Annotated in this window: 54 protein-coding genes and 1 tRNA gene (2 of these 55 only partly in view); 33 read left to right on the top strand and 22 right to left on the bottom strand. The window is 65.1% G+C overall.

Translation table 11 applies throughout. The features are described 5' to 3' along the window. The 3 genes from mraY to K1X74_08570 all read right to left on the bottom strand — a co-directional run. A protein-coding gene (mraY, locus tag K1X74_08580; protein ID MBX7166393.1) for a phospho-N-acetylmuramoyl-pentapeptide-transferase crosses the window boundary here: on the bottom strand, window positions 1-127 show its 5' portion. Its footprint begins 965 nt before the window's first position; the window shows 127 of its 1,092 coding nt (coding positions 1-127); it begins with the start codon at window positions 125-127; its stop codon lies off the left edge, out of view. Between the two features lie 330 nt (window positions 128-457). Further along, a complete protein-coding gene (locus K1X74_08575; GenBank protein MBX7166392.1) occupies window positions 458-1,921 on the bottom strand; it encodes a UDP-N-acetylmuramoyl-tripeptide--D-alanyl-D-alanine ligase in 1,464 nt (487 codons plus the stop codon). 8 nt (window positions 1,922-1,929) lie between these two features. Beyond that, window positions 1,930-3,429 (bottom strand): UDP-N-acetylmuramoyl-L-alanyl-D-glutamate--2,6-diaminopimelate ligase, encoded by a 1,500-nt coding sequence (locus tag K1X74_08570; protein MBX7166391.1) that lies wholly within the window; start codon window positions 3,427-3,429, stop codon window positions 1,930-1,932. Window positions 3,430-3,799: 370 nt separating this feature from the next. Between K1X74_08570 and K1X74_08565 the strand changes: the two genes are divergently transcribed. From K1X74_08565 to K1X74_08555, 3 genes are all read left to right on the top strand, one after another. Then, window positions 3,800-4,576 carry a phytanoyl-CoA dioxygenase family protein gene (locus K1X74_08565; GenBank protein MBX7166390.1) on the top strand — a complete coding sequence of 259 codons (777 nt, stop codon included), beginning with the start codon at window positions 3,800-3,802 and terminating at the stop codon, window positions 4,574-4,576. A 118-nt stretch (window positions 4,577-4,694) separates the two neighbouring features. Then, entirely contained in the window at window positions 4,695-5,411 is a 717-nt protein-coding gene (locus K1X74_08560; GenBank protein ID MBX7166389.1) for a PTS sugar transporter subunit IIA, read from the top strand. A 43-nt stretch (window positions 5,412-5,454) separates the two neighbouring features. Then, complete coding sequence (locus K1X74_08555; GenBank protein ID MBX7166388.1) at window positions 5,455-6,273, top strand: hypothetical protein; 819 nt, start codon at window positions 5,455-5,457, stop codon at window positions 6,271-6,273. Here K1X74_08555 and K1X74_08550 read toward each other — a convergent pair. Next, complete coding sequence (locus K1X74_08550) at window positions 6,270-7,049, bottom strand: ImmA/IrrE family metallo-endopeptidase (GenBank protein MBX7166387.1); 780 nt, start codon at window positions 7,047-7,049, stop codon at window positions 6,270-6,272. The two genes, K1X74_08555 and K1X74_08550, sit on opposite strands and share 4 nt — an antisense overlap. A gap of 205 nt (window positions 7,050-7,254) precedes the next feature. Between K1X74_08550 and rimO the strand changes: the two genes are divergently transcribed. The 7 genes from rimO (at window position 7,255) to K1X74_08515 (ending at window position 14,166) form a co-directional block, all read left to right on the top strand. Then, window positions 7,255-8,637: a 30S ribosomal protein S12 methylthiotransferase RimO gene (gene rimO / locus K1X74_08545; protein MBX7166386.1), complete on the top strand. Its 1,383-nt coding sequence runs from the start codon at window positions 7,255-7,257 to the stop codon at window positions 8,635-8,637. A gap of 68 nt (window positions 8,638-8,705) precedes the next feature. After that, window positions 8,706-9,293: a CDP-diacylglycerol--glycerol-3-phosphate 3-phosphatidyltransferase gene (pgsA, locus tag K1X74_08540; protein ID MBX7166385.1), complete on the top strand. Its 588-nt coding sequence runs from the start codon at window positions 8,706-8,708 to the stop codon at window positions 9,291-9,293. 60 nt (window positions 9,294-9,353) lie between these two features. After that, window positions 9,354-10,442, top strand: a complete 1,089-nt coding sequence (locus K1X74_08535; protein MBX7166384.1) for a CPBP family intramembrane metalloprotease — start codon at window positions 9,354-9,356, stop codon at window positions 10,440-10,442. Between the two features lie 97 nt (window positions 10,443-10,539). Continuing rightward, complete coding sequence (locus K1X74_08530; protein MBX7166383.1) at window positions 10,540-11,628, top strand: Gfo/Idh/MocA family oxidoreductase; 1,089 nt, start codon at window positions 10,540-10,542, stop codon at window positions 11,626-11,628. 135 nt (window positions 11,629-11,763) lie between these two features. Continuing rightward, a complete protein-coding gene (locus tag K1X74_08525) occupies window positions 11,764-12,693 on the top strand; it encodes a lysophospholipid acyltransferase family protein (protein MBX7166382.1) in 930 nt (309 codons plus the stop codon). 149 nt (window positions 12,694-12,842) lie between these two features. Continuing rightward, entirely contained in the window at window positions 12,843-13,157 is a 315-nt protein-coding gene (locus K1X74_08520) for a Rieske (2Fe-2S) protein (protein MBX7166381.1), read from the top strand. A 58-nt stretch (window positions 13,158-13,215) separates the two neighbouring features. After that, complete coding sequence (locus K1X74_08515) at window positions 13,216-14,166, top strand: GNAT family N-acetyltransferase (GenBank protein ID MBX7166380.1); 951 nt, start codon at window positions 13,216-13,218, stop codon at window positions 14,164-14,166. 15 nt (window positions 14,167-14,181) lie between these two features. Here the strand turns inward: K1X74_08515 and phnW are convergent, their stop codons facing one another. From phnW to K1X74_08500, 3 genes are all read right to left on the bottom strand, one after another. After that, on the bottom strand, window positions 14,182-15,324 hold the full coding sequence (gene phnW / locus K1X74_08510; GenBank protein MBX7166379.1) for a 2-aminoethylphosphonate--pyruvate transaminase: 1,143 nt from the start codon (window positions 15,322-15,324) through the stop codon (window positions 14,182-14,184). A 75-nt stretch (window positions 15,325-15,399) separates the two neighbouring features. Continuing rightward, the gene (locus K1X74_08505; protein MBX7166378.1) at window positions 15,400-16,230 is read right to left on the bottom strand and encodes a phosphonoacetaldehyde hydrolase; all 831 of its coding nucleotides are present in this window, start codon (window positions 16,228-16,230) and stop codon (window positions 15,400-15,402) included. A 19-nt stretch (window positions 16,231-16,249) separates the two neighbouring features. Further along, window positions 16,250-17,122 (bottom strand): alpha/beta hydrolase, encoded by an 873-nt coding sequence (locus tag K1X74_08500; protein MBX7166377.1) that lies wholly within the window; start codon window positions 17,120-17,122, stop codon window positions 16,250-16,252. Window positions 17,123-17,261: 139 nt separating this feature from the next. Here K1X74_08500 and K1X74_08495 point away from each other — a divergent pair, with 139 nt between their 5' ends. After that, window positions 17,262-17,669 (top strand): hypothetical protein, encoded by a 408-nt coding sequence (locus K1X74_08495; GenBank protein ID MBX7166376.1) that lies wholly within the window; start codon window positions 17,262-17,264, stop codon window positions 17,667-17,669. Window positions 17,670-17,821: 152 nt separating this feature from the next. Here the strand turns inward: K1X74_08495 and K1X74_08490 are convergent, their stop codons facing one another. Further along, window positions 17,822-19,723, bottom strand: a complete 1,902-nt coding sequence (locus tag K1X74_08490) for a hypothetical protein (GenBank protein MBX7166375.1) — start codon at window positions 19,721-19,723, stop codon at window positions 17,822-17,824. 168 nt (window positions 19,724-19,891) lie between these two features. Between K1X74_08490 and K1X74_08485 the strand changes: the two genes are divergently transcribed. Both K1X74_08485 and K1X74_08480 read left to right on the top strand, forming a co-directional pair. Then, a complete protein-coding gene (locus K1X74_08485) occupies window positions 19,892-20,956 on the top strand; it encodes a glycosyltransferase family 4 protein (GenBank protein MBX7166374.1) in 1,065 nt (354 codons plus the stop codon). Further along, window positions 20,953-21,798 (top strand): DUF1570 domain-containing protein, encoded by an 846-nt coding sequence (locus K1X74_08480; GenBank protein ID MBX7166373.1) that lies wholly within the window; start codon window positions 20,953-20,955, stop codon window positions 21,796-21,798. The genes K1X74_08485 and K1X74_08480 overlap by 4 nt, the downstream gene beginning before the upstream one ends. 1 nt (window position 21,799) lies before the next feature. Here the strand turns inward: K1X74_08480 and ispG are convergent, their stop codons facing one another. Next, a complete protein-coding gene (ispG, locus tag K1X74_08475; protein MBX7166372.1) occupies window positions 21,800-22,948 on the bottom strand; it encodes a (E)-4-hydroxy-3-methylbut-2-enyl-diphosphate synthase in 1,149 nt (382 codons plus the stop codon). Between the two features lie 235 nt (window positions 22,949-23,183). On the opposite strand from ispG, the gene K1X74_08470 reads away from it, so the two are divergent. After that, window positions 23,184-23,516, top strand: a complete 333-nt coding sequence (locus tag K1X74_08470) for a PadR family transcriptional regulator (protein MBX7166371.1) — start codon at window positions 23,184-23,186, stop codon at window positions 23,514-23,516. A 52-nt stretch (window positions 23,517-23,568) separates the two neighbouring features. Continuing rightward, entirely contained in the window at window positions 23,569-24,819 is a 1,251-nt protein-coding gene (locus K1X74_08465; protein MBX7166370.1) for a hypothetical protein, read from the top strand. 20 nt (window positions 24,820-24,839) lie between these two features. Here K1X74_08465 and K1X74_08460 read toward each other — a convergent pair whose 3' ends face one another. Beyond that, window positions 24,840-25,721 (bottom strand): alpha/beta hydrolase, encoded by an 882-nt coding sequence (locus tag K1X74_08460; protein ID MBX7166369.1) that lies wholly within the window; start codon window positions 25,719-25,721, stop codon window positions 24,840-24,842. Between the two features lie 62 nt (window positions 25,722-25,783). Beyond that, window positions 25,784-26,911, bottom strand: coding sequence for a glycoside hydrolase family 88 protein (locus K1X74_08455; GenBank protein MBX7166368.1), 1,128 nt, complete (start codon window positions 26,909-26,911; stop codon window positions 25,784-25,786). Window positions 26,912-27,015: 104 nt separating this feature from the next. Here K1X74_08455 and K1X74_08450 point away from each other — a divergent pair, with 104 nt between their 5' ends. Both K1X74_08450 and K1X74_08445 read left to right on the top strand, forming a co-directional pair. Next, window positions 27,016-27,489 carry a tRNA (cytidine(34)-2'-O)-methyltransferase gene (locus K1X74_08450; GenBank protein MBX7166367.1) on the top strand — a complete coding sequence of 158 codons (474 nt, stop codon included), beginning with the start codon at window positions 27,016-27,018 and terminating at the stop codon, window positions 27,487-27,489. A gap of 48 nt (window positions 27,490-27,537) precedes the next feature. Beyond that, the gene (locus K1X74_08445) at window positions 27,538-28,080 is read left to right on the top strand and encodes a DUF4112 domain-containing protein (protein MBX7166366.1); all 543 of its coding nucleotides are present in this window, start codon (window positions 27,538-27,540) and stop codon (window positions 28,078-28,080) included. A gap of 25 nt (window positions 28,081-28,105) precedes the next feature. Here the strand turns inward: K1X74_08445 and K1X74_08440 are convergent, their stop codons facing one another. Beyond that, entirely contained in the window at window positions 28,106-28,882 is a 777-nt protein-coding gene (locus K1X74_08440; protein ID MBX7166365.1) for a DUF2071 domain-containing protein, read from the bottom strand. Window positions 28,883-28,961: 79 nt separating this feature from the next. On the opposite strand from K1X74_08440, the gene K1X74_08435 reads away from it, so the two are divergent. Continuing rightward, entirely contained in the window at window positions 28,962-30,014 is a 1,053-nt protein-coding gene (locus K1X74_08435; protein MBX7166364.1) for an Ldh family oxidoreductase, read from the top strand. A gap of 115 nt (window positions 30,015-30,129) precedes the next feature. Next, a complete protein-coding gene (locus K1X74_08430) occupies window positions 30,130-32,421 on the top strand; it encodes a CehA/McbA family metallohydrolase (GenBank protein ID MBX7166363.1) in 2,292 nt (763 codons plus the stop codon). Between the two features lie 44 nt (window positions 32,422-32,465). On the opposite strand, the gene K1X74_08425 is transcribed toward K1X74_08430, so the two are convergent. Further along, entirely contained in the window at window positions 32,466-33,458 is a 993-nt protein-coding gene (locus K1X74_08425) for an endonuclease/exonuclease/phosphatase family protein (GenBank protein MBX7166362.1), read from the bottom strand. Between the two features lie 234 nt (window positions 33,459-33,692). On the opposite strand from K1X74_08425, the gene msrB reads away from it, so the two are divergent. Beyond that, window positions 33,693-34,130 (top strand): peptide-methionine (R)-S-oxide reductase MsrB, encoded by a 438-nt coding sequence (gene msrB / locus K1X74_08420; protein MBX7166361.1) that lies wholly within the window; start codon window positions 33,693-33,695, stop codon window positions 34,128-34,130. A gap of 40 nt (window positions 34,131-34,170) precedes the next feature. Here the strand turns inward: msrB and K1X74_08415 are convergent, their stop codons facing one another. Beyond that, on the bottom strand, window positions 34,171-35,547 hold the full coding sequence (locus tag K1X74_08415) for a terpene cyclase/mutase family protein (GenBank protein MBX7166360.1): 1,377 nt from the start codon (window positions 35,545-35,547) through the stop codon (window positions 34,171-34,173). Between the two features lie 520 nt (window positions 35,548-36,067). Here K1X74_08415 and K1X74_08410 point away from each other — a divergent pair. The 3 genes from K1X74_08410 (at window position 36,068) to K1X74_08400 (ending at window position 37,492) form a co-directional block, all read left to right on the top strand. Then, window positions 36,068-36,556 (top strand): DinB family protein, encoded by a 489-nt coding sequence (locus tag K1X74_08410; GenBank protein ID MBX7166359.1) that lies wholly within the window; start codon window positions 36,068-36,070, stop codon window positions 36,554-36,556. Between the two features lie 94 nt (window positions 36,557-36,650). Next, window positions 36,651-36,724 (top strand) — tRNA-Met (locus tag K1X74_08405). A gap of 177 nt (window positions 36,725-36,901) precedes the next feature. Then, on the top strand, window positions 36,902-37,492 hold the full coding sequence (locus tag K1X74_08400) for a peptidylprolyl isomerase (protein ID MBX7166358.1): 591 nt from the start codon (window positions 36,902-36,904) through the stop codon (window positions 37,490-37,492). Window positions 37,493-37,605: 113 nt separating this feature from the next. On the opposite strand, the gene K1X74_08395 is transcribed toward K1X74_08400, so the two are convergent. The 3 genes from K1X74_08395 to rnc all read right to left on the bottom strand — a co-directional run bounded on the left by K1X74_08395 (window position 37,606) and on the right by rnc (window position 39,921). Further along, window positions 37,606-38,331: a hypothetical protein gene (locus tag K1X74_08395; GenBank protein MBX7166357.1), complete on the bottom strand. Its 726-nt coding sequence runs from the start codon at window positions 38,329-38,331 to the stop codon at window positions 37,606-37,608. A 114-nt stretch (window positions 38,332-38,445) separates the two neighbouring features. Further along, window positions 38,446-39,162: a methyltransferase domain-containing protein gene (locus K1X74_08390; protein MBX7166356.1), complete on the bottom strand. Its 717-nt coding sequence runs from the start codon at window positions 39,160-39,162 to the stop codon at window positions 38,446-38,448. A gap of 30 nt (window positions 39,163-39,192) precedes the next feature. Beyond that, window positions 39,193-39,921 carry a ribonuclease III gene (gene rnc, locus K1X74_08385; GenBank protein MBX7166355.1) on the bottom strand — a complete coding sequence of 243 codons (729 nt, stop codon included), beginning with the start codon at window positions 39,919-39,921 and terminating at the stop codon, window positions 39,193-39,195. Window positions 39,922-40,222: 301 nt separating this feature from the next. Here rnc and K1X74_08380 point away from each other — a divergent pair, with 301 nt between their 5' ends. The 3 genes from K1X74_08380 to mgtE all read left to right on the top strand — a co-directional run bounded on the left by K1X74_08380 (window position 40,223) and on the right by mgtE (window position 44,848). Further along, window positions 40,223-41,710, top strand: coding sequence for a Do family serine endopeptidase (locus tag K1X74_08380; protein ID MBX7166354.1), 1,488 nt, complete (start codon window positions 40,223-40,225; stop codon window positions 41,708-41,710). Window positions 41,711-42,002: 292 nt separating this feature from the next. Then, on the top strand, window positions 42,003-43,349 hold the full coding sequence (locus tag K1X74_08375; protein ID MBX7166353.1) for a hypothetical protein: 1,347 nt from the start codon (window positions 42,003-42,005) through the stop codon (window positions 43,347-43,349). 152 nt (window positions 43,350-43,501) lie between these two features. Further along, window positions 43,502-44,848: a magnesium transporter gene (gene mgtE, locus K1X74_08370; protein ID MBX7166352.1), complete on the top strand. Its 1,347-nt coding sequence runs from the start codon at window positions 43,502-43,504 to the stop codon at window positions 44,846-44,848. 7 nt (window positions 44,849-44,855) lie between these two features. Here the strand turns inward: mgtE and K1X74_08365 are convergent, their stop codons facing one another. Then, window positions 44,856-45,191 carry a hypothetical protein gene (locus K1X74_08365; GenBank protein MBX7166351.1) on the bottom strand — a complete coding sequence of 112 codons (336 nt, stop codon included), beginning with the start codon at window positions 45,189-45,191 and terminating at the stop codon, window positions 44,856-44,858. 368 nt (window positions 45,192-45,559) lie between these two features. On the opposite strand from K1X74_08365, the gene K1X74_08360 reads away from it, so the two are divergent. From K1X74_08360 to K1X74_08340, 5 genes are all read left to right on the top strand, one after another. After that, window positions 45,560-46,273, top strand: coding sequence for a pyridoxine 5'-phosphate synthase (locus K1X74_08360; protein ID MBX7166350.1), 714 nt, complete (start codon window positions 45,560-45,562; stop codon window positions 46,271-46,273). A 127-nt stretch (window positions 46,274-46,400) separates the two neighbouring features. Next, window positions 46,401-47,288 carry a 4-hydroxy-tetrahydrodipicolinate synthase gene (dapA, locus tag K1X74_08355; GenBank protein ID MBX7166349.1) on the top strand — a complete coding sequence of 296 codons (888 nt, stop codon included), beginning with the start codon at window positions 46,401-46,403 and terminating at the stop codon, window positions 47,286-47,288. A gap of 9 nt (window positions 47,289-47,297) precedes the next feature. Next, window positions 47,298-48,449, top strand: a complete 1,152-nt coding sequence (locus tag K1X74_08350; protein MBX7166348.1) for a glycosyltransferase family 4 protein — start codon at window positions 47,298-47,300, stop codon at window positions 48,447-48,449. A gap of 66 nt (window positions 48,450-48,515) precedes the next feature. Continuing rightward, a complete protein-coding gene (locus K1X74_08345) occupies window positions 48,516-49,892 on the top strand; it encodes an aminotransferase class III-fold pyridoxal phosphate-dependent enzyme (GenBank protein ID MBX7166347.1) in 1,377 nt (458 codons plus the stop codon). After that, a complete protein-coding gene (locus K1X74_08340; protein MBX7166346.1) occupies window positions 49,889-50,608 on the top strand; it encodes a creatininase family protein in 720 nt (239 codons plus the stop codon). Before K1X74_08345 ends, K1X74_08340 begins: the two co-directional genes overlap by 4 nt. A 70-nt stretch (window positions 50,609-50,678) precedes the next feature. Here the strand turns inward: K1X74_08340 and K1X74_08335 are convergent, their stop codons facing one another. Together K1X74_08335 and K1X74_08330 are read right to left on the bottom strand one after the other, a co-directional pair. Further along, window positions 50,679-52,343, bottom strand: coding sequence for a hypothetical protein (locus K1X74_08335; GenBank protein ID MBX7166345.1), 1,665 nt, complete (start codon window positions 52,341-52,343; stop codon window positions 50,679-50,681). A gap of 74 nt (window positions 52,344-52,417) precedes the next feature. Then, entirely contained in the window at window positions 52,418-54,115 is a 1,698-nt protein-coding gene (locus tag K1X74_08330) for an Nramp family divalent metal transporter (GenBank protein ID MBX7166344.1), read from the bottom strand. 249 nt (window positions 54,116-54,364) lie between these two features. Between K1X74_08330 and K1X74_08325 the strand changes: the two genes are divergently transcribed. Further along, a complete protein-coding gene (locus tag K1X74_08325; GenBank protein ID MBX7166343.1) occupies window positions 54,365-55,144 on the top strand; it encodes an SDR family oxidoreductase in 780 nt (259 codons plus the stop codon). Further along, window positions 55,138-56,253: a DSD1 family PLP-dependent enzyme gene (locus K1X74_08320; protein MBX7166342.1), complete on the top strand. Its 1,116-nt coding sequence runs from the start codon at window positions 55,138-55,140 to the stop codon at window positions 56,251-56,253. The genes K1X74_08325 and K1X74_08320 overlap by 7 nt, the downstream gene beginning before the upstream one ends. A 31-nt stretch (window positions 56,254-56,284) precedes the next feature. Here the strand turns inward: K1X74_08320 and K1X74_08315 are convergent, their stop codons facing one another. Next, window positions 56,285-56,749, bottom strand: coding sequence for a hypothetical protein (locus K1X74_08315; protein ID MBX7166341.1), 465 nt, complete (start codon window positions 56,747-56,749; stop codon window positions 56,285-56,287). A 64-nt stretch (window positions 56,750-56,813) separates the two neighbouring features. Further along, window positions 56,814-57,156 carry the end of a hypothetical protein gene (locus K1X74_08310; GenBank protein MBX7166340.1) on the bottom strand. 1,283 nt of this gene lie beyond the right edge of the window, so the window shows 343 of its 1,626 coding nt (coding positions 1,284-1,626); its start codon lies off the right edge, out of view; it ends in the stop codon at window positions 56,814-56,816.

Raw genomic sequence — 57,156 nt, 5'->3', positions numbered from 1 at the left:
GCGAAGCAACGTCGATGCGCTCCGGGCAAAGCCGCCGCAACCAGGCGATGGTCCGCGGCCCGGTCACGAGCACGCACACCAGCGCGATCCAACCGGCAATCGTTGCCAGCAACAGCGTTCCTTGCATCGCAGCTTCCGTTTGGTGAGCCGACAAAATGCCGCGGGCGAGCGGCACCTCGAATGGCGACGCTCGCCCGGCGGCGTGTTCCCTGGGCCCCAGCGGCGGACCCATGTCCGCGCGGGGCCCAGTCTAAGCTCCATCGCGAAGCACTCGCTGGCGGCGGTTGACCCAGAAACCGCAGGGTGCCAACGAGTAAATGCTCCTACCCAGGAGGGAGGGTAGCGTTCGAACTCCCGCAAAGCCGAACGCAAACGATGGAGCTTCAAATGGTCGGTTGCTGAGTCCTTTCGTGTTCGCTGTACGTTCGCGGCTCGATGGCCGAGGTCCCGTTGTCGTTCAGGCCGCCGAGGCCAGCCTCAGCGTCGGCAGAACGGTCGCGCTGCGCCGTGCCCGACCCAGTCGCACATCCATCACCAACAGCGCTTCGCGCAGCCGTTCGACGAGGATCTCGAGACGCATCGCTCGCGAGCCCTTGACGGTCACCCAATCGCCGGGCTGCAAGTCGGCTGTCAGTTCGTAATAGGCTTCGTCGATCGTGGCACATGCGGCACACGATCGATGTGGCAATCCGGCATCGACGGCGCCCGCCGCAACGTCAGCGGCAAACTCGCCGACGGCGATGAGTCGATCGACCCCGCCGCGCGTCACGGCTTCGTGACCCAAGCGACGATGCCAACTCGGCGATTCGGCACCCAGCTCGAGCATGTCGCCGCACACGAAGATGCGGCGTCCGTCGGCAGGCACCTCGCCCAACAGATCGAGCGCCGCCCGCATCGTGCTCGGACTGGCGTTATAGGTGTCGTCGATGACGCGCAGCCCACCGCACCTCAGCACGCGCCCGCGCATCGACGGCGGTTCAAATTCGGCGAGCGATTCGGCCACGCTACCCAGCGGCACGCCCAGGTGACGCGCCACGGCCACGGCCGCCAGCACGCTGCCCAAGTGATGCCGACCCCAGACGGGCACACGAAACACGGTTCCATCGACCGTGAGCCGCAACGCGCCGGCGGTAAAGGCGATATCCGTGGCTCTCAGATCATTGCGCCCGGCACGACCCTGCCACACCGCGGAAATCCGCTCGGGTACCGAGTTGCGACGCAACCGCTCGCAGTCGCCATTCAGCACGGCCAGCCCGCCGGCGGGCAGCGATTCGACCAGTTCCCATTTGGCTCGCGCGATCTCGTCCAGGCCACCAAAGCTCGCGAGGTGCGCTTCGCCGAGCGCCGTGATCACCCCGATTTGTGGGCGGCACAACTCGGCCAGCCGGGCGATCTCGCCGACCGCACTGGCACCCAGCTCGAATACGGCTGCTTGCGGATCGTCGCTCAGCCCCAACATGGCCAGCGGCAAGCCCACGTGATTGTTCCAATTGGCCGGGCTGCGGCACACCTGGTATTTCGGCGCAAGGGCTTGGGCAATCAGTTCCCGCGTGGTCGTCTTGCCGTGACTGCCCGTGACGGCAATCACCGGGCCGGAGAATCGATGGCGGCACCAGGCCGCGAGTCGTCCGAGAGCCGCCAGGGCATCGGGCACTTGCAGCGTCCAATGGCCCGTCGGCGGAGCGACACCTTCACGATCGGCCACGACACCTGCGGCGCCGCGTGCAAACGCCTCTTGAGCAAAACGCGAGCCTTCGTGCTGCGCACCCCGCAAGGCCCAAAACACGTCGCCCGGCTGCACGGCGGCGCTATGCGTGACGACGCGCAGCGGTGCGTGCCATGCCGCCGCCTCGAGCCCGCCCGCGGCCGGACGCAGCTCGCCGCCAACCGCCTCAACCAGTTGTTTCAAACCAATGCTCATCGTTGCGCCTAGGCAGCCTTGTGACGGCCCAATTGTTCTCCCTGCTCGTAGAGCCACTGCCGAACGAACGCGCGGTCATCGAACCGCAGCCGCTCATCCCCGACGACCTGGTAGTCTTCGTGGCCCTTGCCGGCGATCAACACGCAGTCACCAGGCCTGGCCTCGGAGAGCGCCGCAGCGATCGCTTCGCCCCGGTCGAGGATCACCCGGGCCCGCTGCGGCACGCGAAATCCCGCCAGCACTTCGCGGGCAATTTTTTGAGGGTCTTCGTGACGCGGATTGTCACTCGTGACGATGGCCACATGCGCGCCCTGCTCGACGGTCCGCCCCATCAGGGGGCGCTTGCCACGGTCGCGATCGCCGCCGGCCCCGAACACGCAAATCAAGCGACCTTCGACCAGCGGCTGCAGCGCATCGAGACTGTTCCCCAGCGCGTCAGGCGTGTGGGCATAGTCGACAAACACGGCAAACGGCTGACCGCACTCGATCCGTTCCAAGCGGCCGGGCACCTTGTCGACTTCCTCGATGCCGCGCGCGATCGTCGCCAGGTCGATGCCATAGACCGTCGCCAGACCGGCCGCGGCCAGGCAGTTGTAGACGTTGTGCGCACCGATCAACTTGCTGCGGACCGGCACGGTCTCATTGCCGATCGTCAACAAGAAAGTCTGTTCGCTGACGAGTCGCTCGATCGTCATCCCACAGATTTCCGCCGGCCGATGCAGCCCAAACGTCAGCGCCGGGCCAGCGTATTCGCACAGGTAACCTGCGCACACCGCATCGTCCGCGTTGACAACCGCGACGCCGTCGACCGATAGATGATCGAACAACCGCCCCTTGGCGGCACGGTACTCCTCGAGCGAGCCGTGAAAATCGAGATGGTCGTGGCATACATTCGTCACGGCCACGGCGTCGAATTGGATCCCGCTTACGCGATGCTGGGCCAGGGCGTGACTCGACACCTCGACGACGCCATGCGTGCAGCCGTTCGCGGCCATCCGCGCTAGCCATTCGGCCATCGCCGGTGGCGAAGGCGTGGTCAGCTCGGCAGGCCCGATTTCGACGCCGTCGCAGCAGCCCAGCGTGCCGATCAGGCCGCTGGGATATCCGGCCGTATTCAGAATACTGGCCACGAGCAGACTGGTGGTTGTCTTGCCGTTGGTCCCGGTGATCCCGATCACCTTCAACTGCCGACTGGGCTCGCCGGCCAACGTCTGGCAAAGCCGACCGAAAGCCACGCGCGAATCGGGCACGAGACACATCGGCCGTGCAATGCCCGGAATCGGCCGCTCGGCCAGCACCGCTTGGGCGCCGCGGCCGATGGCTTCGAGAGCGTAGTCGTGCCCGTCGCATTGCGTCCCGCGCAGGGCAACGAACAGATCACCGGGGCGACACGATCGCGAATCGGCGGTACAGCTTTGCACCCGCACGTCGTCGGCGCCAAAGAACACCGCCTCGGGCAGGACCTGCCGGAGACTGATCCCGCGCAGCGGTTGCGCACCCCGATCCATGTCGCAAGGCCTCCATGCCTCACGGATAGTCAAGCGGGCAAAGCGTACGAACACAGACCAGGTGCCGCCACCATGAACGGCGCAAGCACCTCAGGCGAACTCCGACGCGAGGGGAGGAGCGGACCGTGCTTGGTGTTCGAGCAGACCCACAAGGGTCTGGGGCTGCTCACACCACCCGCTCCCAGGTCGAAGCTGGGGGCGGATTGTGAGAAGTCGGTGATCTGGCGTCAAGCCGCGTTTTTCGCTTCGTCCGCCTGACGTGATTCTCGCGGTTTTCGCAGCTATCATGCGTCCCACGCCCGGGGCCGGCGGCGGTCGCATCGCCAGGCCGGGCAGCCGACCGCTTTCGCCTCATCGAACGGGTTCGACCATGCTCTCCGCCGCACTCGTGGATCAGTACCGGCAAGATGGCTACACCGTGGCCCGGCAGCTTTTCTCGCCGCCCGAGGTCGCGCGACTTCGAGACGAGGCGCTCGCTTTGTGGGAGCGCTGCGGACAGGGCGCAGCGGCCCAGAATACGAATTTCCTCGGCGTGAAGAAAATGAGCACGGTGCGCGATCCGCAACTGCACTCGGCCTTGTTCACGCGGACGCTCACCGATCCGCGGCTCACCGAAGCGATGGCCGACCTCGTCGGACCCAACGTGCAACTGCACCACTCGAAGATCAACATCAAGACCCGGGAAGATCGGGCCGTGTTTCCCTTGCACCAGGACCAACCGTACTTTCCCCACGCGCGACACAGCGTCTGCACAGTGCTCGTGCACCTGACGACGACCAGTTCGAGCCGCGGCTGCTTTCGCGTCATTCCCGGGATTCGCGAGCCGCTGCCGCACGTCGCCGACGACGGTCACATTCTCGACCCGGTGCAATACCCGCTCGAGCGGGCCCAAGAACTTCCGGCCGAGGCGGGCGATGTGGTGTTCATGAACTACCTGGTCCCTCACGGCAGCAATCTGCACGATGCGGATGAGCCTCGCATGCTGTGGATCATTCAGGTCCGCGCGGCCGAGGACCGGCCCATCGACCAACCGGCCGGGACCGAGCAGCCGACGCCCGCCGGCAACCGGCCGTCGCAGGGAACCATGCTCCGCGGTATCAATCCCGACTTTGCCTGGGCCGCAGCCGGGAATAGTTCGCGGCTGTAATCCGCCGATTTGCGGCAGCCGGCCCGTGCCGGGCGATTCCTGGCGTTGGCCCCATTGCCTACAATTCGCTCTGCACACCCCTTGAAACACGGCACCCCGTCCGGCCGGCGATTGATCGATGGCAGAATCTGATTTCACGATTGAAACCCTGGCCGCATACCTGCGGCTCGATCCGGGGGACGTCGTGCGCATGGCCGAACGGGACCGGCTGCCGGGACGCAAGGTCGGCGGATCGTGGCGATTCGCCCCGGCCGAGATTCACCAGTGGATGGAGCGGCAGATTCATCATTCGACCGACGCCGAATTGATGAACATGGAGACCGTGCTGCAATCGCCTTGGCCCGAGGCGCCGGACGACGCGCAGCCGCTGTTGACGACGCTGCTGGCGCCGGAGGCGATTGCCTTGCCGTTGGCCGCGCGGACACGGGGCGCGGTCATTCGCGGCATGGTCGAGCTGGCCGCGAACACCGGGCATCTCTGGGATCCGGAAAAGATGACGGCCACGGTGCAGCAGCGCGAGGAACTTTATCCAACGGCCCTCGACCAGGGCGTGGCGCTGTTGCATCCCCGGCGACCCATGCCGAGCATTCTGGCCCAGCCGCTGCTCGCCCTCGGCATCACACCCAACGGCATTCCGTTCGGCAATCCGGCCGGACACATGACCGATATTTTCTTCCTCATCTGCTCGACCGACGAGCGCGAGCACCTGCGGACGCTCGCGCGCTTGTGCCGGCTGCTCTGCGAGCCGGATTTCCTCGGAGCGCTGCGCGGGTGCGCCGATCCGCAGGCCGTCCGCCGGCTGCTCGACGAGCGCGAACGCCAGTTGCCCGTTTGACGCGAACCGTCTACCGTGGCCGGCCGCGAAGGGAGTCGTCAGCGTGTCAATGCCCCGTCTGCTGTGGATCGGTTCGGCGCGGCGGGCCGAGTTTCGGCAACCCTGCGCCGGCGTCGCTCGGCGCGCGGCTGCGGTCTTTGTGCCGGGCATCCGCGCCGCCGCGGCGGAGATTGCCGTCGGCGGACCGCCCGACCTGATCGTCTTGGCCCAGGCTCGTCCCAGTCAACACGAACCGGCAGCAATCGAACGACTGCGCCGCCAGGCGCCGGCGGCCCGGTGGATCGTGCTGGGGGGAAGCTGGTGCGAAGGCGAGCTGCGCTCGGGCCGCCCGCTCGCCGGTGCGGCTCGCGTCTACTGGCATCAGTGGCCAATTCAGTGGCCGCGCGATTGCGAGTCGTTCGAGCAAGGTGACGTCCCTGTTTGGGGATTGCCAGCCACGGCGCAAGAGGAAGACCGGCTGCTGGCCGATCTCAATCCAGGAGAGCCGGACAGTCGCCTGCGCATCGCGGTTGCGAGCGCGGATTTCGAAATGCACTCGCTGCTGCGCCGCGCGCTGGCGGGGTATGGCTCAACGGCGGCCGAACTGGATGCCCCCCGGCTCGACGGCGTAGTTTGGGACGCCCGGTCACCCGAAGATTTGCAAGAACTGGCTGAATTGCGACGGCGGGTCCCATCGGTCCCCATCGTGGCGCTGGCTGGGTTTCCCCGCTGGCAAGACGTGCGGTCGTTGCGCGCTCTGGGCGCAGCGGCGATCGTTTCGAAGCCGTTCTTGATCGACGAGTTGCTCTGGCTCCTGGCTCGTCTTGCGCGAGGGGCCACGGCCGGCGCGCAGCCCGCGCACTCACGCGCGACCGCGCGTTAGACGACGGTCCATTGCTCGGTGGGCAACAGCGAGTCGACCAGCGGATCGTCGTCGACATCCATCCGATTCGGCTCGAACCGCACGATCTCGCGTTTCCACTGCGGCTCATGAATCGCCCAGGCGCGGACCCGTCCGCTGCGTTCAGAACATTCGGACTGTTGGCCCGATTCGTGGGCTTGTCGCCAGCAGCATCGTTCATCATCCGACCAAAGGGGCAGGGCTCCCCAAACATTGCTCGACCGCCACGACTGCGCGCCTTGATCGAGCACGGTAATCACCACCGGCGTCGAAAAATCGAGCATCCGCCGCGCGATCAGCTCGTGACTCGCCGTGTTGAATTGCTGCTTGAGCCGTACGAGGTCCCAATCGCAGGCCAGGGCCGCCACGGCTAACCAGTCGGTCGGCAGCAAGAGCCGCCCCGCGAGATGATTGGCCGCGCCCTCGCGCAGCGGCGGTGCCAGCTGGCACGGATCGACATTGAGGCGGGAAAACAGCCCCGCCGACAGGTGTTCGCCAATCTCATGGGCCACGGCAAACTGCCGCCGTTCGCTCCGCGGCTCGGCCCGCAGCAAGATGGCCGACCGAGTCGATTGGTCGCGCCGCGCCAGGCGCACCAGCCGCGCCCGTGCGTTCTGCCGCCGGTCGCAGGCCACGACCATGCCGAGCCGCTGGGCAACGTGCAGGGCGTCGACCGGTGGCCGATCGATCCCCGCCGCGTCGAGCGCCTCGTAGGCCGCCTCGTCCAAGGCTGCCGCATATTCTTCGCCGGAGTACATTGCGCCCCATCCCTGTTCAACTCAGTAGCAGATAGTGAACATATTTACACTAACAAGCTGTCACGCCCTGTCAACAACATTCCGTAGGCATCGCGTCGCTGCGCGGAAGGACGCCGCGCGGCCGCACTCCCTCGTCGATCTGCGCCTTCTCGGATACGATGCAGTCTTTGACGCAACTTTCCGTGTGACTTGAAATTAGCACCCCGTGAAGTCCGCCCCCGCGAAGTCTGCCCCAGGCCACATCAAGGGCACGTACGCCTTTGTCAGCCTCGGCTGTCCAAAAAACCTCGTCGACAGCGAGCGGATGCTCGGACTGTTGCAACTCGACGGCTACCGACTGGTTCCCGAGCCGGACGGGGCCGACTTCGTCGTCGTGAACACTTGCGGTTTCATCGAACGAGCCCGCGAGGAATCGTTTTCCGCCATCCAGGAGATGCTCGCCCTGAAGGCGGAAGGACGCACCCGGGGCGTGATCGTGTCGGGTTGCCTGGCCGAACGCGAGAAAGAGGCCCTGCTCGACCGCTGCCCGCAAATCGACCACCTCGTCGGGGTGTTTGGGCGCGAGCAGGTGACCAAGGTGGCCGACCGGTTGTTGGGCCGGATGACCGAACAGCGGACCGTCTTCAGCCCGGCGCCGAGCACTCCGCTCGATGATCGCAACCGGCTGCGCATCACACCGCGACACCTCGCCTATTTGAAAATCTCCGAGGGATGTGACCGGCTGTGCACCTTTTGCGCGATTCCCAAGATGCGCGGCAAGCATGCCACCAAGCCGATCGAAGCGGTCGTGGCCGAGGCCAGCGAACTGGCAGCCGACGGTGTCCGCGAGCTGAACATCGTCGCGCAGGATACGACCTATTACGGCCTGGATCTGTACGGTCGGCCACGGCTGGTCGACCTGCTCGTCGAGCTCGAAAAAATCGAGGGACTCGACTGGATTCGACTGCTGTACCTGTATCCGATGTATTTCAGCGACGAGTTGATCGCGCACATCGCCGGCAGCCGGAAAATCGTGCCCTATCTCGACATGCCTTTGCAGCATGCCCACGACTCGATGTTGCGGCGGATGGCCCGGCGTGTGACGCGGGCCGAGACCGAAACGTTGCTCGCCAAGCTGCGTGCGGCAATTCCCGGGCTGGTGATGCGCACGACGTTTATCACCGGATTCCCAGGGGAAACCGAGGCCGAGTTTGCCGAACTCATGGAGTTCGTCGAAACCCAGCGATTCGAGCGGGTCGGCGTGTTTACCTACTCGCTCGAGCCCGACACTCCCGCGGCACGGCTTCCCGATCACGTGCCGGAAGAAGTCAAGCAAGAGCGTCGCGACCGTTTGATGGCGATCCAGCAGGAGATCGCCTTCGCGTTCAACGCCGCGCAGCAGGGGCGCAAGCTCGACGTCCTGCTCGATGCACCGGTGCCCGGGGAAAAACGGGCCTACGTCGGGCGGACCTATGCCGACGCTCCCGACATCGACGGCGTCGTTTATGTCACCGGCCGGGGGTTGCGCCCGGGACAATTCGTCGCCTGTGAAATTGTCGGGCACAAAGATTATGATTTAATTGCCGCCGCGGTGGGGCCCGCTCGATAGATCCCCGTCCTCGGCGGCCCCTGGCCTTCGTGGCCGTGGGCACCGATTGCCCGAGGGGACGATTGACCATGTCCGCCGGCACCAAGACCAAACTTCCGGCTACGGTTTTCAACCTGCCCAATCAATTGACGATTGCGCGGCTGGTGTTGTCCGTGGTCTTGTTTGTGCTCCTGAGCTATGGCTTCTACCTGGCCGGGTTCGTGCTGTTCATTCTCGCGGCGTCGACCGACTGGCTCGACGGCTACTTTGCCCGGAAATACGGGCTGGTGACCATGTTGGGGCGGATTCTCGACCCGTTCGTCGACAAGGTGATCATCTGCGGGACGTTCATCTACCTGTCGTCGGCACCGGCCTCGGGCGTGGCGGCATGGATGTCGGTCGTAGTCGTCGGACGCGAGTTGCTGATCACCGCCCTGCGCAGCTTTCTGGAGCAGCGCGGCGCCGATTTTTCGGCACAGTTTTCGGGCAAGCTCAAGATGGTCCTGCAGTGCGTCGCCGCGTCGGTGAGCCTGTTGGCCCTGCACTTGCACTCGCAGGGGACGGTGCCCACCTGGCTCGCCTGGCTGCTCATGGTCAGCGTCTGGGCCGCGGTCGTAGCGACCGTGGCCTCGGGCGTGGCCTATGTGCGCACGGCCATCGGCCTGCTGCGTGCGTGAGATCGCCGCAGGCAAACTCGGCTCGCCGCTGGCCCCGCTGCTGGCCTTGAGAATCGCTGGATGCTAGTCGAACCCTCCTACTTGCTAGCCGTTCTATTCGTGGTCCTGATTGCGGCTAGTCTGGCGACGGTCGCGATCTCGTTCGCGCGAGTGCTCCGCGGTCAGGAACTGATTGCCTACGAACCCCGGCGCGGCGTCCCCTGGGGTGGGGCCGAGTTGCTGCTGCTCGTCTTGGTCTTTTTCACCATCCAGCTTGCCGCCGGCGGCGCGGTTTGGCTGGCGGCGTCGTTGCGTGCGCTCGCCCAGGGCTCCGAGGTGCATCTGGACGACGAGGTGGTGATTCCCGATGTCGACTCGCTGGCCGGCGCCGCCTTGGCCGTAGCGCTGAGCTTGGTGACGTTCTTGATCGGCGTGGTCTTGGTGCGCGCGGTTTCGCGAGCCACGACGACCGACATCGGTTTGACCTTGGCCCGGTTTCCGAGCGACCTGGGCCGCGGCGTGCTCGGTTTTCTCGCGATTGCGGCGCCGGTCTACTTGATTCAACTCCAGCTCACGCAATTCTTCCCCTCGGAGCACCCGCTGGCCAAGCTGTGGCTCGAACAGCAGGACCCGGCGAACATGATGCTGACGATCGCCGTGTTGTTCGTGGCGGCGGTGATCGTCGCGCCCTTGGCCGAAGAATTCCTGTTCCGGTGCCTGCTGCAAGGGTGGCTCGAAAACGTGGCCCTGCGCTACCAACTCGCGGCGACAACGGAACCCGCGCCCGCTGCGGCGCTACCGACCGTTGCGGCGCCATCCGAACCGCCGGCCGGCCGAGCGTCATTGGAGCACGCCCCGGCGTCGGAAAACCCCTCTGAGTCGCCGCAGAGCGACTCTTTGGCGCGGCCCGGCGCGAGCGACCAGATGCCATTGCCCGCGCCGCGTCTCATCGGCGTCTATGCCGCTGCGCCGATCCTGGTGAGCAGTGCGCTCTTCGCAGCGGCGCACTTCAGCCATGGGCCCGATCCGGTACCGCTATTCCTCCTGGCGATGGTGCTCGGATACCTCTACCAGCGCACCCATCGGCTGTGGCCCAGCGTGATCGCGCACGCTTGCCTGAACGCCACGAGCCTGCTGATGTTGCTGCTCCAGTCGAATACCTCGTCCTAGTCGGCGTACCGGCTGGCCCGCGCGCCGCTCCGTTCGTATACTCCACGTCCTTCGTGGACGCCCGTTTCTCCCCCTGAGCAGCTTGCACGCGCATTCCATGGCACACGGCTTCGGCATCATCGGTTGCGGCATGATTTCTCGATTCCACGCGCGCGCCATTCGCGATTGCCGCGGGGCCAAGGTGATCGGCTGCTGCGACGCCGTGCCGGCCGCCGCGGAGAAGCTGGCGGCCGAGATTGGGTGCCAGGCCTTCGCGGACCTCGACGCGCTGCTGGCCGATCCGCGGATCAGCGTGGTCGTGATCGGCACTCCCAGCGGCGCTCACATGGAACCGGCCGTGGCCGCGGCCCGCGCCGGCAAGCATGTGATCGTCGAAAAGCCGCTGGAGATCACCCTCAAGCGATGCGACGCCATCATCAACGCCGCAAGCCGGGCCGGAGTACAGGTCGCCACGATCTTTCCCTCGCGGTTTCACCATTCGAGCATCGAGCTCAAGCGTGCAGTCGACGAAGGCCGCTTTGGCAAGCTCACGCTCGGCGATGCCTACGTCAAATGGTTCCGCCCGCAGTCGTACTATGATAGTGGGGCCTGGCGCGGCACCTGGGAACTCGACGGCGGCGGGGCCCTGATGAACCAGGCCATTCATAGCGTCGATCTGCTCGCGTGGCTGATGGGCCCGGTCGTCGAAATCCGCGCGCAATGTGCGCTGTTGGCCCACGAGCGGATCGCCGTCGAAGACACCGCCGTGGCCACGTTGCGGTTCGACAACGGGGCGCTGGGCACGATCGAGGCGAGCACCGCCGCGTATCCCGGCTATCTCAAGCGGATCGAGCTGCACGGCTCCACAGGTTCGGCAGCGCTCGAGGAGGAAGACCTCGTGCGCTGGGACTTCGCTGCCAAAGGCCGCCGCGATGCCGCCATCAAGCGCGGCATGGAACAGCGCCGCTCCGGTGGGGGCGGTGCCAGCGATCCGGCAGCCATCGGCCATCACGGCCATGCGGCCCTGTTTCGCGATACGCTGGCGGCAATCGATGCCGGCCGCGCCGCGAGCGTCGACGGTCCCGAGGGGCGCCGGGCCGTTGAAATCATCTTGGGCATCTACAAGGCCGCGGAAACCGGGAAGCCAGTCCTGTTGCCGCTCAAGTCCGATCCGCCGCTGGCGGCCCGCAAGCGACGGAAGAAATAGCCGCCGGCCGGGCCATTTCGCGGGAAAGTCGCTCTTCCCCGGTCTTACCGCGGCGCGCGACAATGCCGCACATTGGATCATGCGCCGTACGTTGGATCATGCGGTTCCGGACCTGACAGGCAAGGAGGCCTGTGCGTGTCATTTCGCCCCGTCGATTTCCTCGTTTACCTTTGCATTCGCACGATCGTCTGCGTGCTGCAGGCCATCTCCATCGATGCTTGGGCCGCGGTGGCCCGCCCGCTGGCCTGGATCCTGTCCGATGTGCTGCGTGTTCGCCGGCGCGTGGTGCTCGAGAACCTGACGCAAGCGTTTCCGGAATACTCCGACGCCCAGCGCCGCCTGCTGGCGCGCGCCATGTGGGAACACCTGTTGCTACTGGTGGGCGAGGTCGCGCTTTTGCCCCGCAAGGTGCACGACATCAATTGGCGCGAATTCCTCACGCTGTCGAACCATCGCGCGTTGACGCACATCCTGCTGAGCCGCCGCCCGGTGATCATCGTCACGGGGCACTTCGGCAACTTCGAGGCCGCAGGCTACCTGCTCGGGATCCTGGGGTTCACCTCGCACACCGTGGCCCGCAAGCTCGACAACCCCTACTTGGACCGCTTCGTGAACACCTTTCGCCGCCGCACCGGTCAAAAGATCGTCGCCAAAAAGGGCGGCTACGAGGAGCTGATCGCGGCGATCGACGCGGGCGGGGCGGTGAGCCTGTTGGCCGACCAGCACGCCGGCCAGAAAGGCTGCTGGGTCGATTTTTTCGGCCGCCCGGCCTCGGCCCACAAGGCCATCGCACTGCTGGCCCTCGAACACGAGGCTCCCGTGGCGGTCGCTTCGACGCGCCGGCTCGATCGTCCGATGCGCTTTTGCATGCGACTCGAGGGACTCGCCGACCCGACGCGCGGCGACGCTCACCTGGCCGGCGTTCAGGAACTGACGCAGTGGTATACGCGTCACATCGAGACGATGATTCGCCGCGAGCCAGGGCAGTATTGGTGGCTGCATCGGCGGTGGAAACCGCGGGTCAAACGCGGTAAAGCCGCCGCCGCCGACAAGCAAGCGGCCTGACGTCCGGGGCCGTGTGCGACAACTTGGCCTGCGCAACCGGCTGTGATGCGTTTTTTCGCGCACGCACGGTTCGCAACTCTGGCACTGATCTCTATAATCGCCCGTTTCTGGAACAGCCCCCTGCGGGAACCTGTCGAGGGTCGTGTGTCTTGAGCCAGTGGCTGCGCGTGGCGTCGCTGAGCGATTTGCCAGAGCAAACGGGGTTCGAATGCGTTGCCGGCGACCGCCTGGTGGCCCTATTCCGAATAGGGACCGAGGTGTACGCTTTGGACGGCGTCTGCCCGCACCAGGGCGGCCCCCTGGGTCGCGGCGAATTAGAAGGCTGCGTCGTGACTTGTCCGTGGCACGGTTGGCAGTTCGACGTGCGCAGCGGGCAGCACCAGATCAGCCCCACCATCCGGCAGCCTGCTCTGGAAGTGCGCGTCGAGGGCGACGACGTCTTCGTGCGTCTCGGCCCCGACTAGACCTCCCCGCGGTTGCTTGTTGTCCTTCGTGTCGATCACAGCCTCGCGAGGCGCCGGCGTGATTCAGTACCGTCCCTTTCGCAACACGGATACCCCGGCGATCGTCGACATCTGGCGCGCGCGGGCCGTCGAGCGCGGGCGGGCGCAGGCCATCACGCCGCAGATCTTCGACCAGTTTGTCCTCAGCAAACCCTACTTCGACCGAGAAGGTCTGATCGTCGCCATCGACGGCACCGAGCCGGTCGGCTACGTGCACGCTGGCTTCGGCCCGAACGAGAACGAGACCGGCCTTTCGATCCGCGAGGGCGTGACTTGCATGCTGATGGTCCGGCACGACCATCGCCGGCTGGGGATCGGTTCCGAGCTGCTCGCACGCAGCGAAGCCTACCTGCAGGCCCGCGGTGCTAAGGTGCTGTTCGGCGGCGGCGTGCGGCCGCTGATCCCGTTCTACCTGGGCCTGTATGGCGGCAGCGACCTGCCCGGTGTCATCGATTCCGACGCCGACGCGCAGCGGCTCTACCGCGCGGCGGGCTACATCGAGGTCGGCCGCACGCTGATCTTGCAGCGCGAGCTGCCCGGCTTCCGACCGCCGGTCGATCGCCAGCAGATCCAGATCCGCCGCCAGACGAACCTGCAGACGATCGAGGATCCGCCCACGCGCAGCTGGTGGGACGCCTGCACCTTTGGGAGCTTCGACCGGATGCGGTTCGAGCTGCACGGCCTGACCGGGGGCGCCCCTTTAGCGGCCTGCACCGTTTGGGCGATCGAGCCGCTCGGCTCGAGTTGGGGCGTGCACGCGGCCGGCCTGATCGATCTGACGACCGATCCTGCCCAGCGCCATCAGGGGTATGCGACGGCCCTGGTTTCCGAAACGCTCAAGCACCTGCAGCAATTGCGGTTCGGGCTCGTCGAGGTGCAGATCAGTGAAGGCAACCTCGGCGCGCAAAAGCTCTTCACTAAGCTCGGCTTCGCCGAGATCGAACGCGGCCGCGTGTTCCGCAAGGGGTAGCAGCACTGCGGTCGTTCAGGCCGGCTGATGTGACCCGCCGCGCAGCTCGACCCCCAGTTCGGCAACCGCTTCGCGCGTCGCAACGACCAGTTGGTCGATATCTTCCGGAAAGACGTGCCCGATCGTGCCAATGCGGAACGTGTCGGCATCGCTGACCTTGCCGGGATAGATCACGAACCGCCGCCGCTTCATCGCGTCGTAGAAGGCGTCGAACGAGAACCGCGGATCGGGCGGGTAAAGGAACGAAGTGATGATCGGCGAGCGCAACTCGGCCGGCAGCAGCGGCTGAAAGCCCAGCCGGGTGAGTCCCTCGACCAGCCGGCGATGGTTTTCCACGTACCGGCGGTGCCGCGCCTCGACGCCCCCTTCGGCCGCCAGTTCGGCCAGCGCCTGGGCAAAGGCGCGCACGACGTGCGTTGGCGACGTATAGCGCCATTTGCCCCCCTTGTGCTCCATTTCGAACCACTGGTCGTACAGGTCGAGGCTCAGCGACCGGGCCCAGCCTTTGCTTTGCTCCAAAAGCGCGCGGTCGGCCACGACGAACCCGAACCCGGGCACGCCCTGAATGCACTTGTTTGCCGACGAAACGACGAACTGCGCCCCTACGCTCTGCATCGAGAGCGGAATGCCACCCAGCGAGCTCATCGCGTCGAGAATGAAACGCTTGCCATACTGTGCGCACAGCCGGCCGACTTGGGCCGCGGGGTTCAGCATGCCCGTGCTGGTCTCGCAATGCACCAGGCCGACGTGCGTGATCCGCGGATCGTCGCGCAAGGCGGTTTCCAAGCGCTCCAGGTCGGCCGGTTCGATCTCCGATTGCACCAGCTCGTGGCAGGCGATGTTCAACCGCTTGGCGATCTGCGCCATGCGCTTGCCATAGGCACCGTTGTTGACCACCAGCAGCTTGCCGTCGGGCGGGATGACCGATCCGATCGTCGCTTCGACCGAAAACGTGCCGCTACCTTGCATCAGCACGGCCGTAGCACGGTCTGGATCGTCAGGGCTGGCCAGGCCGACGAGCCGCCGGCGAATGTCCTGAACGATGCCGTTGTAGTCGTCGTCCCAGGTGCAGTAGTCGCGGAGCATCACCTGCTTGACCGTCTTCGACGTCGTCAGCGGTCCCGGCGTGAGCAGCAGGTAGGGGATATCGTCGTCCATCGGCAAGGTCCTTCGTGCAAGCGGGCAAACCGATCGATTCGTAACGGGGCCGCAGTTTGTCAGGATCGCCGCTCGTCAGGGCCGCTCGCCGCGGGCCAACCGGGCCTCGATCTCGGGCAGCAATTCGAGGATCTGCGGCACCGAGTCGATCACGAAGTGGGCCCCGGCCGCCAGCAATCGCGCGCCCACTTCGTCGACGCGTCGCCGCAACTCGGCCGGAGGCAGGGCCAGCGTCTCGGCCTCGCTCAGGCCCAAGTCGTTCCCGGTACGTGTGACCCCCACGGTCCACACCCCCGCATTGCGTCCTTCGCCGACGTCCGGCAGCGTATCGCCCACCTTGACGACGGCCGCCGGCGGGTAGACATCGAGCGTTTGCATGATCTTGAACATACCCCAAGGAGCGGGGCGACCGGCAGGCACGTCGTCGACACACAGGCTGCAATCGGGCCGGTACCCGGCGGCCGCGGCCGCTTCGCGCACCGGATCGGCCGCCTGGCGAAAGTAACCCGTCGTCGCCCCAATCTTGATCCCGCGCTCCTGCAATTGGCCGACGCAGTCGACGACACCCGGGATCATCGTGCTGGCGGCGGTAATGCTGCGTGCCACTTCGGGCGACTGCAACTGGAGGTAGAGCCGCTCGACGTCGTCTTCGGTGAACGCACAGCCATGGCGTTGCGACCAGCGCCGGGCGATTTCGGGCTGGGTACCCAGCGCGCGAATGTGATCCTTCTTGTGCATGCCCATCGGCACTCGGGCCTCGGCCAGCGTGATCTCGACGCCGGCCGCCCCGAACACACCCACGAACGGCCGCACCGGCGCAAAGCAACCGTAGTCGACCGTGGTCCCGGCCCAATCGAACACGATCAGCTTGATCGGTCCGCGGTAGTCGAATTCAGAATTCCCCATCTCGTCCTTTCCCAACAACTCAGGGACGCAAGTAGTCGATCAGCCAAGGATTGATCCGCGCGGATTCCTCGTGCTGCACCCAATGCGTCGCTTCCTCGATCATGCGCAGCTCGCCCGCATCGCACAGCTCGACGCTCGCTTGGGCCATGTCGCGGCCCAGGAATTGGTCCTGTGCCCCCCAGATGATCAGCGTCGGTATGCTGACGCGCATCGACTCGAGCCGGGGCAGGGGATAGCGCACCGCAGCGCGGTACCAGTTGATCATGCCGGTCGCTGCGCCCGGCTGCAGCCAGGCCTCGCGATAGCGCGGCAGGTCGTCGACGGTGAAGGCCCCCGCGCGGCCCGTCTTCTGGATGCCGCGGGCCATCGCCCGGCCCTCGGCGCGCGTCAAGCCGCGCTCGGGCAACCAGGGGAGCTGAAAGAAAAACACGTACCAGCTCTTGCGCAACTGCGCCCAACTCTTACGCAGCGCCCGCGCCATGACGATCGGGTGCGGCACGTTCAGGATCGCGATTTTGCTCAGGCGCTGAGGATGCCGCAGCGCCGCCCACCAGGTGACCGCCGCCCCCCAGTCGTGCCCCACGAGCGCCGGCCGCTGCAAGCCCAGGGCATCGGCCAGGTTGAAGACGTCCGTGGCCAGCGTCTCGACGGTGTAATCGCGCACCCGCGCGGGCTTGTCGCTCAGGTTGTAACCGCGCTGGTCGGGCGCGACGACTCGATAACCGGCCCGCGCCAAGTCGTCGATCTGGTGCCGCCAGGAGTACCAGAACTCGGGGAAGCCATGTAGCAAGATGACGGGCGGTCCCGACGGTGGACCGGCCAGGACGACGTGCAACCGCACGTCGCCGGTCGAGACAAACTCGTGCTGCCAATCATCGCCCTGCGCGGTCACGCAACTCTTGCTCCCGGGGCCAAGAGCGGCAAGTGTAACGAACCGCGGGCAGAGTTGTCGAACGGGGCGAACGGGGTACTGGCTCATTGAGAATGCAGATTCTCGGGCTTCGCATACGGCCGCGCAGTAGAATCGCGGTATGAACAAGGCAGCCCTTGTCCGTTGCCCTGGTTGTGACCTGGTGATTCGTGTCACCAGCGCTATTTGTCCGAACTGCATGCGTTGCCTGGGATGCGGCGCAAGGCGAAATCGGGCCGATCCTCCCTGCCGTTGTGGCCACCCCGACGATCCAGAAGCGCTCGCCAAGTTCGTGCACAAGTTTGGCCTTGCAAACGAAGGCCTGTTGCGCGATCACGAGCACAACCTCGACCCTCATGTCGATCCAGCTCGCATCGGCGCCGCGTCGGTGAAAGAGATGCCCGACTCGGCCGAGCTGGAGGCCGCCTGGGCCGAATGGTCCCAGTACCTCCAGAACGTGGATGATCGAGGAATGTTGCTGATCAGAGCGGCGTTCGAGGCGGGGTGGGAAGCTGTACGCAGCAGCTAACCTTCAGCTCTTTCCATTTCCAGCGGCCCGGCTTGGATGTCGCACGGTAGAACTCATCTGGAAGTGACTTGACCCAAGCAGCCCTGCTTCAAAAGCCCCCAGGCGCGCCCAAGGATTCGATGTGCGCCACCGGCGAACCAGCCGTGGACAATTCAGCGCTTGCCCGACGGCTGCGCCGTGGGTTTCGCCCGTGCCGCATCCTCGGCCAGCTCCTCGGGCGACCACTCTTTCGCGTTGGTGTTGTGTGGACCAAAACGGATCAACAATTTGCTTTCCCCCGCGTGGTGATCGAAATAAATCGAACGCACCACGATCGACGCGAACAGCGTCATCAAGGCGGCCGCCAGCAACGTGAGCCACGCGGTCCGCATGGCAAGTCGCCCCCAATCGGGCGCCGCGCGGCGCGCGACCGTCTGGCCGGCGACGGGCAGGACCAGCGCCAAGAGCGTGCAGATGCAGGCGTGCACGTGAATCACCCCTTCAGTGACCATCCGTTGCGGGTTGAACGGCACCAGCCGCGTCAGGTTGCCGATCACGATCCACCACAAGAACACCACGAACAGCAATTGACCGCGCCCGAGCCAACTGGTTTGCATGAGTGCCACGCGGCGACCGCGGTAATGAGCCAAAAGCGGCACCACCACCGCCAACCCCAGGGCCAGATAGGCCAGATGAAACCAGGTGTATGTCGAAATGCCGTAGATCTCCTCGGGCAAATAGGTCGGCGTTGCCGGGTTGCTGTCGGCGTCGTTCAGCCACGCGGTCCAGAGGTTCTTGCGAATGTTCACGTAGGGAATCACCAGGATCGTAAACAACACGGCTGCCAGCTCTGTCCAACGACGCGTGGGCGGCTCGTCTTCGGCGCGCGGCGCTGTCGTCGATAGCCAGGCCGTGAGCAGTGCGATGCCGATGCCCGAGATGAAGCCGAACGATTGCTCGAGCACGCTGTGCCAGTTGGTGTGATAGCCGCTGGTCATGCCCAGCAGCTTGATGAGCGAGCCTCCGGCGAACCCGAGGCCGCCGAACAATCCGCCGAACAGGCCGCCCCAGGCCACGAGCAGTTGGCCCTGCCGCAGCAGGTAGACGAACATCCCGACCGTCATGCCCAGCGCCCCCGCCCAGCTATCTCCGCGCGGCGGGGTCATCCGTAGTCCGCCGATTTCGACCAGCAGCAACAAGCCCAGCAACCAGCCAAGCCCCATGAACACCACCAGCTCGCTCGCGCGGTCGAACTTGCGGAGCATGAGCAAGCTATAGGTGGCCGCCAGGGTGCCGCCGACCAGGCCGCCCCAGTTGTAGAGTTCGGCATGCGGCAGGCGATACGGCCGGGGCAGCTCGCAGCCCAGCAGTGAAAACAGCAAGTGGCCGACGATGACCCCTACGACCGTAGCGGCCAAGAACTCGCGCGAGCGCCACGCGCCGCGTTGGATCAACGCAAACAAGCAGATCGCGACGAGCGCCAGCACGGCCGAGAACCAATCCGTGTCGTACCAATCGAGCGCGCGATCGTAATGGAACCGCTCAAGGAACTGCCCCCACACGCTCGACGAATCGACCGTCGTGGCGTAGGGGCCGCTGCCCAGCAGCAGCAACAGGTCCTCGACACACCAGGCCGCGAACACGCAGCCGATCGGCACGAACAGCTCGGTCATCCGCTCGCGGCTGAAACCAGCCGGCAGGGCCGTTCCCGCGCCGCCCATCGCCCCCCAGATAAAGCCGATCAAGAACAGCCCGGCAAAGCCGTAGAGCGTCGAGGGAAAGTCGCCCGAGTGCGTGTAGCCGATCACCATCATGTAGGAGATCTGCCCACCAAACGACCAACCCAGGGCGCCAAAACAGGCGAAGTAGGCGATCCGCCGCTGCCAATCGTCGCGGGCCGAAACGAGCACCGCAGCCATGGCAGCCAAGGCGCCGGGAATCATGGCACCGTATTCGTGCCCCCAGTTCCCGCGGACCCCCCAACCAATCGAAAGCGCCTGCGCCACGAGCAGCACGGCAAGAAACCGCTGGCCAGGCACCTGTTGCTTGTCGTTCATGTCGCAGACCCTGCTCACCCAGTCTTCCTAGATCGCCGAGACACCAGTCTCGTTGGCTGAGATGCCGTTGTCGAGCCATGCGCTCGCGAACCGTCGCGCTACGCTGACCTTTGTGGTTGACGGGTAAAAGGTTAGATTCCCTGCGCCGTCCGCCGCCCCGGTACGCTTCGGTCAGGGAGGACCTTAGTGAAACGCCTGTTGGCGCTTATCGAAGCCCCCGAACACGTCTGCTATCGCTATCGAATCGCCGCGTTTTGCGGCGCTCTGGCGGAAGCGGGCTGGGAACTCGAAGCCCAACCGCTCGACGGACGGCTCTGGCACCGGCTCGCCCAACTGCGAGCGGCGCGCCGCTACCACGCCGTCCTGATTCAGCGCAGGCTCTTGCCGCTCAGCCAGTTGTTGCTGCTGCGGAAATCGGCACGGTCACTCATCTACGATTTCGACGACGCAATCTTTCACCGCGACAGCTACTCGCCCAAGGGCACCTGGAGCTGGTCGCGGATGACGCGGTTCTGGTCGACGATCACCGCGGCCGACGCCGTGATCGCGGGCAACACCTACCTGGCCGACCAGGCCGAGTGCATCGTCGCGGCCGAGCGCGTGGTGCGCGTGCCCACCTGCGTGGATCTGAACCTCTATCCGCTGGCCGCGCGGCGTGCTGGAACGGCCGTATCGCTGGTCTGGATCGGCCAGCGGAGCACGTTGCCTTGCCTCGACTGCGCGCGTCCGGCGCTCGAGGCCGTGGCCCACGAATGTCCTGGCATCGAGCTGCGAGTGATCAGTGACGTCTTCCCCCGCTTTGGTGAAATCCAGGTGGTGCAGCGCAAGTGGTCGGCCGCGACCGAAGCGGCCGAGATCGCTTCGGCCGATGTCGGCATCAGTTGGCTGCCAAACGATCCTTGGAGCCGCGGCAAATGCGGCTTGAAGGTCTTGCAATACATGGCTGCCGGATTGCCGGTCGTGGCCAACTCGGTGGGGCCGCATCGCGATATCGTCGTACCCGAGGTGACGGGGTTCTTGTGCGATACGCCGCAACAGTGGGCCGACGCGATTCGCACCCTGGCCCAGGACCCGGTGCTGCGCCGGCAGATGGGCGACGCCGGCCGGGCGCGCGTGGCAGAGCAATTCGACGTGAGCGTGTGGGGCGCGCGATTCGTACGCATCATCGAAGATGCCACCGCCTGGCGCGAGGGGCGACGCACGGACCTGCCGCGCCCGCACTTTTCATCCCACATCGAGGTGCCTGCGTGAAACGCCGCGCGCGCCAATCCCCTGCGGCAACGGCCGTCGCCCGGGCGATCGTCGCGGTGCTGGCCACGGTCCAAGCGGTGGGCTGCGTTAATACGCTGCACGCGCCGTCGATCCTGCCCGCGCGCCATGCGCTGGTCACCGGCCAACTAGTCGTGCACAGCGAAAACCCGCTGCCGGCCAATCACCGGCTGCTGAAGGAATTGACCGATCAGCGCGACCAGCTCAGCCAGCTCTTGACGCTGCCGCGTTCGGACGAACCGATCCACGTTTACCTGTTCGACACTCCACAAGAGTTCTCGCGGTTTCTGGCGCTCGAGTTTCCCGAGTTTCCCGAGCGCCGTGCGTTCTTTATCGAGACCGACACCCAATTAGCGGTTTACGCGCAATGGGGCGACCGAGTGGCCGAAGACTTGCGGCACGAAGTGGCCCACGGCTACCTGCACGCGGTCGTACCGAATATCCCGCTATGGCTCGACGAGGGCTTGGCCGAGTACTTCGAAGTGGCCCGCGGCGCGGGAGGTTTGAATCGGCCCCACGTCGCCGAGCTCTCGGCCGCGCTGGCCGCGGGCCAATGGCGACCGTTCTTGGCGCGGCTCGAATCGATCACGGCCGTCGCCGACATGACGCAACGCTACTATGCCGAGAGCTGGGCCTGGGTCCACCTGATGCTGCACGGCCCGCCGCAATTGCGGCAAGTGCTCTGCGACTATCTACAATCCTTGCGCTCGAGCAACGACCCGGTGCCCTTCGCGCCCCGGCTGGCGGCGGTGCTGCCGCAACCCGAGCCGGTGCTGGTCGAGCACTTGCGCCTGTTGGCGGGCAATGGAACGGCCGCCCCGTAGCTCAGGCCCCCGCCGGCGAGCGCTGGGCGATCAGCGCGTCGAGCTCCTCGCGCAACCGATCGAGAATCTGATCGTACGGAAATGCGCCCAGCTCCTCGGCGCCGCGCTTGAGATTCACGAACTTTGGCCCGCACCACAGGCCCAGGTCGGCGTCGTCCGTTTCACCGGGACCGTTCACCCGGCAGCCCATCACGGCAATCGTCAAGGCGTGATCGCGGGCATACTCGGTCATCGCCTTGACCTGCTGGGCCAACTCGACGAACGCTTCGTTCTCGACCCGCGAGCAACTCGGGCAACTGATGATGTTGAGCGTGCTGAGCCCGTAGTCGACGACCGAGCGGACCCGGCCGGCGGCGATATCGGCCAGAATTTGCCGCCCGGCGGCGATCTCTTCGCGCTTGCGCGGATTGGGCACGGTAAGCGACACACGGATCGTGTCGCCGATGCCGCGGCTGATCAACTGCTCGAACGCGATCCGGGTCTTGATGATTCCATCGGGCGGAATGCCGGCTTCGGTCACGCCCAAGTGCAGCGGTACGTCAGGGCGCTGCGCGGCGAACCGGGTGTTGACCTCGATCACCTTGCGCGGGTCCGAATCCTTGAGCGAGACGACATAGCGCGCAAAACCGATCGAGTCGAGCAGTTCGCAGTGCTCCCAGGCACTTTCCAGCATCGGCGAGATCGAGTCGTCCTCGGCAAATTTCTCGAGCTGGGCTGGATCGACCGACCCGCAATTGACGCCCACGCGTAGCGCGCAGTCGTTGGCCGCCGCCACTTCGGCGATAAACCGCACCTTGTCCTGCCAGGGCTTTTGCCGTTCGTGGTGGTAGAGGTGGCCCGGGTTGTAGCGAATCTTGTCGACGCTCGGCGCGACCACCGCGGCCAGCCGATAATTTTCCTGCAGATCGACCGACAGGTTGGCCGTCGTCTGCCGGCGGATTTCGGCCAGCGCCTCGGCGTCCTTCTGACTGTCGACGGCGATGCGAATCACGTCAGCCCCGGCGTCCTGCAGGTCGTTCACCAGTGCCACGGTCGCCGCGACATCTTGCGTGTGCGTCGCCGTCATGCTCTGGACGGCAATCGGGTGCCCACCGCCCAGGGTAACCGTGCCAACCCGCACCGGCCGGGTGGGATTACGCGTGATTTCCAAGAGATTGCTCCAGCAAGAACTCGCGCTGCGCGCCGGGCCAAATCGAACCGCGAATTGGGCCGCAACCACAGTTTATCGCCTTACCGCGCGTTCGGGGAGCGGGTGGCACCTTGTCCAACTTCTCGCTTGCATACCTGGCCAGCATAGGTATCATTATACCTAGACACGCAAGGCATGTTCGACCGACACGGTCGGCGACCGCTTGCGGATGCAGATCAAGAAGGGACCCAGGCTCGTGAACGCCGACTTGCTCCGTGGTGCATTAGAGACGGTCGTCCTCGAAGTCATCGCCGAGGGGCGCACCTACGGCTATGAGATCGCCAAGGCCATCGAACGGCGCAGTGCCGGCGCCTTACTCACCCAGGAGGGTACGCTGTACCCCGCCTTGCATCGCCTGGAAAAACGCGGGCTGCTGGCCGCGAATTGGCGCGACTCGCCCGAAGGCCGGCCGCGAAAGTATTACCAGCTGACCGCACAGGGGCGGAAGGAACTCGAAGCGGGGCGCAAAGAGTGGTCCGCATTCACGGCCGCCGTCAATCGCATCCTGGGTTTGGCGTATGTCGGATGATGCGAGGCCCACAGTTCCCGACTCGGAAGTAACCGTTGGCGAACCCGGCAACGTGCGGGCTCGGATTGCCGCCGAGCTGGCCGATCATCTGGCGCTGGCGACCGCCGCCGCGCAGCAAAGCGGCGCGACCGATCCCGAGGATGCGGCCCGGCGACAGTTCGGCAATTTCACTTGGGTTACCTGGCAATGTTGGTGGATCAACGCTGGAGGGCAAATCATGCTACGCGCCGCATTGTTCATTGTGATGGTTGCGACCACGTCCGTGTTGTGCCTGTTATCGATGCAGATGTCGCGAGTCACCAGCGACCTGTCGGCACTGGCCGCCGCACAACGCGAAATCCTGGCTGCCCAGAACGACCAGAGCCAGCGCGAAATCACCGGCCGGCTTTACCTCGGCAGTCCGGACCAACCAGCGGTCGGGACGGGGGTGGAAATCAGGGCTTTGCCTTCGCTCGAAGTCTTTGCCAATTTGACAACGGACCAGGAAGGACGCTTTTGCAGCGGAATCTTGCCGCCGGGCACTTATGCCGTACTTGCGCCGCTGATTGGCACCGGCAATCCTGAGGTCGTGGGAAATCAGGGCGCCTTCCCTGGGTGGCAGCGTATGCGGCCAATCTTCAACGTCCAAAGCGCGCCGATCACCTTACCCACATTGCACCACGCGATCGAAATGGACGTCGAACTCCTTGGCGGCCAGCTTGAGATTGAACTTTCACGCGATGTACCGCTCGACGTCGGAAACGCCGTGAAAGTCCCCATCGTCTGGGACCTGCAAGTGATTCCACTCGATCTATGGGCGTTGCCCTGGTCGCCGAACTTGGCAACGCAACCGCCTGCGTTCCCCGCAATGGGCCCGTCCATAGCACTGGGCTTCTCGAGGCACGCAGCGGTTCACGAGCTCGACACGGACCGGATTTTGAGATTCGGTTCAGAAACGCTCGCCTGGCCGTCGGGACGCTATTTTGTGATCGCGCGGCTGACCATTGTGCCCGAGGGTGGTTCTGGCGGCGGCCTTGGGGGCGGGGGTGGCGGCTCGTTTCTCGAACCAAGCGATTCGCTGTTGTTCCGCCTCTGGAAATTCCGTCTCAACGAGCAAAGCCAGCGGCGCTACGAACCCCCGCGGCCGAAGCCCAACGAACAGGTCGTTCATCTGGTGCCGAAGAAGATCGTGCGACTGTCGATTGCGACGCCGCGAGAGTATTTGGATCGCGTGACGAGAATCGTCGACAAAGAGAACCCCAGCGACGAAGAGCTGAAGTCGGTCGCCTGGTCCGATCCGCTGCCCTTGGTCGAGATTCCCTGAGCGGCCTGTTTGTCGACGACCTAGCGGGCAAACAGGGCCGTAACCGCTGCCTGAGACATCTGCTTGTCCGAATGTCCGGCTCCACGCACGGTCCGCTTCTGCCAATGAAAGTCGGCGTCGAGCGCGGCCGCGCGCTGCCGGGCCCGTTCAAAGAAAAACTGGCCCCGCTCGAAGCGATGCTGACCCTGCCGGTCGGCCTCGGCCGTTTTGCGCAGATTGGGGTCGTCGCGATCGGTGTCCGCGTCGCCTAACAGCAAGACGAAGTCGCGTGCAAAGCCTTGCCTGAGCGTCTCGTCGCTCGCGGTCGTGCCATCTAGACCGTAGGGAAATGCACCGGCTTCGGGGAGCGTGTAATAACCGGGATTCGCGGCGATCGCCCGCTTGAAGCGCGCCTGAGGCAAAAACATGACCAGCCGCTGCACCACCTGGCCACCGGCCGAATGTCCATACAAGTAGTATTGCTCAGAGCGGTTTCCGGCCGCCTCGCGAACGTAATCGAACAGGTGCTCGATGGCCGTAAAGGTCCACTTTGTCGGGTCAATTGCGCGGCCCTGGTCGTCGAACATGTTGCCGCGCTGATACGCCTCGTCCGAGTACGCTTGCTCGGAGAACTCGGGAACAATCAGCAAGAATCGCTGGGCCTCGGCGTGTCGCACCCATTGATCGCGATACTCCCGGCCGTTTCGGCGCATGCCATGCATGACAAACACGATGGCCGATTTGGGCTTGAGGGCCCGGGGAGCATGCGTCCACACAACGATCGGCTTGTCGGCATTCCCTAGCCGATCGACAAACTGAAAACTGGCCGAGCCGAGTGCAATCCGATCGCTTGCCAGGCTGCGCGTGACAGCCAGCAGAACGATGAGGGCAATCAACGTCGAGATCGCTTTGCGCAGCTTCATTTCGCTTCGTTGACGTAACGCATGTATGAACTCGAAGACGCGGCTCCAGCGCGAGCACCGCTTCAATCACCATCCAGCGCTCGCAACAGACCTTCGAGAAAGAAGAATTCGCCCCACATCACCGATTCGTCGACGCCCAGGCCCTTGGCGGTGTGATATACGCCGTGTCGCAGGCTGCCTTCCCAGCCGGGCACTCCCGCGGCCAGATATTCGCTGCCGGTGAGGGCATCGAGCATGCGCAAGGCCGTCGTTCGATAGGGCTCGGCACGCTCCTCGCTCGACGAGTGCCCGGCCAGATGCAACAGTCCGCTGGCGGCGATGGCGGCGGCCGAGCTGTCCTTTTGCGGTCCCCAGGGCAACGGCGCCGAGAGGTCGGCGTCAAAATCCCAGTAGGGCACGCCATCGGCCGGCAGCCGCGCCAGCCAGAACGCGGCGTTGCGCTCGGCCACCTCGCGCCATTCGTCGTTGCCCGTCAGCGCATAGCACTGGCTATAACCGTAGAGCGACCAGGCCAGTCCCCGGGCCCAGCGGCTGTCGCCGCGTAGCCCCTGGTGCGTCGATTCACCCAGGAATGCGCCCGACTCGAGATCGAACAGCCCCTCGTGCGCCGTCGAACCATCGGCCCTGACGATCCGGTCGCGCGTCGTGCGGCAATGCGCTTCGGCCACGCGCAGCAACTCGGCATCGCCCGTTGCCTGGGCCCCGTAAAAGATCAGCGGCACGTTCATCATGATGTCGATGAACAACGACTGCGGACCGATAAAGCTGCAGAGATACTGTCCGCGCTCGCGAAATCGCAGCGCCAGCGTGCGCGCGGCGGTCAGCAACACTGCCTGCAACCGTGGATCGCCGGTCCGCTCGTACCAGGGGCGATAGGTGTTCAAGAACACGAAGCCCAGATCGTGCACGGCGCGGTCGTGCTGCCGCGGTTCGAGCAGGCGCGAGTAGCGCTCTGCCCGTTGGCGCCAGACCTCGTCGCCCGTGTGGCGTTCGAGCTGCCACATGGCGCCGGCCAGGAAGCCGCCCGTCCAGTCGGTCCACAACTCGCCGGCGTGATGCCACCGGCCGGCGGTCGTATAGGCCGGGAAATAGTCGGGCCAGCGGCGCACGGTTGCGTCGAATTGCGCAGCGGCGAAGTCGACGGCCCGGCAGTAACTTGCGCGCTGCGCGGCGGTAAGAAGAAGCGGCATTTCGAGACCCATCGACAACCTGGCCCGTCGAATGAATGCAACTGCACGGGCAATGTAGCCGACCGCCTGCCGCGCCGGCCAGCGTGCGCGATTACAATGCGGCGATGTACGAGCCCAAGCTGCATGTCGTGCTCCACCAGCCGGAAATTCCTCACAACACCGGCAGCGTCGGCCGTACGTGCGTTGCCGTCGGTGCGAAGCTGTGGCTCGTGCGCCCGTTGGGTTTCCGGGTCGACGATTACTACCTGCGCCGAGCCGGGCTCGACTACTGGGAGCACCTGGTCTGGGAGGTGGTCGACGACTGGGCCGCGCTCGTCGAACGGTTGGGCCCGCCGGACCGGTATTGGTACCTGACCAAGACCGGCCAGGTGCCCTATGCCGGAGCCCGTTTCCAGCGCGACGACGTGTTCGTGTTCGGCTCCGAATCGAGCGGCTTGCCGCGCGAATTGCTCGACGCACACCCCAAGCGCTGCCTGCGGATTCCCGTGCGGGCTCAGGTACGCAGCCTGAACCTGTCGAACGCGGCCGCGGTGATCCTCTACGAAGCGGTGCGCCAGCACGGCTGGTCGCTCGACTGACAGCGAATTGCGCCAACCCGATCTGCCCGGGCTGCGTAGAATCCGTTTATGAACCAAAATCTTCGCACGGCGCCAATCGAGCCCGAACTTGTCGACGGCGAACCCATGTTCGACCACGGCGACGACGATCTGCGGCGCGCCGAGTTCGTTGCCTATTGGAGCGATAGCGCATTCGAGATCCCAGGCTTGGGGGTCCGCTTCGGTCTCGACCCGCTGTTGGGCCTGATCCCTGGCCTGGGCGACGTGCTGACCACGGTGGCGGCGCTCTACATCCTGCAGGTTGCTGCGCAGCGCGGCGTGCCCCGTGTAACGATTCTGCGCATGGTCGCCAACACGGCCGTCGATTTGTTGGGCGGCGCAGTACCGCTGGCTGGCGACCTGTTCGACGTCGGCTGGAAGTCGAATCAGAAAAACGTGCGGTTGCTGCGTCGCCATCTCACGGCGTCGCCCCGCGAACTGAAACGGGCGCGGCGTCGCGACTGGCTGATCGTCGGCGCGGCAGCCGCCGTGGTCCTGATGGCCCTCGTCGGGTCGCTGGCCTTGACGGTCTGGCTGATCACGGCGTTGGTCGGTGCGATCAGCGGCAGCTAGCCCTAAGCGCCGCATCGCCCCGTCGTCATATCAGCCGCACACCGCGCCGCACGACGACCGGAGAGCCTTCGGCCAAGAACGCCGAAACGGGCGGCCGTTCCAGCCAGGCGGCGAACGGTTGTCCGTATTCGTCGGCCGCGTCAATCTCGCACCGAGGCTGCTCAATCGGCAGCACACGCCACGGCGGGTGCTCGACGCGATACTCCATGGTTCCGCCGTCACGTTGACGGGCATAGCCCCAGTAGTGTTCGGCGATGAACTCGGCCTGACTGCCCGGTAGGAGCGGAGCCGGACCACCCGCAACGACCGCTGCCAGGCGACTGACGCGCGATCCTTGCCGCCAGTTATAGGCCACGGTGCTGCCGGGCTTCGGCAATCCGTCGCGCAGCGCCAACTCGTGACCCATCGGGCGAGCCACGTAGTTCTCGTTGTAAATCAGCCGGGCGACGGCGGCGATGGCCCACCTGGGAACGATTTCCTTGACGAAGACGACGCCCCGACGCCAGCCCTCGGGTCCCTGGCGGCGCACATAAAACCGCAGATTGACCTCGTCAAAATGGCGGTGGAACGGGATCGGCAGCCCGCGGACGATCGTGTCGAGAAACCGAAACGCCACCAGGCTGACGTACGTCCGGCCCTCCCAGGTGTCGATCTCGGTGCCGCGCGGCGCCCAAGCCGTGAGCGCCTCGACGGGCGCCTCGAAATTGAGCATCAGCAGCCACTGCCAACGGGCCGTCAGAAAGGGCCGCTGGTTCGTCGCCCGATCGTTCGTCGTTTGGGGTACGGCAGCCGCGTACGTCATCGTCGAACACCCCCGATTGCCGTTATGCTAACGACCGCGCCCGGAAAATTCGATCCCGCACTCGTCAAACCACTTTGCCATGAAGATTCCCGCGAAGACGCTGAAATTGTTCGCCATCGAACTGCTGAAAGCCGGGGGACTCGGTTCGGACGAGGCCCGCGCCGTGGCGACGAGCCTGGTCGACGCCAATCTTCGCGGACACGATTCGCACGGCGTGATGCGCATCCCGTATTACCTCGACCAGGTGGCCAAGGGGGAGATCAGTCCAGCAGCGCGGCTGAGCGTCGTCCGCGAAAGCGCCGCGACGCTGGTGGCCGACGGCAACTGGGGTTTCGGCCAAGTCCTGGCCCACGAGCTCACCGAGCGACTCGTCGCCAAGGCCCGCTCGGTCGGCGTGGGAGTGGGCACCATGATCCACTCAGGCCACGTTGGACGTCTCGGCGAGTGGTGCGAACTGGCGACCGAGTTCGGCATGTTGGCGATGATGATGGTCAATACCCACGGTGCCACGCGGCGCGTGGCGCCGCCCGGCGGCAAATCTCCGCGCCTGGGCACCAATCCGCTGGCCTTCGCGGTGCCGCATGGCGACGAACCGCTGGTGCTCGACTTTGGCACCAGCGCCACGGCCGAGGGCAAGGTGCGCGTCAAGCGCATTGCCGGCCAGTCGTGTCCCGAGGGCTGGCTGCTCGACAGCGAAGGACGACCAACGGTCGAGCCCAGCTCGCTCTACGGCGATCCGCCCGGTTCGATTCGGCCGATGGGAGGTGATCAGCCGTTCAAGGGCTTTGGCCTGGGAGTGATGGTCGAGATCTTCTCGGGCGCTCTCTCCGGCGGGCTGTGTGCCCGCGAGGTGCCGGAAACACAACTCGGCAACTGCGTGTTCATGCTCGTGGCTGATCCCGGCCATTTCGGCGGCAGCGAGCATTTTGCCCACGAGGTGGGCGGCTTGTTGACGTTTATTCGCGGCTGTCCACGGATCGATGGCGTCGATCGCATTACGCTGGCCGGCGATCCCGAGCGCGCCGTGCTCGCCGAGCGAACCCGTTCGGGAGTTCCTTTCGACGACGGCAACTGGCAACAGTTGGTCGACCTGGCCGGGCGACTGAAAGTTGCCGCGCCGGCCGGCGCCTGACGTACCCCTTGTGGCCGCCACTTGCTTCGCCTCTGGCGGGCTGCCAAGTTGTTGGGGTCGTGATCGCGCCTGAACAGGCGCCCACATTCTGCCCGCGCACCTGGAAGATTTGATCATGGGTAGGCTCAAACAATTCTGCGCTGCGTCGTTGTGCCTGGGGCTGCTGACTGCATCGGCGTCTGCCGACCCGCTGCCGCTGGTAACCGGGGTGGAATGGCAACCGCTGTCCGCGCAGATCAAACGCGTCGCCCAGGCCCTCGAACTGGCAGGCGCGCCGCTGTCGGCCGAACAACAGGCCGCGCTCGACAAGGCCCTGGCGGCCGTCGATTCGCCCGAGGCTGTCGCCGGCGTGCAGGCCGTGCTCGATCCGCTGTGCCTGGCTGGCGTCAACGTAAACCCCGAAAGCCGCGTAAAAGTGGCCCGGGGCGAGGCCGCCGCCGACCTGATGCAAAACGGCTGGCGCGTGTTCCTGATCAAAGTCAACAACGAGGCCGGCGTTACGGCCGAGCTGCGCTGCACGAGCCCCAACGCTGCCAAGCTGCACCAGCGATCGACCGGCGAAGCGGAGCCGCAGGTTACCGTCACGCCGCAAGACGCGGCCGATCGGTGGCTCGAAATCTCGATGACGGACAAGCAGCCGCTCAACAAGACGCTCTCAGGCCTGAAACTCGAATACCGCATCCTCGAACTGTACAGCCGCGACGTCGGCCGGCGCGAGGCAAAGCTGGCCTTCGACGTGGGGCAGGGGACCCAGGATCTCGGGTTCCGCAACGAGATCAACGTGTTGTTTCAATGCACTCCAGCCGTCGAGGTGGTGCTCGACGTGATCGATGACGACGGTACGCCTACGACCGGGCAGTTCGTGATCCGCGACGCCCAGGGGCGGATCTACCCGGCCATGACGCGGCGCATGGCCCCCGACTTCTTCTTCCATCAGCAGATCTATCGCGCCAGCGGCGAGTCGGTCGCGCTGCCGCCGGGTAAATACGAATTCACGTTCTCGCGCGGCCCCGAATATTTGATCGAAAAACGCCAGGTCGACGTGCCCGACACGGTGTCGCACAAGGAGACCTTTCGGCTGAAGCGCTGGATCAAGCTGGCCGACTACGGCTGGCGCTCGGGCGACCATCATGTTCACGCGGCAGGTTGTGCGCACTACGAATCGCCGACCGAAGGCGTGCAGCCGATCGACATGATGCGGCACATCGTCGGCGAAGACCTGAACGTGGGTTGCGTACTCTCCTGGGGGCCATGTTGGTACTACCAGAAGCAGTTCTTCGAAGGCAAGGTGCACCGGCTCTCGACCGATCGCTACTTGATGCGGTACGACGTCGAGGTCTCGGGCTTTCCGAGCTCGCACTGCGGACATCTTTGCCTGTTACGGCTGACCGAGGACGATTACCCCGGCACGTCGAGGATCGAAGAGTGGCCCAGTTGGGACTTGCCCGTCTTGCAATGGGGACAGAAGCAAGGCGGAGTGGTCGGTTTCTCGCACAGCGGCTGGGGACTGTCGGTCGACGACGACAAACTGCCCAGCTTTGAGATGCCTCCCTTCGACGGCATCGGCGCCAACGAGTTTGTCATCGACGTCGTGCACGGGGCCTGCGACTTCATCTCGGCGGTCGACACGCCGATCGTCTGGGAACTCAGCATCTGGTATCACACGCTCAACTGCGGCTACACCACGCGGATCAGCGGCGAGACCGATTTTCCCTGCATCTACGGCGAACGCGTGGGGCTAGGGCGCGCCTACGTCAAGCTGCCCGAAGGCGGGCCGCTGGATTACGACGCCTGGGTGCACGGGCTGCGCGACGGGCGCAGCTATTGCTGCGACGGCCTGAGCCACTTGTTCGACTTCCAGGTCAACGGACTCGGCGTCGGAGAGCCCGGCGTCGAGGGCCGGCCTAGCGTGCTGGGAGTCAAGTCGGGAGAGCCGCTGAAGGTCAAGGTGCGCTCGGCCGCGCAGTTGGCCACTGAGCCCCGCGAAGACATCCGCAAGAAGCCGCTCAGCCAACAGCCCTACTGGCACGTCGAACGGGCGCGCGTCGGGACGACGCGCAAGGTGCCGGTCGAATTGATCGTCAACGGTACGTCGGTCGAAACGCGCGAGATCGAGGCCGACGGCAGCGTGCAAGACCTCGAGTTCGACTACCGGCCCACCCAATCGAGTTGGGTCGCAGTCCGCGTGTTTCCCTCGTCGCATACCAATCCGATTTTTGTCGAGGTCGATGGCCGGCCGATCCGCGCCAGCCGCCGCAGCGCCCAGTGGTGCCTGGACGGTGTTGACGTGTGCTGGAAGGCCAAGGTCGACAAGATTCGCGACACGGAACGCGATGCGGCCGGTGCCGCGTTCGACGTGGCCCGGCAGGCGTATCGCAAGATCCTAGGGGAATGTCAGACCGACTGATCCGGCTTGAAGCGGCGCCGGTGGCGTACGGCCGCCTGGCGAATTCAGCGCCGCCTCAGGAACAAGGCCACGAGCACCGCGCCGGCCGCGGCCAGCACTAGTCCACCGGGCTCCGGCACCACGACCACGTCGAAGGTGGCCGTCACCGGGTAATGGTCCGACGGCCATTTGCCGTTGAAACTCGTGCGGATGATCGACGCGCTCGTCGCGGTGAAATCGTCGGAATGCAGGATAAAGTCGATCCGGCTGCCCGACGTACCGCCTTGAAAGTCGTGGAACGTCCGCTCTTGGGATCCGGTCGTGGGAAACACGTCGCGGTAGCTATCGTACAACTGAAACTCGGCCGGCGCATTCAAGCCCCGGATCTCGTTGTAGGCCGTCGTCGCTTGCGTCGTGTTGAAATCGCCCAGCACTAGCACCGGCAGCTCGCCCGCCAGGCCCGGAATCCGATCGCGAATCAGCGCGGCCGATTGATTGCGGGCCGATGAGCTGGCATTGTCCCAGTGCGTGTTGAGGATGAAATACGACTGGCCCGTGGTCGCATCGCGCAGCTTGACCCACGAGGCGATTCGCGGCACGCCGCCGACAAGAAACGAGGTGCCTGGCACCTCGGGCGTCGCGCTCAGCCAGAACGAACCCGAGTCGAGCAGCGTGAAACGCTCGTGGCGAAAAAAGATGCCGGCATATTCGCCGTCCTCGACGCCGTCGTTCCGCCCCACGCCGTAAAAGTCGTACTCCGGCAGCCCCGTTTGCAGATCGGTGATCTGCCAGACATACGGCTCCTGCACGCCAAGCACGTCGGGCAGGAAGTTGCGAATCACCTGGACGGCCCGATCCTTGCGCGGCGCTTGCCCGTTGTACCAGCCATTCGTGCCGAACAGGCCATCAATATCGGCCGCATAGCGGACGTTGAACGACATCGTGCTCAGCGAGGCCGTTGCGGCCGGGGCGAGCGTGCCCTGGCTCAACGGCAGCACCGCCAGGATCAGGGCCCATCGGGCCACGCGCGAATTGCCGGTCGGCCTCACTTGCGGCATTCCGGCCGCCGGACCACGCCGGCTGCGTTCGCCGGGGGTGTAACCGGGCTGGGCAACCCTGCATCGAACGCTTGTCATGCAAACCTCACCGGCAACAATTTCCCCCACGGACGAACGATGCGTATTGTAATTCTCGCCATCGCCGCCGGGTTGACCCTGTTCGCTTTTTGGGGTCAAGCGACCACTCCTCCGACCGCAAACAACGCCTCCATTGGACCTTCAGGAGAGAAGACCATGCCACCGACCGCGGAAAACATGCCCGACCGTGTTTCCAAGAGCGATGCGCAGTGGCGGGCCGAGCTGACGCCCGAACAATACCACGTCACGCGGCGCAAGGGCACCGAACGGGCCTTTACCGGCGACTACTGGAATGAAAAGACGCCCGGCGTCTACACCTGCGTCTGCTGCGGGCAGCCGCTGTTCAGCTCCGAGGCCAAGTTCGACTCGGGCACGGGGTGGCCCAGCTTCTGGCAACCGGTCGACGGCGCGGCCGTGGCGACCAAGTCCGATCGCAGTTTTTTCATGACGCGCACCGAGGTGTTGTGCAGCCGCTGCGACGCGCACTTGGGCCACGTCTTCGACGACGGCCCCCAGCCGACCGGCATGCGGTTCTGCATGAACTCGGCCGCCCTGAAGCTGAAGCCGAAGCACGACGCGCCGCCTGCGAAGTAATCGCTGGCGGCAAATTGCCTGCCAGCGTCCAGTACCCGCGCTACTGCGGTCGCCCCACGGCGGTCGAGTAGATCGGCAAGTGGCGGTAGTACACCTCGAGAATGTAGGTCGACAAGCAGGTCGTATAGAGGCGCCCGCCTTGATATCCCCAGCGGTCGGCCTCAGGCTGCGTGGGATGCCAGGAGCCGGCCTCGGGGCCGTTCTGCATCTGCTTGTCGACTAGCAAGTCGCGCATCACGGGATTCCAGTCCTGCCAGGCGTCGCCCTCCATGTGATGCAGCACCTGCGTGGCGTAATACCAGTAGTAAACGTTGCGTTCTTTCCAGGAGGGCAGGTTTTCAGGCAACAGCAGAAATTCGACGCCGCGTTGCAGCCGTTCGTCGCTCCGATCCCAACCGAGGTACTGCCGGCACAACAGACCCTCGGCCGTCATCACCTCGCTCGGCGTGCCGCCGGGTGTATAGCTGTATCGGCTGCCTTTCTCCTTGGAGACCGAGTTGAGAAAGTCCTCGACCTTGAGAAGCGCATCCGAGGGGACTTCGATGCCGCCCATCCGGGCACTTTGCAGGGCCATCACGACCCAGCCGGTGACGGAGAGATCGCTGTCCTGCCCGGGCAGATAGCGCCAGCCGCCTTTGCCGGGGTCCTGATTGGTGAGCAGATAGCGGACGGCGCGCTCTGCCACGAGCCGCAACTGTGATTCTTGCGTCATGGCGTAGAGTTCGCAGATCGCGATCGTCGCCTGTCCTTGGGTGTAAAAGCGGTTGTTCTGGGGTGCATCGCTCTGCTCGAAGAAGCTGCCACGATCGTCCTGCATCGCGATCAGCGCTTCGACGGCCTTGGCCATCACCCGGCGGTAGCTGCCGTCTTTGACGTGCGTGTGCCCTGCGCCTTGAAAGGCCAACATGGCCATGGCAGTCGCGGCGGCGACGTTCTCGAAGCCGCCCCCGTCCTCGTAGGGCCCCTTCAGGCTCCAGGTGCCATTGTCGCGCTGCTGCTTCGCCAGCCATTTGAGCGCCGCGCCGACCGCGCCCTCGCTACGGCCCGTGCCGCCGTAAGCCTTGAGAAGCACCTCTTTGCTGCCGGCCTGGCGTCCGTCGAGCGCGTTGCCGATGGCCGGCGCACCGATGTCGCTCGATGCGTACATCCCGTCGATGCTGACATCGAGATTGGGCGGCGCGGAGAACGGATCGTCGACCTCCGGCAGCGGCGACAGGGCAATGATCTCTTCCGGCGCGGTTTCGTCGCCGAGCCCTTGGGCCGAATCGTCGTCGAGTTGTTCGCCTTGCCGGTCCGCGACGACTTCGAGCTTGACCTCAGCCGGCCGATGCGGCGGAAACATCATCCACAGGCCGGCGGCAATCAACACCAGCATGTGGACCACCATGCTGATCAGCCAAGGTGGCGCCTGGCGCACGGCAACCGTCGTCAGGTCCTCGGACGACTCCCCGCTCCGTCGGTGCGGACTGGCCCCGTGCGCATTGCCCGTCGGCGCGGCTAGCCCCCCGACATTCGCTGGGCGCACGGTCGCCTGGGGTACGGGGGCTCGCCCGCCTAATGCGTCGTTCGGCGATGCACTCGCCATCTGGCCGCTCCAACCGCCGGTCGCGCCACCGGCAAAGTCGACACCTGCGCGCCAAACGGCCTTGCACCCGATTGCGACTCGGCGCGCAAAGCCACACCCTAATGCTGGCTCAAGAAACGTGCCAACAGGGCCTGCTCCATCCCCTGCGGCGGCCCGCGCAGAGTCCTGTTGGTGGAATCGTATCGGTCAGGCACGAGGGGGCCAAGCAGGACCGCACGCCGCTAGCCGCAGGGGGGCGTACCAGCCGCCTGCGGGCAGCACCCGGGCGCACCCGATGACGATGGGCCGTCCGGGCGTTAGGTTACACCTTGTGTTGTAATCCCCAGCGGCTCCCATCAGTAAGCAGCGTGCCATGACCATCTCCGAAGTAATCCTGCCCGAATTCGATCTCGAGATGCCGCGTACCCGGCGCATTCTTTCCTGCCTGCCGACGGATCGGTTCGACCACTGCGTGCATGATGGTTTGCATACGCTCGGCTGGAACGCCAACCACATTGTCAGCTGCCTCGGCTGGACGCCGATGATTCTGGAACAGCCCGAATTCGACGCGGAGCCGGTCGGCGGCCCGAAGTATCAGGTTCCGTCGCTGACTACGGTCGAGGAAATCCTCGCGGCGTTCGACGTCAATGCGGCCAAAGCCCGCGCGGGGATTGCCCAAGCCACGGATGCCGTGATGGCCGAACCGTGGTCGTTGAAGGTGGCTGGTCAGACGCTGTTCACTGTCTCGAAGGGCGAGTGCTTGCGCACGTGGGTGCTCAATCACTTGGTTCATCACCGAGCGATCCTTTCGGTCTATCTGCGGATGAGCGGCCTCGAGCACAAGGGGCCGTATGACATGTAATGCCTGCCAGCAGCGCCGGCAGGCGGCCATGGAATTTCCTGTTCATGGCCCTCGACGTTGGTCACCGATCGAGTACAATAAGGTTCTAACATGACGCGGGGTGGAGCAGTCCGGTAGCTCGCGAGGCTCATAACCTCGAGGTCGCAGGTTCGAATCCTGTCCCCGCAACTGTTCGCTCGACACGGCCAAGGCCCAACGCCTTGGCCGTGTTTGTTGCTGCGCCAAGCAGTTACTTCACGCGCCGGATGCCGTCTGGGCGACCGCGCCGGGCAGTAGTGGTGCCGTGGCACAATTGCTACGATAACCGCACCCAAATCCCGCGAACCCGTAAGGAGACAGTGCGCGATGAATCTTTTTCGTTGGGTGCTCGTGGCGTCGGTCGTGGCCACGATGCTTCAGGCCAATTCCCCACTTGCCGCGAAGGATCCCATGCTACCCCGCTGCTATTTCGACATTACGGCAGATGGTCAACCGTTGGGCCGGATCGTGATGGAACTCCGTTCCGACGTCGTGCCGAAGACGGCCGAAAACTTCCGGGCCCTGTGCACCGGTGAAAAAGGCTTTGGCTTCAAGGGCAGCGCCTTTCACCGCGTGATTCCCGAATTCATGTGTCAGGGCGGCGACTTTACCCGCGGCGACGGCACCGGCGGCAAGTCGATCTACGGCGCCAAGTTCGCCGATGAAAACTTCACCCTCAAACACACCGGACCCGGCGTATTGAGCATGGCCAATGCCGGTCCCAATACGAACGGTTCGCAGTTCTTCCTCTGCACCATCGCCACCCCCTGGCTCGACGGCAAGCACGTCGTTTTCGGCAGCGTGGTCGAAGGCCTGGACGTCGTGAAGAAGATCGAAGGCCTGGGGTCGCGCTCGGGTGCCACGCGTGCCAAGATCGTGATTGCCGATTGCGGAGAGCTGAAGCCCGCGGATCAATGACCCGGGCACGCAATCGAAGTGAATGCAACCGGGCCGGCTCTCGCGCGGATGCGAGAGCCGGCCCGTAGCGTTGAGCGAACGCGGTACCGCCGAATTCAACGGCCCCGCCGGTTTCAATTGTCGCTGTTGTTTCGACGGGCACGGCCACCCGGGCGCCCAAATCCTTGACCGCCACCGAATCCCGGCCGGCGCATCTCGCCCTTGAACGGCTCGCCGACCAGCGACTTCCACGATTCTTGCTGCGGTTCGGTGAGCACCGCCAGCAACCGCTCACCGGTTTGCTTGCGTAGCTCTTCGGCCTTAGCGCGCATGCCTTCGCGGTTGCCTTCTCCGCCACCTTCAAAGAGCTTCCGCATCGCGGCGCGTGACTCCTCTTCGATTTCGGCGATCTTCTGCTGTTGCTCGTCTGTCAGCGCGAGCGCCTGGGCAACTTCGGGGTCGCTGAAGGCCTGCGGGCCTTGCTGTTGCCAACCGATTTGCTTGATCCGCTTGAGCTGGTCGCCCGACAGCAACTGAGCGAGCATGTCGTTCGTTTTTTTCCGCATGTCCTCGAATGCCGCCCGGCGTTCTTCCTGACTCAGCTCGCGCGATTCCTCGAAGGCCTCGCGCTGTTCGTCCAAGAGTTCGGTGAGCTTGTCGAGCTGTTCCTGGGCCAGGTTCAGCTCTTTTCGCACGGACTCCTGCATCAACAGCATGACCGGCCCCCCGAATCGCGGCCCGCCAAACCCACGGTCGCCGCCCCCGCGGCGTGGCCCGCCTGGGCCGTCCTGGGCGAACCCCACCAACGGCACCGACGCGATCAGAGCCACGGCCACCAGCGCGTTCCGAAACCAGCGCATAACCACCCTCCCGTCGTTCAAGATTGAGCGGCCAAACGGGGCCGCGGGCTAGATCTCTCCGACAATCTAACCCCGGGGAAGCGGCTACGGTATCGAGCGAGTCGCCGTAGCTGCTCAGGCCGGCGCAATCTCGGCCGGTTGGGGACTGCCCGGCTTCTCGGCGACGAGCATGATTTGCCGGGCAAAGTCGATGCCCAGCAGCCGGAACAGCCAGCCAAACAGATACCGCCGCGCGAGCTTGCGATGCACGGGGTCGTGATAGATTCTCACGATCCGCACTGGTTCGAGCCCTGCCAGCGTCACGAGCGACGCCAGCTCGTCGTAACACAACGGCGTGCGATGGGTCGCATCGCGCAAGTAGGCGGGCGGGTAGAACGTATTCGGCGTGCTCAGCACCAACTGCCCCCCGGGAGCGAGCAACTCGGCCACGCGCGCCAGCCAGGGCCGCAGCTCGTCGAGCGACAAATGCTCGACCACTTCCAGGGCCACGATCCGCTCGTATGGCCCGGGCACATCGGCCAGCTCGCGATAATCGTGCGGCAGGGCCGTATCGATGTCGAGCGACTCGTACTGCACGCTGATTCCACGGCTGGCCAGTTTCTGGACCAGTCCGCGGTCGCCCGCGCCGATCTCAAGCATCCGCGTGCGCGGATTGCAGCCAGCTTGCACCACGTCGAGCACCCGGCGAACGATGGGGAGCGCGAAGATATTGGCCCCGAACCGATCGGCCGCGGCGCGGCGGGCCGCATAGAGCTTCGACCAGGAGACATCCTGCCTGGCTGTCCGGTGGGGCGCCTCGTAGCGGTGTTGCGTTTCGCTGAGCGTCGTCATCCTTGACCTCGCTTTCTGAAAACCGCCTGCTCAGTCGCCGGGAAAGGGGACCGGTTCGCCGCTCAGCTCGCTGAGCGCGTTGCGCGCGGCGCGCTGTTCGGCTTCCTTCTTGTTCCGGCCCCAGGCCGGATGATAGCGATTTCGCCCGATCTGGGCCGATACCTTGAAGCACTTGCTGTGGTCGGGGCCCTTCTCGTCGAGGAGCGAGTAGGTGGGCGTCGTTCCGTACTCGCGCTGGGCAATTTGCTGCAACAGCGACTTGTAGTTGCCGCCGTGATCGCCGCCGGCCGCGGCCTCGATCTCCGGACCGACATGACGCAGCAAGAACTCGCGAACCGCAGCTTCCCCGCCGTCGAGATACACCGCCGCCACGAGTGACTCAAAGACGTCGGCCAGCAGCGAGGGCGGCACGCTGGGGTGCGTTGTCATGCCCTTGCCCAGGATCAAGAATTCGGCCATGCCCAAATGCTGGCTGATCTTGGCGCACGTCTGGCGGCTGACCACGACCGACTTGACCCGGGTCAGATCTCCTTCGAGATAGTCGGGGTATTGCCGGTACAAGAACTCGCAGACGATCGCCCCGAGAATTGCGTCGCCGAGGAACTCGAGCCGCTCGTTCGACGCCAACCGGTGCTGGGCTCCCGAGGCGTGCGTCAGCGCAGCGCGCAACAGCGTACGGTTGCGGAACACGTAGCCGATGCGCTGCTCGCAGCTTTCCAGCGGGTCGGCGGCGGTTGTCGATTCTTCGCGTTGATTCATGCGGGGTTGCGCCGGTCGACGGTGGCGTCGGCCAACGCGTTCGAGAGAAAGCCTGTTGAGCGCAACCCTAGCTGCCACAGCAGGTTTTGTCAACGCGGACGGTTCCGCACGCCGGGGCCATGGGCCTCGCGGCGCAAGATTCTCAATCGCCCTTGGCAAGACGTTCACCCTGCCTGGAAACTACCCCCATAGAACCGCACTTGGGCGGGCTGCGTAGTTCGGAACATTGAATCCGCCCCCATTTCCTCGTCGCGGCCATGAATTCAGCGGCCGCACAAGTGTGTAGACAAAGGAGGTTGAGATGACTGATCGACTTGCAAACCGCGCGCGACGCGCGGCGACTTACGCGGCGCTGGCCGTCCTGCTGGCCACCCCCGCGTTCGCACCGCCCACGGTGCGTGCACAAGAAATCGACCCGGAGACCGCCCGGCAACATGCCCGGGCACTGTCTCAAGCGTTTCGCGACGCGGCCAAGCTGGCCACGCCTTCGGTCGTGAAGATCGAATCGAAAACCAAGGCCAAACGCGTCAATCGCGCAGAGCGCGAGAACCCGTTCAAAGGCACGCCGTTCGAAGATTTCTTCAACGATCGGTTCGGGGACGGGATGCAAACTCCGCCACGCGCCGGCGTCGGCTCGGGCGTGATCATCGACGCCAGCGGCCTCATTCTGACTAACAATCACGTCGTCGAAGGCGCTGACGAGCTGCTCGTGCATCTCGCCGATGGCCGCGAGTTCAAGGCCACGGACGTGCGCACCGATCCGCGCACCGATCTGGCCATCATCCGTATTCAGGCCGAGGGATCGCTGCCCGTCGCCAAGCTCGGTGACTCGGACAAGCTGTTCACCGGCGACTGGGTGATCGCCATCGGCAATCCGTTCGAGCTTGAACAAACGGTCAGCGCAGGGATCATCAGCGGGCAGGGCCGTGAGCTGGGCTCGATCGAACGCACCCGGTTTCTGCAGACCGACGCCGCCATCAATCCGGGCAATTCCGGCGGTCCGCTGGTCAACCTCGACGGCGAGGTCATCGGCATCAACACGGCGATTGCCAGCAGCAGCGGCGGGAACATGGGCGTCGGCTTCGCGATTCCCGTGAACCTGGCCAAACGCGTCGCACGCCAACTGATCGACAAGGGCACGGTTGAACGCGCCTACCTGGGCATCGGCATCGGCGAATTGACCACCGAGCTGGCCGAACAACTGGGCGTCGATCGCGGCCATGGCGTCGTGGTCGCCCAAGTGTTTCCCGACACGCCGGCGGCCGAAGCCGGGGTCCAGGAAGGCGACGTCGTATTGACGTTTGCCGGCCACCCGGTGAGCAAGCCGAGCGAATTGCAAGAATTCGTGGAAAGCTCGCCGATCGACTCGACGCAGAAGCTCGAGTTGTTGCGCAACGGCAATCACCAGACCGTGGAGGTGGTCGTCAAGGCGCTGCCCAAGCAGTTCGGTCGCGGTAGCGTCGAAGAGGAATCGGCGGCGCCGGACGAAGAACATGCCCCTGGCCGCGCGGATGAGTTGGGCATCACGGTCGAAAACCTTTCGCCCGAGGTCGCTCAACAACTCGACTTGCCCAACACCAAGGGCGTGGTGATTACCGAAGTCGACCCGGCGAGCGCGGCAGCCGAAACCGGTCTGCGACCGGGCATGGCCGTTCTGCGCGTCGGGAAGAAGCCGGTGTCGAGCGTCGAGGAGTTCATGGCGCTGGTGAAGTCGGAGGCAACCGCCGACGGCGTGCTGCTGCTGGTCCGCACCAGCCAGGGAAACCGGTTCGTCGTGCTGAAGCACTAGCCGCGACAATCGTTTCCACCCGCGGATTCGACAAAGGGAGCCTGCCCGGCCGACGCTGTCATCGGCCGGGCAGGTGTTTTTTTGGGCTATTTTTCGCTTTCCTGCCGCCGCACGGCCCCGCTTGACCGGCCCTTGGGACGGTCGAACAATGGCCAGCGGACGCACGTCGCCGCGCTGAGCTTGCCTGCAACCTTTATCGTGCGTCCTCGATGGGAGGCCAGACTCCAAGCGGGGTCACTCAAACCGGGGCCCATCCAGCCGGGGTCAGCAAGCCACAAGGTGCACTCCGCCCATGAGCAAGATACCGCGGCTGGCTATAGGGGCCTTTGGCGAAGGTGTCATGGGAACCGTCGAGCCTGCGGCGACGCGTTACATCACTTGGGCCTTGGCCGACCTGCTGTCGCGGTCGTCCCACCTTCCCACCCGGCGCCAGGTGCAGCTCTTCCGGGGCGATGACCGCCCCGCCGGCGACCGTGCGGCGCGTGCCGCCGCCGGATTGCAATCTCGGCAACTGGACAGTTGGACCATGTCGGCCGGCACCTGTCGCGAGCTGTTTCTGCTGGGGTGCCACGGCAAGGAAATCGCACTCGTCGAAGGCACCTACGGTGCTCGTTCCGAGGTGCCAAGCGACCTGAACCAGTTGGCCGATTGGCTACAGATGCCGCGACTGGTCGTGCTCGACTCGCGTTGCCTGAGCGATTGCCGCCTGCCCCGTCGGCCCCGCGCGGTGGATGCCGTGCTGCTCGACCACGTGCCCAGCCGCAGTGCGTTTTGTGCCCTGGCGACGACGCTCGAAGCCGTCTGGGGTGTGCCGGTCGTCGGCGGGCTCGAAGCGAACCCTCGCGTCCGCGAGGTTCTCGATCATGCCACGCCTGGCAGCACGCCCTGGCGCGAGGCATTACGCGCAGTGGCCGCGCAGCTCGCGATGTGGACCGACTTGGAACGCCTGGAACGTCTTGCCGCCAGCGCCGTGCCCTTCGACGAGCCGCTCGCCGTTGCGAAGGAAAACCTGCCCAAACTGCGCCTGGCCGTGGCCTGGGACGACGCCTTTAACGGTCCCACGCCAGACTTCATCGAGATGCTCGAGAGCAAAGGTGCCGAGGTGCGCGATTTTTCGCCGCTGCGCGACGAGGCCTTGCCCGGCGAGTGCGATCTCGTGTATCTCGGCTGCGGGCGCGTCGACGAGCATGCAGCCGAATTGGCCGCCAATACCTGCATGCTGTTGGCCTTGCGGCAACATGCCTGGCACGGTCGCCGCGTGCTGGCCGATGGTGACGGTCTGGCGTATGCATGCTCCAGCCTGATCGACGCCAAGCACCGGCATCACACGCTCACGGGGTTGTTATCGGCGACGGCGCGCCGGCAGGGCCCACACCGCGTCGCGCCGGTGCAAACGCAATTGGCCGGCGACTGCTGGCTCGCGCCGGCCGGGACCTGGCTGCGCGGCTATCGCTGTTGTCACTGGACCCTCGATCACGAGCCTGCGTCGCGCGCCGGATTGGACGCGACGCGCGAGATTCTCGTGTCCCGGCGGACCATCGCCACGCAATTGCGCGTGCACTATGCGGCTCGTCCCGATCTCATGCGGGCGATCTTTGCGCCACGTCCGGGGACGATGATCGCCGCGGCCGCCGTGTGAAGCCGCCGAGCGAAATCGGACGGCTTTGACAGTTTTGGCACGGCCAAGCATACTCAGCGTTTGCGCTGCGGCGCCCTGCTCCGGGCCACGCACTCCCGCTGCTTTTCTTCGGGGTGACGGACGCTCACCGTTGCCGCTTGGCTCGCCCGGTCATGACCAACACGCTGTACCTGCCCGAACTTCGCGAAATGCTCGCCGAGCACAATACGGCCGAGCTGCAGGAGTTCTGTACGGCGTTGCACCCTGCGCGGACGGCCGAGTTCATGGAGGGCCTCGACCCGCTCGAGGCCTGGGAAGTCTTGCGGCATGCCGAGCCCCACGTACGGGTCGAAATCTTCGGCTACTTCGATCAGGAACGGCAGGTCGCCATTTTCGAAACGGCCGACCGCCACGAGGTGGCCGCGCTGATTGCCCACATGCCGACCGACGAGCGCGTCGACATTCTCGCCCACACCGAAGAGGGCGTCGTCGAACAGTTGCTCGATCTGCTGCCGGCGGACGACCGCCGCAACATCTTGCGCCTGCGTTCCTACCCCGACGGCACGGCCGGTGCCGTGATGACCACCGATTTCGCGCGGCTGGCCGAAGAGTGGACCGTCGACGAAGCGCTCGCGCGCCTGCGTCAATTGGCCGAAGAGCTGGAAACCGTCTACTACCTCTACGTCGTCGACGGCTCCGATCATCTGCGCGGGCTGGTTTCGCTGCGCCAGCTAGTCTTGGCCAGGCCGCAAACCAAGATTGCCGACATCATGCAGCGCGAGGCGGTGTCGGTCCGCGTGACCGACGACCAGGAAGAAGTGGCGCGGCAACTGGCCAAGTTCGACTTTCTGGCGATCCCGGTGATCGACCGCGAGAACCGCCTGGTCGGGATCGTCACGCACGACGACGTGATCGACGTCGTCCGGGAAGAGGCCACCGAGGACGCCCACCGCATCGCCGGCGTCGAGCCGCTCGATTTCGGTTACCTCGAAACCTCGGTCGCCTCGCTCACCTGGAAGCGGGGTACCTGGCTGGCCACCCTGTTCTGCATGGCCCTGATCACGACGTATGCGCTCAGCCAGTACGAAGAGGTCATCGCCAAGGTCACCTGGCTATTTTTCTTCGTGCCGCTGATCAATGGCAGCGGCGGCAATACGGGGAACCAGTCGGCCACGCTGATCATCACGGCCCTGGCCACGGGCGACGTTCATCTGCGCGACTGGCTGAAGGTCGTGCTGCGCGAGTTGCGCGTCGGCGCGCTGCTGGGCGCGGGATTGGGACTGCTGGGATTTGTCGTGGCCAATTTTGTCGCGCCGAGCGCCTGGGACGCCGCCGTCGTTGGATTGGCGCTGTTCCTGGTCGTGTTCCTCGGCGCGATCGCCGGCACGCTCTTGCCGCTCGGTTTTCGCTATCTGGGCCTGGACCCCGCGTTGATGAGCAATCCGGCGGTCGCCTGCTTAATCGACCTGATGGGGGTGCTCGTCTACATGACGGTGGCGATTGCCGTTCTGGGCATCTAGCGCCAGATCAAACGTCGAGCACGGGTTCGCCGACGTAGAGCTGCAGCACCTGGCTTTGGACCTTGATCGCTCGAATGAGCACCCACACCTGGTCCATGGTGAATTTTTCGGGATCCGAGCTGGCCAACTGTTCGAGCTCTTCGGTCATCGCGGCGTGCTGGTCGGTAGCCGCCTGCAGCCGGATACCCATTTCCTGCCAGGCTTTGGCCAGGTTCGAATCTTCCGTCAGCTTTTCCAGGTTGTCGACGTAGTTGGACAACAGCAGGCACAGCCGCGCCACATCGCGCGGCAAAGCTCCGGGCTGCATCTCTTCGATCTTGGCGGCTAAGTCGTGACAGGTGATCATGGCGCAGGCTCTCGAAAGGCGTAGATGCAAAGTCTGGGTGCGAACCAAGCAGCACGGAACCGTGTCGGGTGCGTCAAGTAGCCCCCTGGACTGCTCCGCCTCGGCCGTGCGAAAGGCTCCGCGGTCCGCACCGGCTCGACAGACAACACCGCGAACGCGGCGAGCACGAGCACGAACCAGCCTTCCGTTCGTGGCGGCGACCAGGCCAAAAGACGAGTCAGGCCCTCGCCGCCGCGACTACAAAACTTTAGCTCAAGTTTTTGCGCGGACCGTCGACGGGCCTGCCCTGCGACCTTCGCGCCCGGTAAAACATTCGTGGTCGGCCGCAAACTTGGAACAACCGCTTTTTTCGGAGCAACCCGCCCATGGCCCTGTTGGGTGTGAACATCGATCACGTGGCGACCGTCCGCCAGGCACGGCGCACCAATGAGCCCGATCCGGTTTGGGCAGCGTCGCTGGCCGAGCTGGGCGGCGCCGACGGGATTACGCTGCACCTGCGCGAGGACCGTCGCCACATCCAGGAACGGGACCTGCGCATCGTGCGCGAGACGGCCACCGTGCCGCTGAATCTCGAATTGGCCTGTGACGAAGAAGTGCTCGCCCTGGCGTGCCGATATCTGCCACACCAGGCCACGCTAGTGCCCGAGCGCCGCGAAGAAGTGACCACCGAAGGCGGACTCGACGTGGCCGGCCAGAAACAGCGCGTCGCTGCCGCGGCAGCGCGGCTGCGCGACGTGGGGATCGAAGTCAGCCTGTTCATCGATCCTGATCCGCGCCAGATCGAGGCCTCGGCCGCCCTCGGCGTCCAAGCCGTCGAGTTGCACACGGGCCGCTATGCCGAGGCCAAGACCCCGCGCGAAGTGGCTGCCGAATTGGGCCACCTGCGAGAAGCCGCCGCGCTCGTCCAACAGACCGGCCTGACTCTCCATGCCGGCCACGGGCTGACCTACCGCAATGTTCGCCCGGTGGCCCAACTGCCCAACGTCTGCGAATTGAACATCGGTCACTCGATCATCGCCCGTGCGATCATGGTTGGCCTGAACGAGGCCGTCCGCGAGATGAAACGTTTGATTTCGTAGGGCGGCTCGACGTGCCCTGGCTCGTCAAACCCTACGCGAACCCCAAAAAAGCCGCTAAGATGCTCGCCAGTGAGGTTGCCCAACAAGAGATCGGATGCAACCGGCCATACGGAGAGGCATACCCTATATGACCACCAAAGGCGAAGCGTTTGCCGGGCTCGGAGTCGCACTGACGACACCCTTCAAAGAAGGCCGTTTCGACGCCCAGCGGCTACGCGAGCAAGTCGAGTTCCAGATCCAGGCTGGCACGAATTTCTTGTGCCCGATGGGCACCACCGGCGAGTCGCCGACGGTGAGCCATGAAGAGCACGACGAGGTCATCGCCGAGGTCGTGCAGGTGGCCGCCGGCCGCATCAAGGTCATGCCAGGCACCGGCAGCAACAGCACGGACGAAGCCTTGCGGCTGACCAAATGGGCCGCTAAGGCAGGTGCCGACGCGGCGCTGGTCGTCGCCCCCTATTACAACAAGCCCACGCAGCAAGGGCTGTACGAACACTTCCGCGCCTTGGCCGAGGCGGTCGACATTCCCATCTGTGTCTACAACATCCCCGGCCGGACAGGGCGAAATATCGAGCCCGAGACGATCATCCGCCTGGCCGAATTGCCCGGAATCGCCGTGGTCAAGGAAGCAACCGGCTCGATGGATCAGGCATCGCAGATCATCGGCAATACGAATCTCACGGTGCTCTCGGGCGACGACAGCCTGACGCTGCCGCTGTTGTCGATCGGCGGTCGCGGGGTGATCTCGGTCGTCGGCAATATCGTGCCTCGCGACATGCTCGCGCTGCTGCGTGCTTTTGACGAGGGGAACATCGCCGAGGCCCTGCGTTGGCACAGAAAGCTCTTTCCTCTGTGCCGCGACATGCTCGGCCTGTCGACGAATCCCATTCCGATCAAGGCCGCGATGAAGATGCTCAGCCGCGACACTGGCGAGTTGAGGATGCCGATGACGCCGCTGTCGCGCGATGAGGAAGCCAAGCTGCACAAGACGCTCACCGCTTACGGCCTGCTGTAGGTCGGCCACATGCCGCGCGTGCTGTGGCTGTTCGAACTCGCTGCACTCAACGGCGCCGAAAGATCGCTGTTGGCCTGTCTGGCGCCACTCCGCGCCACCGGCTGGGAGATCCTCGCTGCGGCGCCCGCGCAGGGGCCGCTTGCCAGCTTGCTCGCCGCGGAAGGCGTGCGAGTCTACCCGCTGACCGGCGTTGGCGTCGAAGCGCCGCGACGCACGCCCGAATCGATCGGTGCCGAGATCGCCTCGATTCTGGACACGGCACGCCCCGATCTCGTGCACGCCAACAGTCTGGCCATGGGGCGACACGCGGCCGCGCCCGTCCAACGCACGGGCCGGCCGAGTCTCGTGCATTTGCGCGATATCGTCGGGCTGAGCCGGGCCGCGGTAGCCGCCCTGAACACACATCGGCGCCTGCTGGCCGTCTCCTCGGCCACGCGCGAGTTTCATCTGGCACAAGGCATCGAAGCAGCGCGGTGTCACGTCCTCTACAACGGCGTTGACGAACGGCAGTTTCGCCCCGGCCCGGCGACGGGCTATCTGCATCAGGAACTCGACTTGCCGCGATCGGCCAAGCTCGTCGGCAACATCGGTCAACTCGGGCTGCGCAAAGGGCAAGACGTGCTGCTCGACGCCTTCGCCGAGTTGGCAGCGGGTGATCCGTCCGCGCACCTGGTGATCGTCGGCGAGCGCCATAGCCGCAAGGCGGAGTCGATCCAATTCGAACAGGACCTGCACGACCGGGCCGCGGCTGCCGGGCTCGATGCGCGCGTGCATTTTCTGGGGCTTCGGGAAGACGTGGCGCAGATTCTGCCCGAGTTGACGGTTCTCGCCTCGACCGCGCGGCAGGAGCCGCTTGGACGGGTCTTGCTAGAAGGTGCAGCCTGCGGCTGCGCGATCGTCGCCACCGACGTCGGAGGCACCCGGGAGATTTTTCCGCCCGAGTCGAATTCGGCCTGGCTGATCGAACCGGACGACCCCCGCCGGTTGGCCCGGGCCCTGGCCGAATTGTTCGCGAGCCCTTCGCGACGGCAGGAGCAGGGAACGGCCGCCCGGCGGCGCATCGAGGAGTGCTTTACGATCGCCCTCTCGGCCGAGGCACTGGGCCGCCACTATCAGCAATTGATCGCCGCAGACAGCGCGGCAAGTTTCACGATCGCCTGACGGCTGGTAGATTCGGCCGACACACGGTCGCCTCACTCGATATTTTTCGGACCGAGCAACGCCCCTATGCCTGCCACACTCGTCGAATCCCCGATCGTGGCCGAATATCGCCGGCTGACGCCGCGATCGGCCGAGCTGGCGGCCAAAGCACGCCAGTTACTGCCCAGCGGCATCACGCACGACAGCCGGTTCTTGCAGCCTTATCCGATCTACGTGGCCCGCGCCGCGGGCTCGCGCAAATGGGACGTCGATGGACGCGAGTATGTCGACTACACCGGCGGACACGGGGCCTTGCTGTTCGGGCACAATCACCCGACGATCGTCGCGGCCATCGAGCGCCAGCTCCCCCTGGGAACGCATTACGGCGCCGGCCACGAACAGGAAATCGTCTGGGCCGAATGGGTGCACCGCTTGATGCCGAGCTGCGAGTGCGTGCGCTTCACCAGCTCGGGCACCGAGGCCACGCATCTGGCACTGCGCCTGGCGCGGGCCTACACGGGGCGTAACAAGATCATGCGTTTTGCCGGCCATTTTCATGGCTGGCACGATCACATGGCCTTCGGCGTCGGCTCGCATTTCGACGGCCGGCCTTCGATCGGCGTGCTGCGCGAAGTGGCCGACCAGATCGTGCTCGCGCCGCCCGGCGATCTCGAAGCAGTGCGTTCTCTGATGGACCAGCATGCCGACCTCGCCGCCGTGATCATCGAACCGACCGGCGCGAGCTGGGGGCAGCTGCCGGTTTTGGGCGAGTTCCTGCACGCGCTGCGGCACGAAACGGCACATCGCGGCAGCTTGCTGATCTTCGATGAAGTGATCAGCGGATTCCGCTGCGCGCCCGGCGGAGCCCAGCAATATTTCGGCATTCGCCCCGACCTGACGACCTTGGCCAAGATCCTGGCCGGCGGTCTGCCGGGCGGCGCCGTGGGCGGTCGCCGCGACATTCTCGACTTGCTCAGTTTTCCCGATCAGCCGGGGGAACGCGAAAAGGTGCCGCACCAGGGGACCTACAACGCGAACCCCCTGTCGGCCGCGGCCGGCATTGCCGCGCTCGAAATGGTGGCCACGACCGACGCCTGCGCGCGAGCCAACGAGTACGGCCGCCGCTTGCGCCTGGCGCTGAGCGAAGTGATCCGCGAACAGGGCGCCTCGTGGATCGTGTACGGCTCGTTTTCAGGGTTCCACATCTGGCCCAACCCCGAGCGGCTGCCGCTCTCGGCCGAACAAATCGAGGCCGGACACTACGACTACCGCGTCTTGAAAGCCCGGCCGCGCCCCGAGCTGTTGACCAAGCTGCGACTGGGCATGTTGATTCACGGCGTCGAAATCTTTTCCTGGCCGGGCGGACCGACGTCGGCCGTGCATACCGACGCCGACCTGGAGCAGACGGTCGGCGCGTTCGCCGCGACCTTGAAGATGCTGCGTGAGGAAGGCGAATTGATATGAGCGCTGCGCTCCCGGAAGTGGTCCTCGGCAAACTGACGCGCCGCGAATTTCGCGAACGGATGCAGCGCGGCGAGCTGCGCGCTTGCATCATTCCCACCGGGGCGATCGAGCAGCATCTCGAACATCTGGCCATGGAGCACGACTGGCGCAGCGTTACACACGTGGCCGCGGCCGCTGCCCGGCGGCTCGCACCCTCGACCTTGGTGGCCGGCGGATTAATGGCCGGGATCAGCGAGCATCACATGCGGCATCCTGGCACGCTCAGCCTGCGTCCCGGCACGTTTCTCGCCGTGCTGACCGACATGATCGACAGCATGCACCGTGCCGGGTTCGAGCACATCCTGGTGCTCAACGGCCATGGTGGGAACAACGCCCCGGTGCGCGGCTGCTGGAGCCAGTTGCAGCAACTGGCCGGCATCAATCTGCACTTTCTCCCTTATTGGGAAACCATCAGCGACGACGAGGCACGGTTGCATTTGCAGACCGGCATTCTGCCTGGCCACGCGCAGGAATTCGAGACATCGGTCGCTTTGGCCGAGTTTCCGGAGAACGTGCGGAAGGCCATCTGGACGGATCAAGCCGACCCCAGCCCCGCCTTGGCAACCGCGGCGGCGGGTCAAGTCCTGTTCGAATTGATCGTGGCGCGCGTCGCCGATTACGTGCGTGACATGATCGAAGGACGTCGCACGGCAGACATCCCGCCCTTCTTCCCCTAGCAGGACCGGCAGGGGCCTTCGAGACAGGCGTGCCCGACCCGCGCGGTGCAGGCGCTGTTCCAAGGGGCAACTAGCCGCGCGAGTCGTCGCTGGGCAGATCGAAGTCGGGCAGCTCGAATTCGGCGTCGGCCGGATCGAGCGACATCGGCTCGAGTTCGGCAGCTCGCTCATGATCTGCCGCTGCACCGTTGGTTGCATGCGCATCGTGCGCTCGACCGTTGGCCGGCGTGGCACCATTCGACGGCAAGCTGCCGCCGAAGCTATCCAACGAGATTTCGTCCCACTCGACCGGCTCAAAACCGCCGACACCTTCGGCGCCGGCTGCCGGCAGCTTGGGCGGCACGACCGGCGGCCGTGGTTCCTCGGGGTGCTGTTTCGCGCTGGGGCCCCACGGCGACGCACCCAACGGCGGCAAATCAATCTGCGTCGGGATGTATAGCGTCTCCACGCCGCTACGACCGCGGGTCGGAGGAGTCGTCGCGGCGGGCGGTTCGACCGGTGGCGGCAAGACCTCGTCGCGGACCGGCTGCGGCGGCGTCAGCGATTGGGGAAACGGCAGCAGCGCCGGCGGCGGCTCGGGCATCAGCAAGGTCGGCTCCGACGAAATATTCTCCGTCGGCGTCGAGAGGCGAACCTTGGATAGCGAGTCGTTGCCTTCGATCGAATCGACGGCGTTTAAATCGTCGATCGCATTGAGTTCGGGCTGCGGCGTTTGGCCACCCAGCCCGTCGACCTCCGCGGCTTCGAACTCAGCCAGTTCGGGCAACGAGAAGTCGTCCTCGGCCGCGGCAGCATCCAGAGGCGGCAGTTCAAGCATGTCGCCTGAGCCGAAATCGTTGTCCTCCGGCAGGTCGCCACTTTCCGCCGCGATGTCGTCTTCGGGCACGATGCCGGCGACTGAGGCGACGGGCTCGGGCGCGCCGGCGACCGTTGTACCGCCGGTTTCGAAGTCGAGATCGAAGGTCTCCGAACTCGCCGGTTCATCCGCCAGCGCGGGCTGCTCGAATGATGCCGCGGGCTCGTCGGCGAAGCCGAATTCAGGTTCCGCCGGAGCGGCTTCTGCAACCGTGGGTTCGTCGGGCGGCACATCGGCAATCGTGAGACTGCTTTCGCCATACTCAACCACCGTGGCGGCCTCGGGCAGTTCGATTTCGGCGCTCTCGCCGCTGAACGCATCGAGTGATTCTTCGGCAACGGAACTGGTCGCGTCCGCCTGTGGCGGTTGTGCTTCCGGAGCTGCGGGCGGCAAAGCGATCGGCGCCGCGACGGGCGGCTCGACCACGGTTTCCGCCGCGGGTACGGCGGCGCTCATGATGATCGGCGCGGCGGGCCCACTGGGCTCGGGACGGACGGGTTCGACTACTGGCGCGGCGACCGGCCCGGCAGCAAACGAAGGGGCGTAGAGCGATTGCGTTTGTTCGGCGCCGGCCGCTACACGAAACTCTTCAAACTTGGCGGGATAAGTCGGATCCAGCACCGTGCGGAACCGCCGCCAAAGCCGATCCATCTCCGGATCGGCCTGCAACCGCTCGACGCACATCCGGTAGGTGCCGGGGTCTTCGTACGCGTACAGCTCGAGCCATTGGTAAGGGTCGGCAGTCGATTGCAGGTAAGTCGGCAACCGATCGAAATACCGACGGTAGAGCTGGTCGGCCTGATGGCGGATCGCCAAGTACTCGTCGACCCTCGCCGATAAGACGCGGTACGAAAACGACTTGTAATACAGGTCGGCCAATGCTTCGTTCTCGTCCGCTAGGCTCAGGGTTGCCGGCCCTGGCCGCTACTCGGCATGACCCGACCAAAGGCCGATCAGCCGGGTCCTCGCAGGCTGTGCAAAGTGGTCACCGTCGCCATCGCCAGGAAGAAGATGGCTGATACGACCATTCCAATCCGCACAGCCCAACCCGGCCGCAAAGGCCGCGGAAGCAGGATCATGTTCACGGCCAGGGTGTGCAGGCAGCTCACCCCGAGCGCGTAGTTGTAGATCATCGTAGCATAATCCAAGAGCTTCTGGGGTGTGGCGAGTGACAGCAAAATCAGACCCAGCAGCGTAAACGCACCCAGTACTTGGAAGTACAAGTGCCGGATGTACTTGGGGTCCAGCGTTTGCAGCCGCCGACTGGCCGTCCAGAACACGTCGATCCAACGGCGAATCACCCCGTCGGCGGTCGTCGAAACGCTCGGGGCCAGCACGAGGAAACCGCACAGCAAGGTGAGAAACCAGAAAAGCTGCCCGGTGGCACTCCCTGACACCCGGGCCACCTCATCGCGGACCCCCGCGGCGGTCATCCCGGCGGCAGTCCATTTGTCGGCCGAGACGCCGCGCCCCAGGAACTGCACCGAGAGCATGCTCGGCAGGGCCAGGCCGATGAAGCAGGCCGGCATCCAGACACCCAACTGATCTCGCAACACGTGCCGATACCATCGCCGCCACCGCGGCAAGGACTCGGGCCCGGGGATGAAGACGGCCCCGACGTGCGACAGCGCGATGTTCTGGCCGCCGATCATGCTGGGAATCGCCCCGACGTGATAGCCCATCCCCCAGCCCTGGTCGCGGGTGAAATTGCTGATCGGGGTGTTGGTCAGTCCGCCGTTGCCGGCAATTGCGGCCAGCGCGCAAAACGTGGCAATCAGCGTGAAATCGATGCCGGGAAACGGCCGTCCTTGCCAGAGCGCCACAAAGATGTTGTCGAGATTCTCGCCGTCGAGCTTGCCGTCGCCGTCGACGTCTTTCCACGCGTCCGGCTTGCCGTCGCCGTCCGAATCGACCGTCGGCGACGACCCGGCCGGCTTTTCGTCGATGTCGAGCCGGCCGTCCCGGTCCCAATCCTCCCCCGGATCGAGCACGCCGTTGCCATTGCGATCCTCGCCGGAGCGGATGGGTACCGTGCCGAATTTGACAAAGCCGGTGAAAATCTCGCGCCAGGTGTCGAAGGTCGAGTAGCCGATCGCCAACACGAGCAAGAAGCCCAGCACGCTCAAGATCTTGAACGTCATGATGGCCTTCAGCGAGTTGTACACCTTGCCGCCGAAGAACAACGGCACCATCGCCAGCAGGAAAATGGCGTACGACAATCCCCGCAGCAACAGCTTTTCGCTGGGCACCACATCGGGCTGCGGCATATGTCCCAGCCAGAGCGCCGCCGCGGGCGTGGCAGCGCTGGCCGCGAGATACGGAAAGAACGACCCAAAGTCCAACAGCAGGTAGATCAGCAGCCAAAACCAAGGCCCGGGCAACGTGCGAAATTTGCCCGTGAAAATCGGTTCGCCGCTGTAAAGGGTGTACCGGCTGATTTCGCAGTTGTAGAGCACCTGGCCGAGGATGCTGAGCGTCGCCAGCCAGAGCATGGCGCCACCATACTTGGCCGTGACCACCGGCCCGGTGAGCCATTCGCCGCCGCCGATGGCCGATCCACCCATGAGCAGGCCCGGCCCCAGCATGGCGAACAGATAGCGCCAACGAAACACCGGCGGCGGAATCAGCTCGGCCACCGTCCACCGCGGCATTTGCCGCGATCCGGGCCAAGGCGCTTCGGCCTCCGCGGTCGTCGTTGTGTTTAAAGGCTGAACGGCCGCCGTTTCGCGCTGCATCAATGCACCGGGGTCATAAGCGACATCGGACCAGAAGGACGGGCAAGCAACGCACACCCGGCTAACAAAATGGCACGCTTACGAGCCCGCTGCAAGCAATCAGCCGGTATCGCCGCGCCGTCGCTTGCCGTTGACGGTCGCGCGGCGTAAGTTCGGCACTACATCATGGCCGTCCTCGATCAATTCCGTTTGACCGGTCGCAAGGCCGTCATCACCGGCGCCAGCCGCGGGCTGGGGTATGCCATGGCCCAAGCACTGGCAGAGTCCGGCGCAGAAGTCGTGCTCGCCAGCCGCGACTCGGCTGCGCTCGCCGCAGCGACCGAGCAATTGACCGGCGCCGGGCATCGAGCCCACGCGGTCGTGGCCGAACTCGTCGATGCCGCCAGCGCCGTGGCGTTCTGCGATCGCGTGCTGGCCGAGCAGGGCCCGATCGACATTCTGATCAACAACGTGGGCGGGCGGCGGATCAATTACCCGACGGAGGAGTTTCCCGAGGAAGAATGGTTGCGGATGCTCGACCTGAATCTGACTCAGGCGTTCGTCTGCACGAAGCGCATCGGCGGAGCCATGCTGCCGCGCGGCTGGGGACGGGTGATCAACGTCGGTTCCATTTCGGCCTTTGTGGCGGGCAAGCCGATGCGCGGCCGCTCGTACGAAACGGCCAAAGCCGCGCTGACCATGTTCACCAAGGCCGTTGCGGCCGATTGGGCGGCCTCCGGCGTCACGGTCAACGCCATCGCGCCTGGTCCGTTCTTGACCGATGCCAACCGCCGGTGGTTTAGCGAGCGCCCGGAGCTGCATGCCGAGATCGACGCCACGATCCCGATGGGCCGCATGGGCGACCCGGCCGAAATCGGTCCTCTGGCCGTATACCTGGCAAGCGAGGCGTCGAGCTATATGACCGGCTCGGTGCTGGTCATCGACGGAGGGCGGTTGTTGTGGTAACCGTGTTGCCCGAAACACACTCGGTCGGCACTGCGCTCGACGAGGTCGACACGCCGGCTTTGTATCTCGACCTCGATCGACTCGAAGCCAACATTCGCCGGATGGCAGAGTATTGCGCTGCGGCCGGAGTCGCCTGGCGGCCGCATGCCAAGGGGCACAAGTGCCCGCAGCTTGCCGCGCTCGAGATCGAGGCCGGCGCCATCGGTCTGACGTGTGCAAAGCTGGCCGAGGCCGAGGTCATGGCGGCGGCCGGAATTGAAGATTTGCTCGTCGCCAATCAACTCGTTGGCCGGGCCAAGCTCGACCGGCTCATGGCGTTGCGTCGCGTGGCCGACCCGATTCTGACGGTCGACCATCCGGCTCACATCGCGGCGGCCGGCGAGGCTGCCCGCGCCGCCGGCGTCGAGCTGCGCACGATCATCGAGGTCGACATCGGCCTGGCGCGCGCCGGCGTGCCGCCGGGCGAGCCTACGCTCGAGCTAGCCCAGGCCATCGATCGGCAGCCGGGCCTGCGCCTCGTGGGCTTGATGGGCTATGAAGGACACCTGCTGGCGCTGCCCGACCCGGCCGACAAGCGTCGCCAGATCGAGGCGGCCATTGCCCCCTTGATTGCGTCGCGCGATCTCTTGCTGCGATCGGGGCTTTGTTGCGACATCGTTTCCGCAGGCGGCACCGGATCGTACGCCATCACCGCACACCTGCCGGGAATCACCGAATTGCAGGCCGGCGGCCTGGTAATGATGGACGCCTATTATCGCCACGTCTGCAACGTCACCGGGTTCGACCACGCGCTCAAACTGGTGACCACGGTCGTCAGCCGGCCGGTGCCCGATCGGGCCATCGTCGACGCGGGGCGCAAGGCACTCAACGGCGAGTTGATCATGCCCGAGGTCGAGGGGCGCCCCGGCTTGCGGTTCTCGAAATTGTCGGCCGAGCACGGTTGGCTCGACGTCGAACCACAGGAACAGGGTCTCGCGCTCGGCGAGCGGCTGCACGTCATTCCCGGCTACAGCGATTTCACCGCCGTGCTGCACGACCATTTCCTGGCCGTCCGCGGCGGGCGCGTCGAAGCGATCTGGCCGCTGGCCGCGCGCGGGCGGCTCACCTGACGGCCGCCCGCGTGGCTTCCCCAACGAGACGCTACTGCTGCGGCTGTGCAACAGGGGCCGGTTCCGGCTGCGAGCAGCATGACGCAATCTGGCTGCCGTTGGCCGCATAGCACGCGCCACAGTGGTGGCAGCGGTACTCGACGACCCACTCGATCATCGGCACTTTGCGTTTGACCTCGGTCTTGACCGGGACCTTACGGGTCTTGATCCGCGCACAGGTTGGTTCCCAAATCTTCTGCTTGTAGCAGCCGCATTCGTCCTCGCCGCAGACCTCGCAGACTTTCTTGCTGCAGCCGGGAATGCACACGTCTTCACACTTCACGTCCCAGCAGACCTTGGTCACTTCCTTCTCGGTCCGCTTGGGCACGCACACCCGGCACAGTTCGCAGCCGCAGCAACCGCATTGGCCACAATCCGGCTCGCCGGCCACGAGCCAATTGCCGGCCACGGCAATGACCGCCAGCAGCCCGAGCAACGTCCAAGCTTTCGTACGCATAACCTGATTTCCTTGGCGAAGAGCCCTGAGGGAGGTTGCTTCCATTCCGCCGCGACTGGCTCAACTAAAACTCGACCTGGAACCGGGTCGCGAAGATGTCGAACGGCGCTGTGCCGAAGCCGTTGTAGTCGGGTATGCTATGAATCCAGTTGAACTGCACTCGAGCGTACTGGTTCCACCACCAGTTCAGCGCCACCGTGGTCGAATTCAACGTACCCAGATCGGGCGCCGGCGGTGGCCCTGCAAGATTTGAGAGCTGATTCGCCGGGTTGATGTCGGTCGTGCTCAGATCGACATAGGAGTAGCGGAACGCGACTTCCCAGGCGCCCCAGCCGCCGAAGCCACGGCCCTTGCCCAGCCCGAAGAACTCGCTGTAGGGCGTCACGGTGTAGTCGAGCACGCCGGTG

Source organism: Pirellulales bacterium (assembly GCA_019694435.1).
Classification (GTDB): Bacteria; Planctomycetota; Planctomycetia; order Pirellulales; family JAEUIK01; genus JAIBBZ01.
The sequence above is the reverse complement of the archived record's forward strand: the minus strand, read 5'-3'. Positions and strand labels throughout refer to the sequence as shown.

Excerpts from the sequence above, each read along its gene's own strand:
- K1X74_08450 (MBX7166367.1), top strand. The coding sequence starts at position 27,016 with ATGTACGAGCCCAAGCTGCATGTCGTGCTCCACCAGCCGGAAATTCCT.
- K1X74_08435 (MBX7166364.1), top strand. The coding sequence starts at position 28,962 with ATGAAGATTCCCGCGAAGACGCTGAAATTGTTCGCCATCGAACTGCTG.
- K1X74_08350 (MBX7166348.1), top strand. The coding sequence starts at position 47,298 with ATGCCGCGCGTGCTGTGGCTGTTCGAACTCGCTGCACTCAACGGCGCC.
- K1X74_08390 (MBX7166356.1), bottom strand. The coding sequence starts at position 39,162 with ATGACGACGCTCAGCGAAACGCAACACCGCTACGAGGCGCCCCACCGG.
- K1X74_08395 (MBX7166357.1), bottom strand. The coding sequence starts at position 38,331 with ATGCGCTGGTTTCGGAACGCGCTGGTGGCCGTGGCTCTGATCGCGTCG.
- phnW (MBX7166379.1), bottom strand. The coding sequence starts at position 15,324 with ATGGACGACGATATCCCCTACCTGCTGCTCACGCCGGGACCGCTGACG.
- K1X74_08495 (MBX7166376.1), top strand. The coding sequence starts at position 17,262 with ATGAACAAGGCAGCCCTTGTCCGTTGCCCTGGTTGTGACCTGGTGATT.
- K1X74_08445 (MBX7166366.1), top strand. The coding sequence starts at position 27,538 with ATGAACCAAAATCTTCGCACGGCGCCAATCGAGCCCGAACTTGTCGAC.
- pgsA (MBX7166385.1), top strand. The coding sequence starts at position 8,706 with ATGTCCGCCGGCACCAAGACCAAACTTCCGGCTACGGTTTTCAACCTG.
- K1X74_08535 (MBX7166384.1), top strand. The coding sequence starts at position 9,354 with ATGCTAGTCGAACCCTCCTACTTGCTAGCCGTTCTATTCGTGGTCCTG.
- K1X74_08340 (MBX7166346.1), top strand. The coding sequence starts at position 49,889 with ATGAGCGCTGCGCTCCCGGAAGTGGTCCTCGGCAAACTGACGCGCCGC.
- K1X74_08360 (MBX7166350.1), top strand. The coding sequence starts at position 45,560 with ATGGCCCTGTTGGGTGTGAACATCGATCACGTGGCGACCGTCCGCCAG.
- K1X74_08345 (MBX7166347.1), top strand. The coding sequence starts at position 48,516 with ATGCCTGCCACACTCGTCGAATCCCCGATCGTGGCCGAATATCGCCGG.
- K1X74_08575 (MBX7166392.1), bottom strand. The coding sequence starts at position 1,921 with ATGAGCATTGGTTTGAAACAACTGGTTGAGGCGGTTGGCGGCGAGCTG.
- K1X74_08505 (MBX7166378.1), bottom strand. The coding sequence starts at position 16,230 with ATGGGGAATTCTGAATTCGACTACCGCGGACCGATCAAGCTGATCGTG.
- K1X74_08460 (MBX7166369.1), bottom strand. The coding sequence starts at position 25,721 with ATGAAGCTGCGCAAAGCGATCTCGACGTTGATTGCCCTCATCGTTCTG.
- K1X74_08570 (MBX7166391.1), bottom strand. The coding sequence starts at position 3,429 with ATGGATCGGGGTGCGCAACCGCTGCGCGGGATCAGTCTCCGGCAGGTC.
- rnc (MBX7166355.1), bottom strand. The coding sequence starts at position 39,921 with ATGAATCAACGCGAAGAATCGACAACCGCCGCCGACCCGCTGGAAAGC.
- K1X74_08550 (MBX7166387.1), bottom strand. The coding sequence starts at position 7,049 with ATGTACTCCGGCGAAGAATATGCGGCAGCCTTGGACGAGGCGGCCTAC.
- mgtE (MBX7166352.1), top strand. The coding sequence starts at position 43,502 with ATGACCAACACGCTGTACCTGCCCGAACTTCGCGAAATGCTCGCCGAG.
- K1X74_08425 (MBX7166362.1), bottom strand. The coding sequence starts at position 33,458 with ATGCCGCAAGTGAGGCCGACCGGCAATTCGCGCGTGGCCCGATGGGCC.
- dapA (MBX7166349.1), top strand. The coding sequence starts at position 46,401 with ATGACCACCAAAGGCGAAGCGTTTGCCGGGCTCGGAGTCGCACTGACG.
- K1X74_08560 (MBX7166389.1), top strand. The coding sequence starts at position 4,695 with ATGGCAGAATCTGATTTCACGATTGAAACCCTGGCCGCATACCTGCGG.
- K1X74_08410 (MBX7166359.1), top strand. The coding sequence starts at position 36,068 with ATGACCATCTCCGAAGTAATCCTGCCCGAATTCGATCTCGAGATGCCG.
- K1X74_08375 (MBX7166353.1), top strand. The coding sequence starts at position 42,003 with ATGAGCAAGATACCGCGGCTGGCTATAGGGGCCTTTGGCGAAGGTGTC.
- K1X74_08315 (MBX7166341.1), bottom strand. The coding sequence starts at position 56,749 with ATGCGTACGAAAGCTTGGACGTTGCTCGGGCTGCTGGCGGTCATTGCC.
- K1X74_08565 (MBX7166390.1), top strand. The coding sequence starts at position 3,800 with ATGCTCTCCGCCGCACTCGTGGATCAGTACCGGCAAGATGGCTACACC.
- K1X74_08330 (MBX7166344.1), bottom strand. The coding sequence starts at position 54,115 with ATGCCGCGGTGGACGGTGGCCGAGCTGATTCCGCCGCCGGTGTTTCGT.
- K1X74_08400 (MBX7166358.1), top strand. The coding sequence starts at position 36,902 with ATGAATCTTTTTCGTTGGGTGCTCGTGGCGTCGGTCGTGGCCACGATG.
- K1X74_08380 (MBX7166354.1), top strand. The coding sequence starts at position 40,223 with ATGACTGATCGACTTGCAAACCGCGCGCGACGCGCGGCGACTTACGCG.
- K1X74_08325 (MBX7166343.1), top strand. The coding sequence starts at position 54,365 with ATGGCCGTCCTCGATCAATTCCGTTTGACCGGTCGCAAGGCCGTCATC.
- K1X74_08455 (MBX7166368.1), bottom strand. The coding sequence starts at position 26,911 with ATGCCGCTTCTTCTTACCGCCGCGCAGCGCGCAAGTTACTGCCGGGCC.
- K1X74_08530 (MBX7166383.1), top strand. The coding sequence starts at position 10,540 with ATGGCACACGGCTTCGGCATCATCGGTTGCGGCATGATTTCTCGATTC.
- msrB (MBX7166361.1), top strand. The coding sequence starts at position 33,693 with ATGCCACCGACCGCGGAAAACATGCCCGACCGTGTTTCCAAGAGCGAT.
- K1X74_08430 (MBX7166363.1), top strand. The coding sequence starts at position 30,130 with ATGGGTAGGCTCAAACAATTCTGCGCTGCGTCGTTGTGCCTGGGGCTG.
- K1X74_08440 (MBX7166365.1), bottom strand. The coding sequence starts at position 28,882 with ATGACGTACGCGGCTGCCGTACCCCAAACGACGAACGATCGGGCGACG.